The 57671-nt window shown below is 41.0% G+C and carries 51 protein-coding genes and 2 pseudogenes (1 of these 53 running past the window's edge); 32 read left to right on the forward strand and 21 right to left on the reverse strand.

Annotated elements, in window-relative coordinates:
- Positions 1 to 146: 146 nt before the first annotated feature.
- The 6 genes and pseudogenes from ABMY41_RS06170 (at position 147) to ABMY41_RS06195 (ending at position 4850) form a co-directional block, all read left to right on the forward strand.
- Positions 147 to 677, forward strand: a complete 531-nt coding sequence (locus tag ABMY41_RS06170) for an NAD(P)H-dependent oxidoreductase (protein WP_349274331.1) — start codon at positions 147 to 149, stop codon at positions 675 to 677.
- A 9-nt stretch (positions 678 to 686) separates the two neighbouring features.
- Positions 687 to 1235, forward strand: coding sequence for a redoxin domain-containing protein (locus tag ABMY41_RS06175; RefSeq protein ID WP_349274332.1), 549 nt, complete (start codon positions 687 to 689; stop codon positions 1233 to 1235).
- Positions 1236 to 1244: 9 nt separating this feature from the next.
- Complete coding sequence (locus ABMY41_RS06180; protein ID WP_058584543.1) at positions 1245 to 1610, forward strand: hypothetical protein; 366 nt, start codon at positions 1245 to 1247, stop codon at positions 1608 to 1610.
- A gap of 12 nt (positions 1611 to 1622) precedes the next feature.
- Positions 1623 to 2825, forward strand: coding sequence for a low temperature requirement protein A (locus ABMY41_RS06185; RefSeq protein ID WP_194441249.1), 1203 nt, complete (start codon positions 1623 to 1625; stop codon positions 2823 to 2825).
- Between the two features lie 273 nt (positions 2826 to 3098).
- Positions 3099 to 3905 (forward strand): annotated as a pseudogene (gene dkgB / locus ABMY41_RS06190) (2,5-didehydrogluconate reductase DkgB); the annotation flags it as partial.
- Between the two features lie 60 nt (positions 3906 to 3965).
- Positions 3966 to 4850, forward strand: coding sequence for an alcohol dehydrogenase catalytic domain-containing protein (locus ABMY41_RS06195; RefSeq protein ID WP_349274376.1), 885 nt, complete (start codon positions 3966 to 3968; stop codon positions 4848 to 4850).
- Between the two features lie 38 nt (positions 4851 to 4888).
- On the opposite strand, the gene ABMY41_RS06200 is transcribed toward ABMY41_RS06195, so the two are convergent.
- Positions 4889 to 5743 (reverse strand): DUF417 family protein, encoded by an 855-nt coding sequence (locus ABMY41_RS06200; protein WP_289097283.1) that lies wholly within the window; start codon positions 5741 to 5743, stop codon positions 4889 to 4891.
- Positions 5744 to 5977: 234 nt separating this feature from the next.
- Here ABMY41_RS06200 and ABMY41_RS06205 point away from each other — a divergent pair, with 234 nt between their 5' ends.
- The 4 genes from ABMY41_RS06205 (at position 5978) to ABMY41_RS06220 (ending at position 8664) form a co-directional block, all read left to right on the forward strand.
- A complete protein-coding gene (locus ABMY41_RS06205; protein ID WP_349274377.1) occupies positions 5978 to 6460 on the forward strand; it encodes a LysE family transporter in 483 nt (160 codons plus the stop codon).
- A gap of 59 nt (positions 6461 to 6519) precedes the next feature.
- Positions 6520 to 7230 carry an AraC family transcriptional regulator gene (locus ABMY41_RS06210; protein WP_306464835.1) on the forward strand — a complete coding sequence of 237 codons (711 nt, stop codon included), beginning with the start codon at positions 6520 to 6522 and terminating at the stop codon, positions 7228 to 7230.
- 98 nt (positions 7231 to 7328) lie between these two features.
- Positions 7329 to 8249, forward strand: coding sequence for an EamA family transporter (locus ABMY41_RS06215; protein WP_349274333.1), 921 nt, complete (start codon positions 7329 to 7331; stop codon positions 8247 to 8249).
- 1 nt (position 8250) lies between these two features.
- Complete coding sequence (locus tag ABMY41_RS06220) at positions 8251 to 8664, forward strand: Rrf2 family transcriptional regulator (RefSeq protein ID WP_062565849.1); 414 nt, start codon at positions 8251 to 8253, stop codon at positions 8662 to 8664.
- Between the two features lie 2 nt (positions 8665 to 8666).
- Here the strand turns inward: ABMY41_RS06220 and ABMY41_RS06225 are convergent, their stop codons facing one another.
- The 3 genes from ABMY41_RS06225 to ABMY41_RS06235 all read right to left on the reverse strand — a co-directional run bounded on the left by ABMY41_RS06225 (position 8667) and on the right by ABMY41_RS06235 (position 14396).
- Positions 8667 to 11975 (reverse strand): EAL domain-containing protein, encoded by a 3309-nt coding sequence (locus ABMY41_RS06225; RefSeq protein WP_349274334.1) that lies wholly within the window; start codon positions 11973 to 11975, stop codon positions 8667 to 8669.
- 126 nt (positions 11976 to 12101) lie between these two features.
- Positions 12102 to 13487, reverse strand: a complete 1386-nt coding sequence (gene yegQ / locus ABMY41_RS06230; RefSeq protein WP_349274335.1) for a tRNA 5-hydroxyuridine modification protein YegQ — start codon at positions 13485 to 13487, stop codon at positions 12102 to 12104.
- Between the two features lie 318 nt (positions 13488 to 13805).
- Positions 13806 to 14396, reverse strand: coding sequence for a hypothetical protein (locus tag ABMY41_RS06235; protein ID WP_349274336.1), 591 nt, complete (start codon positions 14394 to 14396; stop codon positions 13806 to 13808).
- Between the two features lie 241 nt (positions 14397 to 14637).
- Here ABMY41_RS06235 and ndk point away from each other — a divergent pair, with 241 nt between their 5' ends.
- The 10 genes from ndk (at position 14638) to ABMY41_RS06285 (ending at position 25631) form a co-directional block, all read left to right on the forward strand.
- Positions 14638 to 15069 (forward strand): nucleoside-diphosphate kinase, encoded by a 432-nt coding sequence (ndk, locus tag ABMY41_RS06240; protein WP_036972405.1) that lies wholly within the window; start codon positions 14638 to 14640, stop codon positions 15067 to 15069.
- A 170-nt stretch (positions 15070 to 15239) separates the two neighbouring features.
- On the forward strand, positions 15240 to 16370 hold the full coding sequence (locus tag ABMY41_RS06245) for a bifunctional tRNA (adenosine(37)-C2)-methyltransferase TrmG/ribosomal RNA large subunit methyltransferase RlmN (RefSeq protein WP_175079522.1): 1131 nt from the start codon (positions 15240 to 15242) through the stop codon (positions 16368 to 16370).
- Between the two features lie 114 nt (positions 16371 to 16484).
- Positions 16485 to 18308: a type IV pilus biogenesis/stability protein PilW gene (gene pilW, locus ABMY41_RS06250; RefSeq protein WP_349274337.1), complete on the forward strand. Its 1824-nt coding sequence runs from the start codon at positions 16485 to 16487 to the stop codon at positions 18306 to 18308.
- The gene (locus tag ABMY41_RS06255) at positions 18305 to 19192 is read left to right on the forward strand and encodes a RodZ domain-containing protein (protein ID WP_289097290.1); all 888 of its coding nucleotides are present in this window, start codon (positions 18305 to 18307) and stop codon (positions 19190 to 19192) included. Before pilW ends, ABMY41_RS06255 begins: the two co-directional genes overlap by 4 nt.
- Before the next feature lie 5 nt (positions 19193 to 19197).
- Positions 19198 to 20316, forward strand: a complete 1119-nt coding sequence (ispG, locus tag ABMY41_RS06260) for a flavodoxin-dependent (E)-4-hydroxy-3-methylbut-2-enyl-diphosphate synthase (RefSeq protein ID WP_054553525.1) — start codon at positions 19198 to 19200, stop codon at positions 20314 to 20316.
- A gap of 133 nt (positions 20317 to 20449) precedes the next feature.
- Positions 20450 to 21724 carry a histidine--tRNA ligase gene (gene hisS / locus ABMY41_RS06265; RefSeq protein ID WP_058584526.1) on the forward strand — a complete coding sequence of 425 codons (1275 nt, stop codon included), beginning with the start codon at positions 20450 to 20452 and terminating at the stop codon, positions 21722 to 21724.
- Between the two features lie 24 nt (positions 21725 to 21748).
- Positions 21749 to 22369 carry a tetratricopeptide repeat protein gene (locus ABMY41_RS06270; RefSeq protein WP_055022059.1) on the forward strand — a complete coding sequence of 207 codons (621 nt, stop codon included), beginning with the start codon at positions 21749 to 21751 and terminating at the stop codon, positions 22367 to 22369.
- A 9-nt stretch (positions 22370 to 22378) separates the two neighbouring features.
- Positions 22379 to 23557 (forward strand): outer membrane protein assembly factor BamB, encoded by a 1179-nt coding sequence (gene bamB / locus ABMY41_RS06275; RefSeq protein ID WP_349274338.1) that lies wholly within the window; start codon positions 22379 to 22381, stop codon positions 23555 to 23557.
- Positions 23558 to 23632: 75 nt separating this feature from the next.
- Positions 23633 to 25102, forward strand: coding sequence for a ribosome biogenesis GTPase Der (der, locus tag ABMY41_RS06280; protein WP_349274339.1), 1470 nt, complete (start codon positions 23633 to 23635; stop codon positions 25100 to 25102).
- A 148-nt stretch (positions 25103 to 25250) separates the two neighbouring features.
- Positions 25251 to 25631 carry a VOC family protein gene (locus ABMY41_RS06285; protein WP_062565866.1) on the forward strand — a complete coding sequence of 127 codons (381 nt, stop codon included), beginning with the start codon at positions 25251 to 25253 and terminating at the stop codon, positions 25629 to 25631.
- Here ABMY41_RS06285 and ABMY41_RS06290 read toward each other — a convergent pair.
- Positions 25628 to 26068: a MarR family transcriptional regulator gene (locus ABMY41_RS06290; protein WP_349274340.1), complete on the reverse strand. Its 441-nt coding sequence runs from the start codon at positions 26066 to 26068 to the stop codon at positions 25628 to 25630. The two genes, ABMY41_RS06285 and ABMY41_RS06290, sit on opposite strands and share 4 nt — an antisense overlap.
- Positions 26069 to 26249: 181 nt before the next feature.
- Here ABMY41_RS06290 and ABMY41_RS06295 point away from each other — a divergent pair, with 181 nt between their 5' ends.
- Positions 26250 to 27248 carry an NADP-dependent oxidoreductase gene (locus ABMY41_RS06295; protein WP_349274341.1) on the forward strand — a complete coding sequence of 333 codons (999 nt, stop codon included), beginning with the start codon at positions 26250 to 26252 and terminating at the stop codon, positions 27246 to 27248.
- A gap of 56 nt (positions 27249 to 27304) precedes the next feature.
- Here ABMY41_RS06295 and ABMY41_RS06300 read toward each other — a convergent pair whose 3' ends face one another.
- On the reverse strand, positions 27305 to 27406 hold the full coding sequence (locus ABMY41_RS06300) for a zf-TFIIB domain-containing protein (protein WP_175079514.1): 102 nt from the start codon (positions 27404 to 27406) through the stop codon (positions 27305 to 27307).
- A 20-nt stretch (positions 27407 to 27426) separates the two neighbouring features.
- Positions 27427 to 28014, reverse strand: coding sequence for a DUF4202 domain-containing protein (locus tag ABMY41_RS06305; protein ID WP_349274342.1), 588 nt, complete (start codon positions 28012 to 28014; stop codon positions 27427 to 27429).
- Between the two features lie 255 nt (positions 28015 to 28269).
- Here ABMY41_RS06305 and ABMY41_RS06310 point away from each other — a divergent pair, with 255 nt between their 5' ends.
- Entirely contained in the window at positions 28270 to 30699 is a 2430-nt protein-coding gene (locus ABMY41_RS06310; RefSeq protein ID WP_349274343.1) for an EAL domain-containing protein, read from the forward strand.
- Here the strand turns inward: ABMY41_RS06310 and ABMY41_RS06315 are convergent.
- Positions 30674 to 31138 carry a thioredoxin gene (locus ABMY41_RS06315; RefSeq protein ID WP_349274344.1) on the reverse strand — a complete coding sequence of 155 codons (465 nt, stop codon included), beginning with the start codon at positions 31136 to 31138 and terminating at the stop codon, positions 30674 to 30676. The two genes, ABMY41_RS06310 and ABMY41_RS06315, sit on opposite strands and share 26 nt — an antisense overlap.
- A gap of 156 nt (positions 31139 to 31294) precedes the next feature.
- Here ABMY41_RS06315 and ABMY41_RS06320 point away from each other — a divergent pair, with 156 nt between their 5' ends.
- From ABMY41_RS06320 to ABMY41_RS06330, 3 genes are all read left to right on the forward strand, one after another.
- Positions 31295 to 31861, forward strand: coding sequence for a DUF3365 domain-containing protein (locus ABMY41_RS06320; protein ID WP_349274345.1), 567 nt, complete (start codon positions 31295 to 31297; stop codon positions 31859 to 31861).
- Between the two features lie 44 nt (positions 31862 to 31905).
- Positions 31906 to 33927, forward strand: a complete 2022-nt coding sequence (locus ABMY41_RS06325; RefSeq protein WP_349274346.1) for a diguanylate cyclase — start codon at positions 31906 to 31908, stop codon at positions 33925 to 33927.
- A 92-nt stretch (positions 33928 to 34019) separates the two neighbouring features.
- Positions 34020 to 34355, forward strand: coding sequence for a zinc ribbon domain-containing protein YjdM (locus tag ABMY41_RS06330; RefSeq protein WP_251601332.1), 336 nt, complete (start codon positions 34020 to 34022; stop codon positions 34353 to 34355).
- Between the two features lie 67 nt (positions 34356 to 34422).
- Here ABMY41_RS06330 and ABMY41_RS06335 read toward each other — a convergent pair whose 3' ends face one another.
- From ABMY41_RS06335 to ABMY41_RS06370, 8 genes and pseudogenes are all read right to left on the reverse strand, one after another.
- Entirely contained in the window at positions 34423 to 34827 is a 405-nt protein-coding gene (locus tag ABMY41_RS06335) for a hypothetical protein (RefSeq protein ID WP_349274347.1), read from the reverse strand.
- A 271-nt stretch (positions 34828 to 35098) separates the two neighbouring features.
- Entirely contained in the window at positions 35099 to 36307 is a 1209-nt protein-coding gene (gene arsJ, locus ABMY41_RS06340) for an organoarsenical effux MFS transporter ArsJ (protein WP_349274348.1), read from the reverse strand.
- A 5-nt stretch (positions 36308 to 36312) separates the two neighbouring features.
- Positions 36313 to 37323, reverse strand: a complete 1011-nt coding sequence (locus tag ABMY41_RS06345; RefSeq protein WP_349274349.1) for an ArsJ-associated glyceraldehyde-3-phosphate dehydrogenase — start codon at positions 37321 to 37323, stop codon at positions 36313 to 36315.
- 2 nt (positions 37324 to 37325) lie between these two features.
- On the reverse strand, positions 37326 to 37826 hold the full coding sequence (locus ABMY41_RS06350; protein ID WP_349274350.1) for a dual specificity protein phosphatase family protein: 501 nt from the start codon (positions 37824 to 37826) through the stop codon (positions 37326 to 37328).
- Positions 37827 to 37839: 13 nt separating this feature from the next.
- Entirely contained in the window at positions 37840 to 38862 is a 1023-nt protein-coding gene (gene arsB / locus ABMY41_RS06355; protein ID WP_349274351.1) for an ACR3 family arsenite efflux transporter, read from the reverse strand.
- Positions 38863 to 38871: 9 nt separating this feature from the next.
- Positions 38872 to 39636 carry a metalloregulator ArsR/SmtB family transcription factor gene (locus ABMY41_RS06360; RefSeq protein ID WP_289097305.1) on the reverse strand — a complete coding sequence of 255 codons (765 nt, stop codon included), beginning with the start codon at positions 39634 to 39636 and terminating at the stop codon, positions 38872 to 38874.
- Between the two features lie 145 nt (positions 39637 to 39781).
- Positions 39782 to 40927 (reverse strand): annotated as a pseudogene (locus tag ABMY41_RS06365) (serine hydrolase domain-containing protein).
- A 130-nt stretch (positions 40928 to 41057) separates the two neighbouring features.
- On the reverse strand, positions 41058 to 41867 hold the full coding sequence (locus ABMY41_RS06370) for a sulfite exporter TauE/SafE family protein (RefSeq protein WP_349274352.1): 810 nt from the start codon (positions 41865 to 41867) through the stop codon (positions 41058 to 41060).
- Between the two features lie 373 nt (positions 41868 to 42240).
- Between ABMY41_RS06370 and ABMY41_RS06375 the strand changes: the two genes are divergently transcribed.
- Both ABMY41_RS06375 and ABMY41_RS06380 read left to right on the forward strand, forming a co-directional pair.
- A complete protein-coding gene (locus tag ABMY41_RS06375; RefSeq protein ID WP_175082914.1) occupies positions 42241 to 43218 on the forward strand; it encodes a DUF1852 domain-containing protein in 978 nt (325 codons plus the stop codon).
- An 11-nt stretch (positions 43219 to 43229) separates the two neighbouring features.
- Positions 43230 to 44270 carry a methionine synthase gene (locus ABMY41_RS06380; RefSeq protein ID WP_289097310.1) on the forward strand — a complete coding sequence of 347 codons (1041 nt, stop codon included), beginning with the start codon at positions 43230 to 43232 and terminating at the stop codon, positions 44268 to 44270.
- A gap of 199 nt (positions 44271 to 44469) precedes the next feature.
- Here the strand turns inward: ABMY41_RS06380 and ABMY41_RS06385 are convergent, their stop codons facing one another.
- Positions 44470 to 44883, reverse strand: coding sequence for a VOC family protein (locus ABMY41_RS06385; RefSeq protein WP_199527479.1), 414 nt, complete (start codon positions 44881 to 44883; stop codon positions 44470 to 44472).
- Positions 44884 to 45376: 493 nt separating this feature from the next.
- Between ABMY41_RS06385 and ABMY41_RS06390 the strand changes: the two genes are divergently transcribed.
- Positions 45377 to 49135 carry a TonB-dependent receptor gene (locus ABMY41_RS06390; RefSeq protein ID WP_349274353.1) on the forward strand — a complete coding sequence of 1253 codons (3759 nt, stop codon included), beginning with the start codon at positions 45377 to 45379 and terminating at the stop codon, positions 49133 to 49135.
- Positions 49136 to 49480: 345 nt separating this feature from the next.
- The gene (locus ABMY41_RS06395) at positions 49481 to 49816 is read left to right on the forward strand and encodes a hypothetical protein (protein ID WP_289097317.1); all 336 of its coding nucleotides are present in this window, start codon (positions 49481 to 49483) and stop codon (positions 49814 to 49816) included.
- A 440-nt stretch (positions 49817 to 50256) separates the two neighbouring features.
- On the opposite strand, the gene ABMY41_RS06400 is transcribed toward ABMY41_RS06395, so the two are convergent.
- Positions 50257 to 51078: a hypothetical protein gene (locus ABMY41_RS06400; RefSeq protein WP_349274354.1), complete on the reverse strand. Its 822-nt coding sequence runs from the start codon at positions 51076 to 51078 to the stop codon at positions 50257 to 50259.
- 266 nt (positions 51079 to 51344) lie between these two features.
- Here ABMY41_RS06400 and ABMY41_RS06405 point away from each other — a divergent pair, with 266 nt between their 5' ends.
- On the forward strand, positions 51345 to 53162 hold the full coding sequence (locus ABMY41_RS06405; RefSeq protein ID WP_349274355.1) for a GGDEF domain-containing protein: 1818 nt from the start codon (positions 51345 to 51347) through the stop codon (positions 53160 to 53162).
- Positions 53163 to 53186: 24 nt separating this feature from the next.
- Here the strand turns inward: ABMY41_RS06405 and ABMY41_RS06410 are convergent, their stop codons facing one another.
- A complete protein-coding gene (locus tag ABMY41_RS06410; RefSeq protein ID WP_217877364.1) occupies positions 53187 to 53894 on the reverse strand; it encodes a GGDEF domain-containing protein in 708 nt (235 codons plus the stop codon).
- A complete protein-coding gene (locus ABMY41_RS06415) occupies positions 53848 to 54390 on the reverse strand; it encodes a hypothetical protein (protein ID WP_349274356.1) in 543 nt (180 codons plus the stop codon). Before ABMY41_RS06415 ends, ABMY41_RS06410 begins: the two co-directional genes overlap by 47 nt.
- Positions 54391 to 54941: 551 nt before the next feature.
- Here ABMY41_RS06415 and ABMY41_RS06420 point away from each other — a divergent pair.
- Complete coding sequence (locus tag ABMY41_RS06420; RefSeq protein WP_349274357.1) at positions 54942 to 55418, forward strand: hypothetical protein; 477 nt, start codon at positions 54942 to 54944, stop codon at positions 55416 to 55418.
- On the opposite strand, the gene ABMY41_RS06425 is transcribed toward ABMY41_RS06420, so the two are convergent.
- Complete coding sequence (locus ABMY41_RS06425; RefSeq protein ID WP_175083074.1) at positions 55415 to 56620, reverse strand: anhydro-N-acetylmuramic acid kinase; 1206 nt, start codon at positions 56618 to 56620, stop codon at positions 55415 to 55417. The two genes, ABMY41_RS06420 and ABMY41_RS06425, sit on opposite strands and share 4 nt — an antisense overlap.
- A 259-nt stretch (positions 56621 to 56879) precedes the next feature.
- Between ABMY41_RS06425 and ABMY41_RS06430 the strand changes: the two genes are divergently transcribed.
- Positions 56880 to 57671, forward strand: partial view of a TonB-dependent receptor gene (locus ABMY41_RS06430; RefSeq protein WP_251602047.1) — the start only. It continues 1944 nt past the right edge of the window; 792 of the gene's 2736 nt are visible here — the first part of the coding sequence; its start codon is at positions 56880 to 56882; its stop codon lies beyond the right edge, outside the window.

Consider the following 57671-nt stretch of genomic DNA (forward strand, 5'->3'; position numbering starts at 1 on the left):
ACAGTTGATGGGGGCTAAGCTAAATGCGCGTGATTACAATCGCCAACTGGTTGAAGCGATGATCAAAGTGAAGGCGCTAAATAAGATCAACACCCTTGGTCTGCCTAAATATCAGTAAGTTAAGTGAGTTTATTAGAGAGTTGCATTTGATCAACAAGGCCGCTTTAATCGAAAAAGCCGACGCTTTTTTTCAAGCAAAAGGCTATCAAACTCGTGTGGTTAATACACAAGACGAATTTGATGTAGAAACTGAACTTGAGAACCATCAATGGGCAGATATCGTCTTTTTGCAATCACCTATTAACTGGATGGGCATGACTTGGTCATTCAAAAAATACATGGATGAAGTGTACACAGCAGGCATGGGTGGAGCGCTTTGCCATGGTGATGGTCGTCATCAAGACAATCCAAAAGCCAATTACGGTAAAGGCGGCACCTTGACTAACACTCAATACATGATGTCGCTGACTTTAAATGCACCTGCAGAATCATTTGCAGATGCCACTGACTTTTTTGAAGGTAAAAGTGTTGATGACCTTGTTTTCCCAATGCATATGAACTTTAAGTTTTTCGGTATGCAAGGGTTACCTACTTTCGCCTGTTTTGACGTGATGAAAAATGCAGACATCGACAGCGACTTTGCGCGCTTTGAAAAACACTTAAACGAGAACTTTTAAGGAACACTCATGAGTAACGAATCTGTTTATAGCAATAAACTTCATCCGGGCAGTGCTTTTCCTAGTATTAGTGCTGCACTTTTGAGTGGTGAAGAGGCTGTTCTTGGTCAACCTCAACACGGTGCAAGCTGGCAGCTTGTTGTTGTTTATCGTGGTAAGCATTGCCCTTTATGTACTCGCTATTTAAACAGCCTCGAGCAGTACAAAGCTGCGCTATTAGAAACGGGTGTTGATGTAATTGCTGTTTCAGGCGATAGCAAAGAGCAGTTAGAAGCACATTTAGAGCAGTTATCTGTGTCATTTCCACTTGCTTACGGTTTGACTACAGAGCAAATGCAAGCATTAGGTACTTACATATCTGATCCCCGTTCACCGCAAGAAACAGATCACCCTTTCGCAGAGCCTGCTCTGTTTGTGGTTAACGAGCAAGGTAATGTACATGTGGTTGATTATTCTAATAACCCATTTGTAAGACCTGATTTAGCAACCTTGGTAAGTGGGCTTAGCTGGATACGCGATCCAAAAAATAACTACCCAATTCGCGGTATGCATAAGTAGAGAGTAGCCATGAGCAAATTTACAACTTTGCTGATTGGCTTGGTGAGTATAATGATGTGCTCACCACATGCCTTTTCAGCACAACTCCCCCATGCACATATTGCTTCACCTAATCACTATGAAGTATTGCTAGATAACAGTGAAGTACTTGTTTTGCGTATGACTTTAGCACCAGGTGAGCAAGATAATTGGCACACGCATAATGCCGAAACTGTCTACTTTGAGACAGGTGGTAAGGCAACCATCAGTACAAAAGAGTCACAAACAACACTTGAGATCCCCAATGGCTATGTGATGTGGCATGACGCATGGACTCACCAAGTCAAAAATGAAGGTGAAACCACCATCACTGCAATTATTGTTGAGAGCAAATAGGTAGGAGCAATTATGGCATTAGAAAACCACCCAATGTGGCGCTTACCTAAGCATCACCTAGATTTAAAAAGTTCACATGACCATGTTCATTGGGTTGAATTATTTTATGACCTTATCCATGTGGTAATCATTTTTTTGCTAGGTAATTTTTTAAGCGACCACTTACATTTAAGTGGTTTTCTTACTTTTGCAGGTTTGTTCATCACCGTATGGTTCGCGTGGGCTGACTCCAGCGTTTTTAACTCACTCTATGTCAGTACCGATGTAAAACATCGGCTGATCATGGCCTGCCAAATTGTCACCGCCATGGTTATGGCAGCCTCTATTCCTCATGTACTTGACAAAGGCTGGACATATTTTGCATTGGCCTATGCCGCAAACCGACTTATTACAGCGTATTTATTTCATCGCACCAATCAACTGGGGGTCGAATCAACTAAATTAGCACGCAGTGTGAGCCGTAACTACTTTGCTCTTGCCATTATCTTTGCTACCACAGCTTTTATGCCTGCACCCTATCGTTATTGGGTATTTGGCACTGCGATTGCCGCTATTCAAGTTTTGTATATGGCTCCAAAAATTGGTGTACTTGAAAATAAACGTTTTTTACCACGCCTTGGGCATATGTCTGAGCGCTTTGCCCTTTTACTGCTCATTGTCGTAGGCGAAGGTTTCTTTAAATTGGTGATTACTTTATCAGAAAAAGGAATTTATAAAGTCGACCCCTCTGTACTGGCTAACTTTATGTTTGGCGGTATTGCAGTATTTGTGCAATGCTGGATTTACTTTGACTTTGTTGGCAATGGTAAACCTAAGAATCAGCATAAATGGACACTCGTAAGTTGGTGGTTAGCACACCTATTTTTAATGTTATGTGCCGTTATGGTTGGCGTTGCGCTCGCCGGCGAAGTGAAAGCTGGGTTTTGGCAACCTTACCCACTTAAATATGGTGTCATTGGCTGTGTAGGGTTAGCAGGCTACTTATTGAGTTTATTGTGGATCCAGTTAATGATCGAACACCGTGTAGCCCATCGTTTTGCAACAGCTAAAGTAAGAATGTTTGGCGTTATACTCGCTTTAGTTACCATTCCCATTTTACCCCATGTGCCTTCGCTCATTGGCAACTTACTTTGGGGCACAGCACTGATTTCACAAATTGCCTACCCAGTCACTCGCGCATACTTCACCCTTTCAAAAGAAGAAGCTAATTCATAACGATTAAAACACCTTTGCAAAAACGACAAAGGTGTTTTGTTATCCCTGCTGTTTTTCGCAAAGACTTTCCTAGCAATAATATCGCTATTCAATCGCCCCTCTTTAGGGGTTGAAACAGGCGTCAACGGACTCATCTCAGAACTAAAGGCAATGAGAAATGCCGGTGTGAATCACATTGGCCTGCACTTTAGGCGTAACGAATTACCCATAGAATGGGCATTAAAGCACATCGGCGAACATGTTTTGCCCAAGTTCCATAATTAAGGAGTTATGATGTCACAATCAATTATGCCAAAACTGGGTTTTGGTACATTTAGATTACAAGACGAAGTTGCATATCAAAGTGTGCTAACAGCTATTGAAGAGGGCTTTAGACACATCGACACCGCGCAAATTTACGGTAATGAAGAAGCTGTTGGCCGAGCGATTAAAGACAGTGGTGTTGCACGTGGTGAGTTATTTATTACCACCAAAGTATGGAATGATAAGTTAAATAAAACAGACTTTATTAACAGCGTCAAAGAAAGCCTGACTAAACTACAACTAGATTACGTCGATTTACTGCTTATTCATTGGCCAAGCCCTGCCAATGGCGAAAGCATGGATGAGTATTTAGCCGAGTTACAAACTGCTAAAGAGCTTGGTTTGACTAAAGAAATTGGTGTTTCAAACTTTACCATTGCGCAAATGGAAGAAACCTTGCGTATTTTGCCAAAAGGCGCGTTATTTACCAATCAAGTTGAAGTTCATCCCTACCTAACCAATCAAAAGGTACGTGATTTTTGTGCGCAAAACGACATTCTCGTTACTGGCTATATGCCATTTGCGGTAGGTAAAGTACTTAACGATCCAACCATCAAAGCGATTGCAGACAAACACCAAGTGAGCACCGCTGAAGTGGTCATTGCTTGGGAATTAGCGCATGACATGGTGACGATACCGTCATCGACCAAACGCGAAAATATGGCTACCAACTTAAAAGCCCTTTCGCTTAGCTTAAGCCAAGACGAGATTAATCAAATTGATGCCCTTAGCTGCAATGACAGGCAAGCAAACCCGGATTTTGCCCCTGACTGGGATCATGATGAAGTAAAAACAACTCATGCTTGGCAATTTCAAGGTGCTGATAAAGCGCTCACTTTGGGATTAAAAGCTGTACCAGCACTTAAAGCAGGGCAAATTTTAGTTCGTAACCTTGCGATTGGTATCAATCCAGTTGATTGGAAGTTTATTCAAGCTGATCCTATTAATTGGCCAGATACACACACACCTGGCGTAGACGGTGCTGGGGTTGTTGAGCAGGTAGGCGATGGCGTAGATACCAAACTAATTGGTAAAACAGTCGCTTATCATCATAGCTTAAGTGAAAACGGCAGCTTTGCTAAGCACTCGGTTCTTTATGCTGAACGTGTTATGCAGTTACCAAAAGAGTTAGCTGCTAATGTTGCTGCGGCATTGCCTTGCCCACTGCTTACTGCGTGGCAAGCCTTTAGCAAAATACCACTACGCAAAGGCGAAAAAGTATTAGTTACCGGCATGGGAGCTGTTAATAAACTGCTGACGCAAATGCTGAACCACAGTGGCTTTGAAGTTCATGCATTATCAAAAAGCTTAACGGCAGAGCAAGCAGAAAAGCTTGCCGTTAAGTTAGTATTACGTGACGCGCCTTCTGAGGGTGGCTACTTTGCACTCTTTGATGCTAATGGCCCTGAAGAAGCTAAAAAGTTAGTGCCACTCCTACAAGCAAATGGTCATGTGATCAGTATTTTAGGGCGTATTGAAACCCCAGTCGATGAGCCATTCACACGCACTATTTCTTATCATGAAATTGCCCTTGGTGCATTACACGATTATGGTGATACACAGCAATGGCAACGTCTTGTAAGTGATGGCGAAAAGCTCCTTAATGACATTGCTTCGGGTACTTTAAATGTTGAAGAACCTACAGACTTTGAATTTAACAATCTCAACGATGCGCTTGAGTTTTCTAAAGTTCAAAAGCAAAAAGCCGTTGTAGTTGTTTAGTGATCATTTAAAAGGCCTCTTCTGAGGCCTTTTTTATTTTATGCAACTGTTTCGTTGGCTGTATTATTGAATACAGCTAGATGATAAATAATCACTAAGTTTGCAATAAACCACAGATCTTTAATCACAAATTGACCAAGTCCTGCTAAAACCGTCGAACTGCTAAGCGCATTCGGTGCGGTAATTAAAAATGTTTGCGTCATGATAAAAACAGCGCAACAGGCAAGCCCTGCCAATACTATTAACTTATTGTTTTTAATCAACAAGCCAACACAAAGCAACAGCACACTGACAATATCAAATACACCAATTACATTCGATGCACCCTGCACACTAAAAACCTGATATAACCACGACATAAACGGCGATGTTTCGACAAGTGTTACAATCCCCTTCGCTTCAAAAGCAAAAAACTTCATGGCGCCAATCCAAACCAGCACTAATGCCACCGATGCATAATTTAAAGCAATATGCGCTTTATCACTCAAAGCATCTTTGTAAAACACAAATAAAAACAGTGGAATAACAGCAAAATACTTAATGATCCCCTGCCCCGACCCAATTACAGGAAAGCCCCCTTCACTTGCAAGCCAACGATTAGCGCCAAACAGCGTAATCAAACAGAGCATTGATATAGCAATTGCAGTGATGGTCGGAAGCGCTCTATTAATAAACCCCAAATGTGAATGAAGGCTGGTAACGCCAACAAAGCAAAATGCAAAGCCTGCGATCATACTCATGATGTGAGCTGGCACCTGAGCGTCTAATTTATAAAATGAAAAGATACTGCCAATGGTATTGGGGTTTGCTCCCAAGATAAAAGACAAACCCAATAACGAAAAACTGATGGTGATAAGTGCAACCACTAAATTATTTGATGTACGTAAATTCATTTAATCCCCCTCTCTACTGCTTGTTTAAAAGACCTCAGTTAGGGATAAAAACATTCACGCTGAATTAAAAAATAAGAAAAGTCTGAGTATTAGTTTATCTAGGTAACTGAAAAAAACTGAAAACATCGCAGCTATTTGCCGTTATTCGCTGTTAATTAGGAAAAAATAAATCTCTCCCATTCAATATCAGCAATTTTGTTCAAGTTTTTAGGTTGCCTGCTTCGTTATATTGGCGTGGGTAGCGCGATGTTTATCTTATTTGTGCTGCTTGGCTACCTTAGCTTACAAGTGATCAACCGGCAGTTTTTGCCTTATGTGAGCTTAATTGGTTGCGGCTATATTTTGTATATTGCTTGGAAGGTCGCAAAAGCAAAAGTACACGTAAATGATGCATCAGCTGATGCATCATTAAGCTTTTTCGATGGCCTGTTTATGCAGCTATTAAATCCAAAAGCCTTGGTGGCCACTTTGCCAATTGCTACGATTCAGTTCCCAAGCGCAGATATTACCGGCGCTGCAATCGTATTTTGGTCACTTATTTTAGCCATTCTTGCCTTTGGTGCTCCTACAAGTTACTCGTTAGCGGGCTTGGTGCTTGGCAAACAAGTATCACGGACGGGTGTTTTTAATGTGTTTAATAAATTGATGGCTGTTTTGTTGGTTTATGTCGCGCTAATGATTGCCTACGAGCATGTGCTAACCCCGTTAATGGCCTAAAATTGATCATCCCTCGCAAACAGGCATAATAGCGTTATTCAGCAAACGGTTATCACAAAATGATGCAAGGCAATCTATCTATCCGCTCATACAGTACTAAGCCTGTTAGTCATAGCCATGACTATCATCAACTAGTACTGCCCTTAAAAGGTGTGATTGCTATTAGTGTGGGTGATTTTCAAGGTAAAGTTGCCCCCGGTGAATGCGTGGTTGTCAAAGCCTCGCAATCACACCTGTTTACCGCAATGCCAGAAGCCCGATTTGTGGTGGCCGATATGCCAAAGCTACCAGATAACCTGGCCACTGCTGAGCGCTGCGTGTTTGCTATTAATCTATCACTTTGGGCATTTTTGCAGTTTGTGGCAAAGCAACTTGAGCAAGCGGTTAATCGTGAATTAGAACTTGCCATGTTTAACACCTTCAATTTGCTGTTAGCTGAGCAAATTATGCAGCCTAAGGTCGACAGCCGTATTAGCGAGGCCCTGCTTTATATTGACAGTCACTTAGGTACTCCTCTTCAAATCAAACACCTTGCCAGCATTGCCTGTTTAAGCCCAACGCAATTTAAGCTGCTGTTTAAGCAACAAACAGGATTGACTGTCATGAACTATGTAACCAAACAGCGAATGGAAAAAGCCCAAGCCTTGCTAAGTCATACCGACTACCCGTTGCAGCGCATTAGTGAGTTAGTTGGTTACAATGAGCTTTCATCTTTTAGCCGCAGTTTTTCAAAGTACTTTGGCTTATCACCGAGTAAATTCAAAAAGTAACTTTAGTTTTTAACGCCAACAAAACCGTCCTTTTTGTCAAAAACTGCACATCAATTTTGATTATGCTTTTGATATCTTAAATTTAAAGCGAATCATCAATGAACCACACCATCGCGACCATTGCCGTTTTAGTTGCCAGTGTGTTTTGGGGCACAACAGGCACAGCCGCAAGCTTTGCACCAGACATTAGCCCTTTTGCAATAGGTGCGTTTGCGATGGGGTTTGGCGGGGTATTACTTTGCCTAACCTCACTAACTCAGCTAATAAACAATGCAAGTACACTGCGTAAGCACTACCCCCTAACCCTACTTGGCTCAGCCTGTGTGGCTATTTATCCGCTGGCATTTTATACCTCGATGAATAGCGCTGGTGTGGCAATAGGCACCGTTGTTTCGATTGCCAGCGCCCCTTTATTTACCGTCTTATTGGAATACTTAATTGAGAAAAAGCCCATTGCAACTCGCTGGCTAGTCAGCTTTTGCTTTGGTGCTATTGGCATTGGCTTAATTGCGTTAGGTAAAGAACATAATCTTGCTGCTAAGGGGTTGTTTAGCCAAAACATCGGCATTTTACTTGGCTTAATTGCAGGGCTTACCTATGCGGGCTATTCATGGGTTGCCAAACGTTTAATTAGCAACGGCGTTCATTCAAGAGCGACTATGGCAAGCCTATTTGGCGGCGCTGCATGTGTACTCTTGCCTTCGTTATTGTTCACTGGAGATGCGCTTTTTGCCACAGTTACCAATACCAGCGTGGCGCTTTACATGGCCATAGTGCCGATGTTTTTAGGTTATTGGCTATTTAGTATTGGCTTAAAAACCATAGCGGCTAGCCAAGCCGTGCTCATTACTTTACTTGAGCCTATTATCGCCACCGTACTGGCTATAGTGGTTTTAAATGAGCAATTTCAGCAAATTGGCTGGTTTGGCATTGGCTTAGTAAGCATTAGCTTGGTAATTCAAACGGTTAATATTAAGCAGTTCGTGATACACTGCAAAAAACGCATATTGACGATTTGAGATGAGAAAAGACAGCCGACTATCACGGGTTTTACATGTGCTGATCCATTTAAACAGTTACAGCCACCCTGTTACATCAGACACATTAGCAAACATGTTAATGACCAACCCTGTGGTCGTGCGCCGTACAATGGCGTTACTGCGCCAAGCAGGTTATGTATCGGCAATCAAAGGTCACAATGGCGGCTGGCTACTGGCCACTCCCTTAACTGACATCACCTTATTTGATATTCACCAAGCGCTTGGCGAAAAGAACCTGTTTGTCATTGGTCTAACCGATGAGCACAGCAACTGCCCTATCGAGCATGCAGTGAACAGCGCCCTGCAAAATGCGATGGATGACGCAGAAGCACTGTTATTAAAACGTTTTGCTGAAGTGTCGCTTGCAGAGCTTGCCAGTCAATTTAAAAAGTAGGCTTACCTTGAAAAACTTGGTGACTCCACAAACTCATACAACACTGTAATTGGCAGGGGCTTACTGAAGTAATAGCCTTGTACTTGAGAACACTCAAGCTCTTTAAGTATGTTCAGCTGCTGCTCGCTTTCAACGCCTTCAGCAATTGACTCCATATTTAACGCGCTGGCTAAATCAATCATAGCTTTAACAATTGCTTTGTCAGCATCGCTGGGGTTTTCTAAATCATCAATAAATGATTTGTCGATTTTGAGCTTATCGAGAGCAAAATCTTTTAAGTAATTCATTGATGAGTAGCCTGTGCCAAAGTCATCAATCGACATTTTAAACCCTGCTTCACGCAGTTTTGTAATCGTACTTAAAGCAAACTGAGGATTACCAATGGCAATGGTTTCCGTTAATTCAAGCTCAATACATTCAGGCTCAATAGAATAAGTTTGCAACACCGAAATTAAATCACCAAGCAGCTGCTTTTTAACAAACTTCGTTGCCGATAGATTTATTGCAAAGGTCATTGCTGGCATGTTGTCATCTTGCCACTGGCGAATTGTTTTAACGGTATTTTCGAATACCCAGTCATCAATTTCGCTAATGCGGCCACTGCTTTCAGCAATGGGAATAAACTCAGCAGGTGATACATTGCCTAATGTTTCGCTGTGCCAGCGTATTAATACTTCAACAGCCACCACAGCGCCTGATGCAATATCTATTTGTGGTTGAAAAACTAAATAAAGCTCATTATTTTCAAGGGCATAATTAAGGGCATTGATGATTTGTAATTGCCTAAGCCCAGATTTATTCATTTCTTCGGCGTAGAATAACGCATTGTTTCTACCCTGCCTTTTAACCTCAAACATCGCTGACTCGGCCATCTGCAATAGCGGCTCAAATTCTTTGCCATCCATCGGAAACAGGGAAACCCCGACCGATGCTGTAACAACAATGAGTTCATCATTAATCGTCAGTGGCTCACTGATCACTTTTAATAAATCGTGGCTGCTCTTATTTATAGCGCCGGTGGAGGTATAAGACGTAATAAATGCAAAGCGGTCGCCTTGCAGCCGTGCAACCATAATATCCTCACCCATAAAGTTACAAATTCGCGCACTCAAGCTTTGTAACACTAGGTTGCAACTTGCCATACCCAATGCTTTATTGAGAATTTTAAAGTTGTCTAAACCAATTAAAATAAAGGCTGCTTTTGCATCAGCTTGAAGCTTAATGGTTTGTTCAAATTCCATCTGCAACTTGTCTTGGTTTGCAAGCCCCGTTAGCTGATCAAAATAAGAAAGTTGATGTATAAGGGTTTCACTTTCGACTTCTTTGGTCACATCATGCTGAAACGAAATGTAGTTACTCACCTTCCCTTGCTGATCCTTCAATGGGTAAATGGTTGTTTGCTCAACAATCACTTTACCGTGCTTGGTCATGTTAACCAAAGCACCCACCCAGGCTTTTCGATTTTTTAAGTGCTCCCACATTGTTTGATAAACAGCTGGTTCAGTTTGACCGGCACTGATTTTATGCGGGCTTTGACCTATTAGTTCATCATACTCGTACTGACACATATCAAGATATGCGCGATTCATATACTCAATTTTTGCATCTGTATTGGTAAACATAATGGGGTGTGGATTTTGCTCAACCGCTTGAGACAATATGTGCATGCGTTTGTTTAGAGTAATTTTATGAAACCATTGCCACACTGACTCGGCCCAAACTGTTAGCATGTTTTTATCTTGCACAGTAAACACTTTAGTTTGATGCTGCAAAATAATGGCCATATGGCACTGACTATGGCGTATCACGGGCACCACTAACAATGAGTTAGATTCGCCAGGTAACCCGTATTCTTTCGCATGTTTACGATTAACGATTACAGCTTGCCCAGCCGCTATTTTGCCTTGCAACTTTTCAGTGCAGACGTCAAAAATACTACCTCTCTCGGCTCGATAATCAAGTTGCTTTTGTTCGTTACAAATAAACAAAGCTGCGCCATCGCAATTGGTAATTTCGAGGGCTTGGTTAACAGCAAAATTCAACAACACATCTTGATCGTCTTGAAACGAAATTTCGGTTAGCTGTAATAAACCCCGATTAAATTTACTTTGCTGAGCAAGTGCCGCCATACGCCCAACTTTATCTGACACATCGCGGGCGTTAACCAAATATGTTGGGCCATCATTATCGTGCTCGAACAAGGTAATCGAAAATTCAAAATGAATAATCCAGCCATTTACGCTAATGGGTAAGGTATTGACCAAACACACACCTGATTTTTTTGCCTCCATTAACGTACGCATAAAATCTTGCGCATCTGGTTTTGCAAACATACTACTAATATTTTGCCCAACCATCTCTTCAGTAAACACATGGCTATCGGAGTTATCACTGAAGACTTCGCGAAAAGTACCGTCTTTTTCTAGCTCAAAAACAGAGTCTGGCAGTGCGGTGAGCGTTGCTTTTAACTGATTAGAGGAGTTATCTAGTGCTGCATACGGTTTAGTGACGGTTTCAACAAAAAGGATTTTATACAGTAAAAAGTAGGTGAGCCCTTTATAAACATGCCCAAAAAAATTAAAGGTGTTAGTGGTATGCGACGCATCATTAAACACCACAAAACAGGCCTCACTTAAAATAGCTAATAGGCAAACTAATGTTTTACCGGCAATATTTAAATTTGTTCTGGGCTTACGAAGTTGTGTCGCAAACATCAAAACAGCGGCACCGTATAGCGCTAAAACAAGTAGATCAATTAAAAACTTTAAACGACTCCCCCCTACTCCTTCTATGTAGATTTCTGGCAGTGAACCTGGAAAATAAAAAAGAGAGCTTGCAATAAACAAACTAAAAAGCAGTAAAGAGGTAAGTAAGGCGCGCGCATTTAACGGTTTATATTTAACCCAAATCCCCGCTGCAATAATTAAAAAGGCAACCCCATTAAACAGCCGAGCAATTAGCCAAAAACTTAATACGAGATTCATATCAGCTTCGCCTTCATGCATGCTGTCATAAGCTAAAAAGTGCAATGAATCAAAAATGGCAACGCACAACATGGCACAAGAGAGCAGTAACAGTTTGTAGTTATTGGTGAAATGCCACGTGTTCCAACCAATTGCAAAAATTAAAAACGAGATCACAACTGAGAACAATTCGACGCTCGTATGCATTGCTACATAAAAAGGAATAGCAGCAATAAGGCCTAATCGCTCGAGTAGCAAAACAAAAGCCAGCAGCAATACCCCTACCGCAATATAAGGTACAGTGTGTAAAAGCTCTTTTTGATGTGATGGATGAACAACGTATTTCACTATAGTTTTTGACTATGTTTAATTAATACCCTTAGAAAAAAGGATAGTAAAAATAACTAGTAACGACAGCGAAATACCAAAAAAAGATGAGATCAATGCGCTAAGTATGACTTAGCGCACCTTCTATTAAGCTTTTTTGAATGGATTACGGGTATCTTGGTCGGCATCTAGATTACGCATCAAAATTGCGTGATCTAAATCGATATCTTCTGGCAGAGGAATTTTAACAATATGACCTGAGCCTTTCGCATCGCTAATGGCTTCGCCTTTTTTGTTTTCCATAAAATCCAACTTAAAATTGATGTTGCCTTTTGGTGTCATAAGCTCAAGTGAATGACCAGTACAGAACTTATTTTTCACATCAATTTCAACTAAGCCATTATCGTTGCGACCTAATACTTCACCCACAAACTGCTGTTTATCTGACACCGAATGACCATACTCATAGTTTTGATAGTCTTGATGTGCGTGGCGTTTTAAAAACCCTTCTGTATAACCACGATGCGCTAAGTTTTCGAGAGTTTTAAATAAGTTTGCGTCAAATGGACGACCAGCAACGGCATCATCAATGGCTTTACGGTACACTTGTGCAGTACGAGCAACATAGTAGAAAGACTTGGTACGGCCTTCAATTTTTAAACTATGCACGCCCATTTTCGTTAGTTGATCAACATATTGAACTGCACGTAAATCTTTTGAGTTCATTATGTAAGTGCCATGCTCGTCTTCAAAAGCAGGCATGTACTCACCTGGGCGCCCTTGCTCTTCAAGCATGAATACTTCGTTACTTGGTGCACCATCACCTAGGGTTGGGATCACCGCTTTAGGGTCAATTTTATGTACCATTTCGCCGGTTTCATTTTCGGTGCCTGGTTTCACATCGTAATTCCAACGACATGCATTAGTGCACGTACCTTGGTTTGGATCGCGTTTATTAATATAACCCGATAACAAGCAACGGCCAGAGTACGCCATGCAAAGTGCACCGTGAACAAACACTTCTAGTTCTGTATCTGGGCATAGCTCACGAATTTCAGCGATTTCTTCAAGCGATAATTCGCGCGATAAAATGACTCGTTCAATACCCTGCTGAGCCCAAAAGTTCACTGTGGCATAGTTCACCGCATTGGCCTGCACAGATAAGTGAATTGGCATATCTGGCCATTTTTCACGCACTAACATAATAAGCCCAGGATCTGACATGATCAGCGCATCTGGCTGCATCTCAATGACAGGCTCAATATCGCGTAAATACGATTTTACCTTGGCATTATGAGGAGCAATGTTCGACACCACATACAACTTTTTATTTTGCGCATGGGCTTCGTTGATACCAACTTGCAGATTATCTAGGTCAAACTCATTGTTACGTACACGAAGGCTATAACGAGGTTGGCCAGCGTAAACGGCATCTGCACCATAGGCAAAGGCATAACGCATATTCTTTAAACTACCCGCAGGTGATAACAACTCAGGCGTAAAAGGACGGGGGGTCAAAATAGGTGACGACATGAAAGCTCCACACATCGAACCGAGTACAAGTCGGTTGCATGAATTAATACAAGAATGAAGCGCGGCAGTATAATAACCTGCCCAGTAATTTTATTGATCTAGATCATGATTGGTGAAAACTCAGCAAACAAGCTGTGAGCCCATAAAAAGAAAAAGGTGACCAATCCTATGGCCACCTTTTAGATCAAACTCAATTAACTATCCAGGGTAATTGGTTTGGATTTGCTAATGCTAACAGCCCAGAAAGCTACAACATATATTCTATTAATAATTAAACAGTTATATTATATGCTAAATATGATTTTTTAATTACAAAGACTACAACAGCTGCACTTCTTCAGTTTCAAGCGCAAAGGTTTTGCCGTTTGCAAAACTAATATCGATATAAAAAATATGGCTACTTTCAACTTCAGGTGCTTGGTTAGGCTTTAGCTCAATAAATATAGGTGCAGTGGTTGGTAATACAGCTCTCAAATCTTCTACACTGGCATAGTTGCCATCACTGTAGTAATCAAAATCATTAACAAACATCTCTGTGATATCAAACACGCTATTTAAACTCGTACCCGCGGTGAATTCATTGTTGTAATCAGCGCTTGAGTAAATATTAATAGCTGTAATGGTGTTCGCGCTCCCTAGTACCACAGCTGGGATAGCACACTCTGCATACTCTTTATTAGGGTCGGGCTCATTTCCTTCACTATAAACGCCTTCGCCAATACCACCTAGTTTAATGGTATAGGTATCATAGGCGAGTGCTGTATTAGCTTCGCTTTGCTCTGGGGTGACAACATAATTATTAATATCGATTGCAATGGGGTAAGGAGAGCACTCAAGCTCATCGTTTGAGTCTGAATTACAGCCAGCTAAACAGCTTGCAAGTAAACTAGCCAGTAAAAGATTTTTCATTATTGTCCTTATTAGTTTTGTAATTTCCTGAGTTAATAATTGCCTATAAAACAGCCCACAACAAGTACTTAACTGCTAAAATTCGCTCACACTTTATACCCGTGTTGCTATACATGGTTAGGGTTCATGAAAATGCCATCAAATGACTATTTAATTAAATTAGGAATTTTCACGTAAAGCGCGTATAATTCGCGCCCGTTAATATTTAACCTTTTAAATTTAAAATTATTGGAGCATAAAGATGGCTTTAGAGCGTACTTTTTCAATCGTAAAACCTGATGCAGTTGCTAAAAACCACATCGGTGCTATCTACAACCGTTTCGAAACTGCTGGTCTTAAAATCGTTGCAGCTAAAATGGTTCACCTTTCAAAAGAAAAAGCTGAAGGTTTCTACGCTGAGCACAGCGAGCGTCCTTTCTTCGGTGCTTTAGTTGAGTTCATGACATCTGGTCCAGTAATGGTTACTGTTCTTGAAGGTGAGAACGCAGTACTTAAAAACCGTGAAATCATGGGTGCTACTAACCCTGCTGAAGCACTAGCTGGTACTTTACGTGCTGACTACGCAGACAGCATCGACGAAAATGCTGTTCACGGTTCTGACGCTGTTGAATCAGCTGCACGTGAAATCGCATACTTCTTCGCTGACGAAGAAATCTGCCCACGTACTCGTTAATTTCGAGTTCACAGCTAAGTCTGTGATGCAGAAGAAAAAGGGCTTTCGGGCCCTTTTTTAGTCATTAGCTAAGCCTATTGTAAATATGTTTAGCTAATGACTAAGTCGATTAAATAATGTACAATCGCGCACCCAAACTACTTACCACCGTCACTGATTGAGGTTGTTTCATGGCCACTGAAAAAAAGATTAATTTATTAGATTTAAACCGAGATGCAATGCGTGAGCTTTTTGTATCATTCGGTGAAAAGCCATTCCGTGGCGATCAGGTGATGAAATGGATTTATCATTTTGGTGTAGACAATTTTGACGACATGACAAACGTCAACAAAAAGCTAAAAGAGAAACTAAAAGCTGAATGTGAAATTGTTGCTCCTGAAATCTCAGTTAGACAACAGGCAAGTGATGGCACCATCAAATACGCCCTAATGCTACAAGGTGGCCAAGAAGTAGAAGCTGTTTGGATCCCAGAAAAAGACCGTGCAACTTTATGTGTTTCATCACAAGTAGGTTGTGCCCTTGAATGTACTTTCTGCTCAACAGCACAACAAGGCTTTAACCGTAACTTATCAGTATCTGAGATCATCGGTCAGGTATGGCGTGTTGCAAAAGACATTGGTTTAGATGGCGATAGCACTAAGCGACCAGTTACTAACGTGGTAATGATGGGTATGGGTGAGCCATTACTAAACCTTAAAAATGTAGTACCAGCAATGGAACTTATGATGGACGACTGGGGTTTTGGTTTATCAAAGCGTCGCGTTACTTTAAGTACCTCTGGTGTGGTACCTGCTCTTGATTTATTAAAAGAGAAAATTGACGTAGCGCTGGCTATTTCACTTCACGCACCAAACAATGAGCTGCGTGATGTACTGGTACCAATTAATAAAAAGTACCCTATCGAAGAGTTTTTAGCGGCGTGTCGTCGTTATATTGATGGCTCTAAAGCAAACAAAGATGTGACTATCGAATACGTTATGCTACAAGGTGTAAACGACAGCACAGATCAAGCACACGAATTGGTTAAAACATTAAAAGGAACACCTTCAAAAGTGAACCTAATTCCGTTTAACCCATTCCCAGGTAATGAATATGGCCGTTCGAGCAACAGCCGCATCGACCGCTTCTCTAAAGTATTACAAGCAGCGGGAATTACCTGTATTGTTCGCCGTACCCGTGGTGATGATATTGACGCAGCTTGTGGTCAATTAGTAGGTGATGTCGTTGACCGTACTAAACGTTTAGCGAAAAAGAAAATGCGCGAAGATAACGCAATTGCGGTAAATGTTCACCAAGCATAAGCGTAATTTCTAAAGATAAGCCTTTGTGACAAACTCGTTATTTTTAAAATAATAGATGCAACACAAAGGCTTTTCGGTAAGATAGGCATACGGAATCAAAGAAGAGATTAGGTAATGCGTTCTATACTTGCCATTACTGTTAGTGCATTCGCATTAACAGGGTGTGTTACAGAAAACAGCTACGAAGGTAGCGACAGGCCCGTTGTTGAAAAACAGGTTAACAATACCGGTGCTGCCCGTACTCGTATCGCCCTTGCTTTACAGTACTTAAAAACAGGCAACAACTCGCAAGCAAAATATAACCTAGAACGCGCAGCTGATTTTGCTCCTGACCTCCCAGAAGTACACTATTCTTTAGCTTATTACTATCAACAAGTTGATGAACCAGAGCTAGCCGATAAAGCCTATCAACGCGCTTTAAGAATCGCCCCTAATGATCCGAACACCTTAAATAACTATGGTGTCTTTTTGTGTGGCATTGGCGAATATGACCGCGCTGCGGAAGAGCTTCTTAAAGCGATTGCAGTTCCTAGCTATATCCGTGTAGCTGAAAGTTACGAAAACTTAGCCTTATGTGCAATTGAATTTGATGACTTTGAAAACGCAGAAAAATACCTAAAATCAGCGCTAAATCACAGCTCGCAGCGCCCTTCTTCATTGATTAGCCTTGCCGGTTTGTATTATGCTAAAAGCGATCTTCATAAAGCGGAAGATATTATTGAAAAATACGAATCAACCGGTCGTGTGACTCCTCGCGCACTCATGCTCAGCTACCTAATTCAGCAACGGATGGGCCACATTGAAAAAGCCGAAACAACGGCGGGTATCATTTTACAAACCTACCCGGGTTCGAGCGAAGCAAAAGCAATTACAGCAGGGCAAACTAAACGCTCAGAATTTGAAGTTCTGCGTGAAAAATACCGTCAAGCTCAGCTTGAAGAGCTGAAAATATCAAGCGATAACAGCGCAGTTAGCAAAGATCAGCCAAAAATTCGCATCGTAAAAAGAAAAGCGCCAGCTAAACAACCTGTTGTTGCGCAGGCGTCAGTGGCTACTACCGGGCAAAGCCTTGTAAAGACCACAAACTTTCCAACAACTAATGAACAAGCTTATTCAGTTGAGCAGCCAACTGTAAACAAAACTCAACCCGAGCCACAAACTGTTGCGCAAAGTAATAAGCAGGTGCCTACTGAGGTAAACTCAGACAGCGAGGAAAAGCCCGTAACAGAGACACTCGCCTCTTCGCAGACGAGCGATAAAACGCAAGATACGCTCACAAAGAAAACTGACGAAGGTTTCCAAACAGTTTCCTCTCGTAAAGTTGAACAAACTCCAGTTATTGCAAAGCAGCAAACAGACGCGCAAACACCAGCGCAAAGTAATGATGAAGTGACCATAGTGTCATTTGGTGCACCGCAAACGCCAAGCGTTCAACAACAAACGCCAGCAAACTCGCAAAATACTAAAAATGATGCCAGCACTGTGGTGTTTTACGAAGCAGAAAAAGACGAAAATGTATTTAGTAGCAGTCAAACAACGACATCATCTGCAAATAGCACTGACTTTAGCGTGACAAACGAGCCACTCAATTTACCTATGCTGAACGCAAATGTACCGGCGCTGAATATCCCTTATCATATTGTTGAAAATGGTGAAAACCTGTTTAGCATTTCGGTGCGATACAATGTTAAACTACAAAAGATTTTGCTGTGGAATGGCTTAAAAGAATCGGATCGCGTACAAAACGGTACCCGCATTTATTTAAATGATCCGAATATTTATCACAACATCAGCGATGGCGACACGCTTTATAGCATAGCCACACAGCATAGCGTATTGATCGATCAGTTAATGCGCTGGAACAAATTGAGCCCAGATGTCGCCCTAGAACCTGGGCATAGACTCTTATTGGTAGATCCAGACTCATACGCATTATGAATGAAGAAAACAATTTAGAACAACCGCAAGAAACGCTCGGCCAAGCGCTAAAAAAGCGCCGCGAAGACGCAGGAATGAGCCTTGAGCAACTTGCTGGTGCATTAAAGTTATCAGTTTTACAGTTACAACGACTAGAAAACGACGAGCACGAACTACTAGGCCCTGCGACCTTCGTAAAAGGTTATATCAGAAGCTATTGCCGTGAGCTTAAAATCGATAGCCAAGCCATGCTTGAATTACTGCCTGAGCACGTTGAGCCTGAGAAAAAGTCAAAAATGCAGAGCTTTTCTCGCCGCACAGAAAAAGAAGCGAACGACAGCCGTTTAATGCTGTTTAGCTACTTTATCTTAGCGGTGATCATTGGCTCGTCTGTGTTTTGGTGGTGGCAAAATAGCAACCAGAATATCGAAGAGCCGGTCACGACTGCGATGCCAAATCAACTTGAAAGCAGTGATATTTCACCTGACTTAGCTGTAGAAGCACCAGCTGAAGAAACCATTCAATCACTCGCTGAAGGCGAGCAAGAAATCGCTCAGCCTGAAGCTGATGCGCCAACGACCAGCAACGAAGCACAAAATCAAGCTGCATCACAAAACCAACCTGCTGCTCAGCCACAAACTGAAAAGGCAGATCCTGAGCACAGCGAAGTGGTGATGCATTTCAATGAAGATAGCTGGGTAGAAATTCACGATGGCAACGGCGATCGCATCGCTTTTGGTGTTAAAAAAGCAGGTTACGTTATGACAGTAACCGGCCCACAGCCATTTAGTGTGGTACTCGGCAAACACCAAGTAGTCGATATTACTTTTCAAGGTCAAGCCGTCGATACCTCACATTTTGCCAAAAATCGCTTAGCTAAATTTACTTTACCGTTATCAGAGTAACCGCAATGTTTTCAGAATCTCCTATTAAACGCAGAAAATCGACCCGTATTAACGTAGGTAACGTGCCAATTGGTGATGGTGCGCCAATTGCCGTTCAGTCGATGACTAACACCAACACCCTAGATATCGATGCAACGGTTGCACAAATTCAAGCTATTCAAGATGCCGGCGCCGATATTGTGCGTGTGTCTGTACCAACCATGGAAGCAGCTGAAGCATTTAAAAGCATTAAAGAACAAGTCACTATTCCGCTGGTTACAGATATTCACTTTGATTACCGTATTGCATTAAAAGTGGCTCAGTATGGTGCGGATTGTTTACGTATTAACCCCGGTAACATTGGTAGCGAAGAGCGTATTCGTGCCGTTGTAGACTCTGCACGTGAGCATAACATTCCGATTCGTATTGGTGTTAATGGCGGTTCATTAGAGCGCGATTTACAAGAAAAATACGGCGAACCAACACCAGAAGCTTTACTTGAATCAGCTATGCGCCACGTTGAGATCTTACAACGTTTAGACTTTGACCAATTTAAAGTATCTGTTAAGGCGTCAGATGTATTTTTAGCGGTTGGTGCGTATCGTTTACTTGCCAAAGAAATCGACCAGCCACTGCATTTAGGTATTACCGAAGCAGGTGGCATGCGCTCAGGTTCTGTTAAATCGGCTGTTGGTTTAGGTATGCTACTTGCCGAAGGCATTGGTGACACGTTACGCGTATCACTTGCTGCCGATCCGGTACAAGAGATCAAAGTGGGTTTTGATATTTTAAAATCATTACGCATTCGCTCACGCGGCATTAACTTTATTGCCTGCCCTAGCTGCTCACGCCAAGAGTTTGATGTGGTAAGCACCATGAACCAACTTGAAGAGCGATTAGAAGACGTGGTTGAGCCTATGTCAGTGTCGGTAATTGGTTGTGTGGTAAATGGTCCTGGCGAAGCGCTGGTTAGTGATATTGGCCTTGCTGGTGCCAACCGTCGCTCTGGCTTATACATCAATGGTGAGCGCCAAAAAGCACGTATCGATAACGATAACATTGTCGACCAACTTGAAGGCTATGTGCGTGACTTTATCGCTAAAAAAGAGAAAGAAACGCCAATCGACATCAAAATCGTTGAATAATTCGCATATACTCGGCAAACCCTTGGGTTTGCCGTTTACCTTTAGAGCCCAAACGGTATAATAGCGGGTCAATTTTTTAGTTTTTCTTGAGGCGCGATTTTTTCAGCGCACGTACAGTATTTAGGATTTATCAGTGGCAAAACAAATTCAGGCAGTTCGTGGTATGAACGATTGTCTGCCAGGCGATACGCAAATTTGGCAGAAAGTAGAAGACATTTTACGTGAAACAGTTTCATCGTTTGGTTATCAAGAAATTCGTTTTCCAATTGTTGAATCAACCGACCTATTCAAGCGCTCTATCGGTGAAGTAACCGATATCGTAGAAAAAGAAATGTACACCTTTGCTGACCGTAATGGCGATAACTTAACTCTTCGCCCTGAAGGTACCGCAGTGTGTGTGCGTGCAGGTAATCAAAACGGTTTACTGTATAACCAAGAACAACGTTTATGGTACATGGGTCCGATGTTCCGTCACGAGCGTCCACAAAAAGGTCGTTACCGTCAATTCCACCAATTTGGTTTAGAAACATTCGGCATTGCCACTGCCGATATTGATGCAGAAGTTATTTTGCTGACAGCCCAATTATGGAAAGAGTTTGGTATCAGTGAACACGTTCGTCTTGAGCTTAACTCACTGGGTTCAAATGAAGCACGTGCAGACTACCGTGATGCACTTGTTGCTTACTTAGAGCAACACGTCGATGTACTTGATGAAGACTCTAAGCGTCGTATGCACACTAATCCTTTACGTGTGTTAGATAGCAAAAACCCTGATGTACAAGCTATTTTAACTGATGCGCCTAAACTATCTGAGCACTTAGACGCTGAATCAAAAGAACATTTTGAAAATTTATGTGAACGTTTAGACGCTGCAGGCGTCGAATACACGGTAAATGAAAAGCTTGTACGTGGACTTGACTATTATAACCGCACAGTTTTTGAGTGGGTAACCGATAGCCTAGGCGCACAAGGAACCGTTTGTGCCGGTGGTCGTTACGATGGTCTAGTTGAACAACTAGGCGGTAAAGCAACACCAGCGGTAGGTTTTGCAATGGGTCTTGAGCGTTTAGTGTTATTACTTCAAGCGCTAGAAAGTGTAGGTGACATCCGCCGTAGTGCTGATGTATATTTGGCAGCCATGGGCGATAAAGCCAGCATTCAAGCGCCTATCATTGCCGCTCAATTACGTAAAGATGTTGCAGGTCTACGTGTTATGGTGCACGCAGGCGGTGGTAACTTTAAAAAGCAATTAAAACGCGCAGATAAAAGCGATGCTCTAGTCGCAGTTATTATCGGCGAAGATGAATTAGAACAAGGCGTTGTGACTATTAAGTACTTACGTGAGCGTAAAGAACAAGTCACCTTAAAACTAGAAGAAGCGAAAACGCTACTAGCTGAACTTATTTAAGCCCAGCTAGCAACAGAGGTAAGCATGGAAATTTATTCAACAGAAGAACAACAAGAAGAAGCGATCAAACGCTTTTTCCGTGAAAATGGTTTAGCACTTGCAATTGGTATTGTTGCAGGTTTAGGTGGTTTATATGGTTGGAAAGCTTATAACCAAAACCAAATCACCACAGCTGAGAAAGCATCTGACTCTTTCACACAACTTGTTGAAAGCGGTGCCGTGCTAGAAAAAGCGGATACGTTTATTAAAGACAATGGCGAGTCAAGCTACAGCACGCTAACAGCATTTGTAGCAGCGAAAGAAGCCGTTGAAAAGAATGACCTTGATGCAGCAAGCGAAAAGCTTAACTGGATCATCACCAACGAGCAAAACCCTGAGCTTAAAGCAACGGCAACAACGCGCCTTGCTCGTGTTCACCTTGCACAAAAGCAATATGAGCAAGCGCTAACAACGTTGAACGCCCAGCTTCCAGCATCATTTGCTGCTGCAGTCGCTGAATTAAAAGGCGATGTTTATGCTGCACAAGGCGACAAAGACCAAGCTCGCAGCCAATACCAAGCTGCTGCTGATAATGGCGGCCTTGAAAACAATCCGTTATTACAAATTAAACTTGATGACTTAGCACAAACTAGCCCAGCGGCGTAAGGGGTTAAGATGAAGAAGTTAACAGCGGCAACACTTGCTCTGTGTATCGCAACCCTGACTGGGTGTTCGTCAAGTGATGACGAAGAGGAACTGGTACTGCCTGAAATTGTTAATCAATTTGAGACAGAAGTGGTTTGGCAAGAATCAATCGGTGATGGTGTTCAGCACTATTTCTCGCGCTTAACACCGGCTATTCATAACGATGTTGTGTATGTAGCAAACCGCGAAGGTGAAGTTGAAGCCCTATCGCTTGAAAATGGCGATACGCTATGGCAAACCGATGTGCGTGAAAACCCAGCCTTCTGGCCTTGGGAAACCACAGAAAGTGCCAAGCTATCAGGCGGTATTTTACAAGCTTACGGCAAAATTTACGTTGGTTCTGAGCATGGTTACTTAATTGCTCTTGACCGTGAAACAGGTGAAATCGTTTGGCGCAAAACAATGCCAGGCGAAGTACTTGCTAAACCAGCTGCAGGCGACGGCCTAATTTTTGTAAACCTAGGCTCAGGTAAATTATTAGCTGTACACCCAGATACAGGTGAAGAGCGTTGGAGCTTTGAACAAGAAGTGCCACCACTAACGTTACGTGGTCAAAGTTCACCAACTGTAGCCAACGGTGGTGTATTGCTAGGCCTTGAAACAGGTAAATTAAGCGTATTAATTTCTGAAAATGGTTACTCTGCGTGGAGTGCTGAAATTGCTTCTCCAAAAGGGGCGTCTGAGTTTGAACGTTTGGTTGATGTAGATACACAAGCATTAATTAGCGGTCCATATGCTTATGCAATCGCCTATAATGGTAACTTAACAGCCGTTGATATTCGTTCTGGTAATGTTGTTTGGAAACGTGAGTACAGCAGCTACCGTGATTTATCAATGGATAGCCAGTCTATCTATGTTGTTGATAGCGATGGTGTTGTTTACGGTCTAGATAAAACATCAGGTATTGAGCGTTGGAGCCAACCGGCACTGCGCGGCTGGTACTTAACAGGCCCTACCGTGGCTGGTAAATATTTAGCACTAGGTGACCAAGAAGGTAACCTACACTGGTTAGACAAAGAAACGGGTGAGCTTGTATCGCGCGAAGACTTTGACAGCTCAGGTTTCTTTATTGAGCCAGTTGTTGCCGGTGACAAGTTAATTTTATACACCCGAGATGGTGAAGTTAGCGCGGTTAAAATTCCAAACTAACTTACTAATAGTAAACGTTATTTTTCTAAGGCTTCGCTTGGCGAAGCCTTTTGTTGTTTTTTTAAGAGGTAGTTTATGCTTCCCGTGATCGCTCTTGTTGGGCGACCCAATGTGGGCAAATCCACATTATTTAACCGTTTAACACGTACTCGTGACGCCCTCGTAGCCGACTTTCCAGGCTTAACACGAGATAGAAAATATGGCCAAGCTGATTACGATGGCTATGAATTTATCGTGGTAGACACGGGTGGTATTGACGGTTCTGAGCATGGTATTGAAACCGAAATGGCTGAGCAATCGCTACTAGCGATTGAAGAAGCCGATATCGTATTATTTTTAGTTGATGCCCGCGCAGGTATGACCGCCGCAGACCAAGCGATTGCTAACCACCTTCGTAAACAACAAAAGAAATGTTTTGTTGTGGCAAACAAAGTGGATGGTATTGATGCAGACTCATACTGTGCTGAGTTCTATCAGTTAAGCTTAGGCGACGTACATCACATTGCAGCGGCTCACGGCCGTGGTATCACGCAATTACTTGAAACAACTCTACAGCCTGTTATTGCAGAACTTGCAGGCGAAGCTGAAGAGCTTGAAGAAAGTGATGACGAATTGGTTGATCTTTACAGCGAAGATGAAGAAGGCGAAGACAACCAGCAAGCCTTTGCAGATAAGCCTGTAAAACTTGCTATTATCGGTCGCCCTAACGTTGGTAAGTCAACACTTACCAACCGTATCTTAGGTGAAGAACGTGTAATCGTTTACGATATGCCGGGTACAACCCGTGACTCTATCTATATTCCGATGACACGTAACGACAAAGAGTACATTCTTATTGATACTGCGGGTGTTCGTAAGCGTAAGAAAGTAAGCGATGTTGTAGAAAAATTCTCTGTGATCAAAACCCTAAAAGCGATTGAAGACGCTAACGTGGTATTGCTTGTGGTTGATGCGCGCGAAGGTATTTCTGATCAAGACTTAAGCTTACTTGGTTTTGCCTTAAACGCAGGTCGTTCATTGGTTGTTGCTGTTAACAAATGGGACGGCCTTGACGATTACGTTAAAGAACGTATTAAGTCAGAGCTTGACCGTCGTTTAGGTTTCATCGATTTCGCACGTTTACACTTTATCTCTGCTTTACATGGCACAGGTGTGGGTCACCTATTTGAGTCAGTAGACGAAGCATACGAGTCAGCAACTAAGCGTATTAGCACAGCGATGCTACGTCGTATCATGGATATGGCTCAAGCTGATCACCAACCGCCACTTGTTCGTGGTCGTCGTGTAAAACTTAAATATGCTCACGCAGGTGGCTATAACCCACCACGTATCGTGATCCACGGTAACCAAGTTCATAACTTACCTGATAGCTACAAACGCTACTTAATGAACTACTACCGTAAAGCATTAGGTATTATGGGTACGCCGATTAAAATTGAATTTAGAGAAGGCGATAATCCATACGCGGGTCGCACTAATAAAGTGACTTTATCGCAAAAACGTAAAATTCGTGCATTTGCGAAAGAGAACCGCAACAAGTCGTAATTTCTACTTAAGTATTAAGTATTAAGTATTAAGTATTAAGTATTAAGTATTAAGTATTAAAAAAACCTTGTGAGTATGACTTACAAGGTTTTTTTATTGCTAAAACTATGCTTTATTTAATAAACGAACAATAAATAGAGCAGCATAAATGGACTTTTTAAGTCAGGTTATTTACGTCGATAACGTAGAAGAAGTACTCGACTTTTACTATCAAGCATTTGGTTTAAATACCAACCATATCAGTGACGATGCCGAATACGGTGAACTTGTGACAGGATCTGTAAAACTTGCTTTTGCGACCCACCCGCATGCGCAATCATACTTCAAGCAAGGGTATATTCGCGCCCATCCTAAGCAACCAGCTCTTGGTTTTGAGCTAAGATTCAGCTGCCATAATTTAGTCGAAAGTTACGATAAAGCTGTGCTTGCTGGTGCTGAGCCATTGTGCCCGCCAACTAAAAAAGACGCCCAGCATTATGCGTATGTTCGCGCTATTGAAGGCACTTTAGTGTGTTTAGTGGAAGATTAGCTTTTTGTAAGGTCCGCTTTTGTTAGGTCAGTATGCAGCTCAAGGGTTAACTCGCGTAATAACTCGATTCGCTCCAAACTCATATTTGAGCGTGCCATTAACTTAGCCGTTAATTCTTCAGCATCAACTTTAAGTTGCATGCCCTGCTCTGTTAACGAAATTACTTTTTTACGCTCATCTTCATTTGATACCTGACGAGTCAATAAACCTTTGCTTTCTAGGCGCTTAACTATTGGTGTTAAGGTGCCAGAGTCGAGGTGCGTGTCATGAGAAAGCGCTTTTAAGCTCACTTGGTTATTATACCAAAGAGAATGCATCACAATATATTGCGGATAGGTTAAGTCATAAGCTTCAAGGATTGGTCGAAATGCTCTGATCAACGCATTGGTTGCACTGTATAAAGTGAAACATACATTGTCTGATAACTTGTTGCTCATGCTGCTACCCTAAACTGAAATACAGCCATATTATTGCCTTAATTTAGTTTGCGCGCAAATTATTTTCCGACGATCTATTGCCTTTTATAGTAAAGATCATTAAATTGATCGCAAATAGTTTGCGCGCAAATGTTTTGTGCAACTCATTAATTGATTCTAATCTAGCAGATTCGAGGTTTATATGGCGACAAGTCAACAAATTCATTTAGTTTCACGCCCAACGGGTGTACCAACACAGGCTAATTTTGCGCAGGTAGAAGTATCACTTCCTGATTTGAACGACGGCGAAGTGTTAATTAAAAATACCTGGATGTCAGTTGACCCTTATATGCGCCCACGCATGATCGATCGTAAATCATATATCGCGCCATTTAACTTAAACGAAGTGATGGAAGCTGGTGCTATCGGCGAAGTGATTGAATCACGCAATGATGACTTCCCTGTTGGGAGCAAAGTAAGCCATATTAGCGGCTGGCGTACCATGCACATTAGCGATGGCAGCGACTTAACGTTACTACCTAACGTGCCACTACCAGACCAACTGTTTTTAAGTACTATGGGTATGACTGGGTTAACTGCATGGGCAGGATTAACAAAGGTAATTAGCCTAAAAGAAACCGATACCGTGTTTGTTTCAGCTGCATCAGGCGCTGTAGGTAGCGTTGTTTGCCAAATTGCTAAGCTAAAAGGCTGTAAAGTGATTGCGTCGGTTGGCTCTGACGAAAAAGCACAAATGGTTAAAGCGCTGGGTGTTGATGCAGTAATTAATTACAAAACGGTAGCAAACCTAACAGAAGCCCTTGAACAAGCGGCACCACAAGGCATTGATGTGTACTTTGAAAACGTAGGTGGCGATCACCTTGAAGCAGCACTCAATGTAATGAACGATTACGGCCGTATTCCTGTTTGTGGCATGATCTCAGGTTACAATAACGACACTGCGCAGCCAGGGCCAAGCAACCTCTTTTATATCAACTCGAAAAAGCTCACCATGCAAGGCTTTATCGTGATTGATTACTTTGATCAGTTCCCTGAGTTTATTGAACAAATGGGCGCGTGGATCGGCGAAGGTAAAATTAAATCTGAAGAAACGGTTTACCATGGCATCGAAAATGCCGTTGATGCATTTATTGGCCTGTTCGAAGGTAAAAATAAAGGAAAAATGCTGGTTAAGCTTTAACGCTTAGCATGCAAATAAAGCCTGTATCTTAGATGGTACAGGCTTCTTATTTTCAGTCATTCAAAATCAAAAAATACGCCACCGCTTTTTGATAAATACACGTTAACGTCGCCAATGCTCACTGCTTCAAGGGCTGTTTTAGTACGCGGGCAAAACATAGTACATCCTTGTTTTATAATTAATTTAGCGCTTTTGTAATTAACGGTTTAAGCGGCTCAGGTAAGCTGATGTTACCAGCTAATACAAAGTAATGTGCTTCATTTGACATTTTTTGCCATGTTTTACGAATAATACCCAGCCATTTTTGCTCATCATAATCAGGCTTACTACTTGCAAAATCAAGCATGTAATGTTCAATAAAAACAAGGCTTGCAATGTCTTCAATCAATTGGCTATCGGGGTTTCGTTTTATGTTCTTTTTAGCAACGGCTGCGTATACGCGCTCACATTCTTCCGGTGCGTAACCCGCCGCTTTCATAAGGGCTGTTACACGCTCGGCATGAAAATCATATAAAGCCGTACGCCATTGATAATAACCTTGTTTACCCATAGGAAAATCACTGCGAGGAGAGCGCCAACGCTCAATATGTTGGCCTCGCGCAGCAATATGCATCAACTCATCGGCTTGTGGGTTGAAACGGTTTAGCATGTCGGTCATACGCATTGCATATAAAGACTCTTTTGCTAGCTCTTGATCATCTTGTTTTACACGATTTGGATCGACAGCATTCGCTGCATCTATCGCTTTTATAACAGCTTGGTACATAGTGTTTAATCTTACTTGTGCTTGCAATTCATTGTATTTAGGTACGATTATTTTTTTAACTTGCTAAAAATTCAACTAAAACTCTAGCTCTTCGCTAGACAATCAGTTAACCCTAAACTAGTATTTTTAAAAACGAGCTTAGTACTTAAATACCCACTCAATTCAGGGACGTCATTGCGTAATATTACATATTTTTCGTTGTTATTTACTTCTTTTTTTCTCAGTTTCTGCTTGTTTTCGGCGATCGCACTAAAAGTGTTTTACGATAGACAAGAAATGCATGAGATTGAGCTAAGTGCAGCACTTAACAGTTACAGCAATAAACTTGAAAAAGCCCTCGATAACGCACTCCTTGGTCCTTACCTTGTTCGCGCCGCGATGCGTGACTTTACATACACACAAACTGAATTCGAAACCCTTGCCACTGAGATATTAACTCATAGTGATGGTAGCCAAACTATTCAACTCGCACCAAAAGGGGTTATTCAATACAGCTACCCGCTAACCAGTCACGAGAGTGTGATTGGTGTCGATTTATTCAAGATGCAAAGCATTCAAGCGTCATTACAAACAGCGATTGATACGCAAAAAATGCGAATCGATGGACCTAAAGAGTTGGCTCAAGGTGGTCAAGGCTTAGTCGCTCGATTACCAATTTTTGATCAAAATGAGTTTTGGGGGTTTGCAATCGCGGTGCTGCGCTTTCCAGAATTTATTGCAAATTTGAGCCCTGAGAGCACCTCCCCCTCTCACCTCTATGAGGTTTGGCAAAAAACAGCGAATAACTACGCGCCGCTTTTAAATAACCACCGTTTTGAGCAAAGCCACTGGTCGACCTACAATCTCGATGTTGAAAATCAGCAATGGGTTGTGGGTATTAAAGACGAGTTTGCTTATCGAGCGCATGTTGAATTTTTAGTATTACTACTCATAGCTCTGTTACTTTCATCGGTTAGCTGCTATTTGATTACGATTACTTGTCGGTTACGTGAGCATGAGCAAAACCTCGAAAAACTTGTGCAAAAGCAAACCTTAGAGCTGTCTGAACAGGCACTTGAATTAAAACAAGCTCAGTCACTCAGTGGCGTAGGCAGTTGGCATCTGTCGCCTGATAAAAGCATTAGGCAACTATCATCACAAGCTAAATCGCTATTCAAAGAACAAAGCAAAGCGCAATCAATTACTGATGTCTGTGAAAAAATCGATAGCTTTTATAAAAATTCGTTTTTAAATTTTATTCATACTAAGCCTAGTAGCCCAACTGAAATTGAGTACACGATTAAACTCAATGGAGAAAAACGCTGGTTTCATGAACACGCTGAATGGAACCCTAAAACAAACACCTTGGTTGGTACGATTAAAGACATAAGTACTGAAAAACAACGCCAACATGATCTTTACCAGCAAGCACATTTTGACTCGATCACCGGCCTTGCCAATCGCCATTACAGCGAAAAATATATCGCTAGCTTATGCCCTGAAGACCAGTACAGTAGCGGCCTTACTTTATTGTGTGCCGAGATCAAAGGCTATCGTCAATTAGAAGATATTTACGGTCAAGATTACTTAAATGAACTACAGACAACGATAGCTAACCGGCTAATTGAATTTTCTGACTTACATCAAGCGTTTTGCGCTCATATAAAACCTGGCTGTTTTTTAATATTACTAAAAGAAGCCATTTTTGATGAAAAACTCGCCGCCCTATTAGATAAATTACAGCATCAGGTCGGCGGTATTATTGAAACCGCTGGTAGCGCTCATTTTTACCACTTATACATTGGCGTGGGTTATCCACACTTACAAAACATCGATGCGGCTGAGCAAATCAATACAGCTCTCATTGCGATGAATGAATGCCCCCGTACACAAAAACCATTTACTGTTTATAGTCAATCTCTGAAAGAGAAGCTTATTGCACAAAGTAACCTCGAAAGTGATCTACGTCATGCGCTTGCGGCCAACGAACAGCTAAGTATGGTGTATCAGCCAATTGTAAACACTATAGATGGCACACTGATTGGCTGTGAAGCGCTTGTACGTTGGCAGCACCCTGTTCGAGGGTTTGTGTCACCAGTGGAGTTTATTACTATCGCTGAGCAATCAGAGCTCATTAATTTATTATCTCGTTGGATTGTTGCTAAGGTTGCTGAAGATTGCCACCGCATGGTTGAAAATAACATTCGTATTAAAGTGTCGATCAATCTCTCACGTAAACAGTTCTCTGATGTGCATTTAGTTAAACGACTGAGTAAAGAAAAAGCTAAGCTATTTCCGGCTAATCAAAAAATTAATCTTGAGATCACCGAATCCGCCCTATTTCAAAATACCCAATACGCCATAAACCTAATGCATGAACTTAAATTAGCAGGTTTTAATTTATCACTTGATGACTTTGGAACGGGTTATTCATCACTATCGTCAATTCAGCAGTTTCCGCTAGATAACGTTAAGATTGACCGTGCCTTTATCTGTAATTGCGTGGATAACCCACGAGATGGTTTATTTTTACAAACGATGAGTGATTTAGCCCATCAACTTGATTTAACGATTACCGCAGAAGGGGTCGAAAGCTCAGAGCAATGGCAATTGGTGAGTGATAAAGGCATTGATTATATTCAAGGTTACTTAATTTCAATGCCTTTATCTATTGATGATTTTATAGCGTTTGACCCGGTTGCGTAAGATCCACAGCCAAGCTTTGTTTTGGCTTTTCGATCATACGGGAAAGCTCTTTTTCGCCATCAAGGACAATAATGGTTGGTGTATACATTAAGTCATACTGTTTTGCTAACCCTGCAGGATCTAGCTTGTCGTAGCCAACGGCCACTAATTTAAGTGAGCCTAACTGTACTTTCGCAGTATCGAGAAGTTTTAAAAATCGAGGCACTTCACGTTTTGAGTCATGACACCAAGTGCCCAAGAACACCAAAACTTGCTTACCTTGCAGTGCTTTTATCGTGGTTAACTCTTCTTCACTCGGTGTGTATTCATCGTACTCTTCACTAAATGCAGCGTAGTCTTTAAGTAAGTCATCACGACTTATCTCTCCACTGTATGGAGCGGTGTCTGCAAATGTTAGGGCAGAAAATAACAAAGCGGCGATATAAATTAGTTTTTTCATTTTTTTTGTTCTCAAGATATTTTCTTCACCTTAACCAATTTAGCAACAACACTCCAGCAGGCTTTGTGCAAAGAATCGTTATTTTTTGCAGGTTAAATTGGCATGTATAGTAAAAACAAACTACTATATTAGATATATCTAATATAAGGTTTTACTATGTTTTCCCTCAGAACAATTGTGATTTGTACTGTGTTACTTTCACCTAGTCTTTATGCCGAAACAAACTCAGCGACTCTAGAAACTCAAGCAGCTGAGCGAGCAACTGAATTTGCCACGACGCTTAAATCAGCATTGGCTGCTGCAATCAAACAAGGTGGTTTAGTTGAAGGAATTAACGTGTGCAAAATGCAAGCCCCAGCTATTAGCGATAGCTTATCAACTGATGGTTGGACTGTAGCACGTAAAAGCACTAAAAACCGTAATCCAAATAATCAACCCGATGAATGGGAAGCTGAAAAAATCGCCCAGCTACTTGATATGATCAGAAATACAGAAAGCATCGACAATGTGACTTTTTCAACCAATAAAGATGGTCAATTTCGCTTTGCTAAAGCGATAAAAGTCGCGCCAGTTTGCCTCAATTGTCATGGCCAAACAATTGCGCCAGAAGTAAAACAAGCACTCAACGAACATTACCCAAATGATTTAGCTACAGGCTATCGGCTTGGTGATCTAAGAGGAATATTCTCTATTACCAAAACGCTCGAAACCACTGAAAAATAAAATAGTACTTCAAAACAATAAAAGACTAACAAAGCAGTAAGCCAATGAAGTTAACCTTTAAAAGCAAAGTATTTTTAGCATTAAGTATTGCGATTTTAATCATCGACATTTGCTACATTTTGCTTAATTACACACTAGAAAAAGAAACACTCAACAAAAACCTAATAAACCAAGGCGAAAACCTCGAATCAAGTTATCAATTACTAATGTCGCAAGAGCAGGAAACCATGCTTGCCATTGCGACCTTTGTAGCAAACGATCCTGAAGTTGCAGAACTCTTTTATCAAGGTAAGCAAGCTATTGAACAAGAGGGTGGAGGCAAAGGAAAAGAACGCGCCGCCGCAATTCGCAAACAGCTATTCAATAAAGTCGCACCTGCTTGGCAAGAAGTACAAAATAGCTTTTCAGCCCGCCAGCTACATTTTCATTTAGGGCCCGGCTCTACCAGCTTTTTACGAGTGCACAATGATAAAAAATATGGCGACACCATGCATGATATTCGACATATTATTGTTGATGCTAACCGCGATAAACACGCTCTTTCAGGGTTAGAAACGGGTCGAATTTACTCCGGTATCCGCGGTGTAGTGCCCGTCTACTTCACCGATAAAATTAATCAACAGCGTATTCATGTAGGCTCATTAGAAGTCGGCACATCATTTGATTCACTGCTCGATACGCTCGACAATGAGTTTGATTTAGGTATTGCGGTATTATTTACAGCTAAACATATCGATAACTTACTTTGGGAAGATGCCAAAGCAAAACGTTTTGGCAGCAAACTGAATCAATGCAACTGCTATTTAGAAGCTATTTCCAGAGATAATGCAACCGACTTTATTACCTCAATAACCAGCGAAACTGTATATAACCAAACAACTGTAAAGCAAAGTGAAATAGCCGGTAAGCATTATGCGATTACCTATATTCCTGTACGCGATTATCTCGGGCACAAAGATCCAAGTCAGCCTGATATTGGTAACATCGTACTTTGGCGCAATATTGATGAGCAAATAAATGCCTTCAACGAATCCATGACTTACAACATTGCTTACGGAATTATTGGTTTTCTCTTGCTAGAAATACTTATTTATTTTGCTGTAAAACTCGCCGTGCGCTCACTAGAAAATGAAGTAAAGCATCAAGCAAACAAACTTTTAAAAAACAGCTGGGAGTTAAACCTTGCTGACAAGATAATCGAAAACCTGCGCGAAGGTATTATTATTACTGATGAAGATGCTGCCATCGTTCGAATAAACCAAGCCGTTGCTGATATCACAGGCTATAAAAAAGATGAGTTACTAGGTCAAAACCCAAATATATTAAGTTCTAACACCCAGCCGAATGAGTTTTATGAGTCTATGTGGCAACAACTAGATGATAAAGGCTATTGGCAAGGAGAAATTTGGAACCGCAGAAAAGACGGTGAGTTCTTCGCTGAGTCACTCACAATCACAGCCGTAAAAGACGAAAGTGCACAAGTTCGCAACTATGTTTCGGTATTTTCTGATGTAACACAGCAAGCCAAACAGCGCCAACATTTAGAAAAAGCAGCATTTTTCGATACCTTGACTGGGTTACCCAATCGTATGTTACTTGCCGATAGATTAGCCCAGGCAATTGAATTGGCAAAACGCAACAACAACTTAGTTGCTTGCGTATTTATAGACCTAGATAAATTTAAACCGGTTAATGACAGTTATGGTCATCAAGCTGGCGATCACCTTTTAGTGACCTTAGCCGCTCGTATGAGCACAATACTTCGTAAACAAGACACCCTAGCACGAATTGGCGGTGATGAGTTTGTTGCTGTGATTGGCAATCTCACAGAGCAAGAAGCTTGTTTAACCTTAATTGAACGATTAAACGCTGAAATTTTAAATTCGGTAAAATACCAAGACGACATGCTATGCGTATCAGCGAGCATTGGTATTTCATTTTATGACCCGATGCATGACATATCAGCTGAAACTTTGCAAAAACAAGCCGACAAAGCGATGTATAAAGCAAAAGAGCTGGGTCGTAATGGCTATCAAATTTTTACTGATAGCATGATGGATAACTAAATAAACGATGCGATCTCTTGTTCAACTTGGGGCTCGCATAGTTTACTCTTAGCCATTAAAATACCCTTTTAAAATCAACCATGGTGCCATTTATGTCTTTTCCTCCTTGCCCACAATGTAACTCTGAATACGTGTATGAAGATCAACACAATTTAGTATGCCCAGAATGCGCTCATGAGTGGGATCCTAATGCGGTTGATACCGATGATGTGATCAATGTGAAAGATGCTAACGGCACTTTATTAGCTGATGGCGACAAAGTGACTGTTGCGAAAGATTTAAAAATTAAAGGCAGCTCACAAGTGATTAAAATAGGCACCAAAGCTGTGGTCCGCCGCGTGTTAGATAAGAAAGACCACGAATTAGACTGTAAAGTTGATGGCGTTGGTGAAATGATGGTAACCGCTAAATTTGTTAAAAAAGCCTGATAGCATTATCAAAATTGTTATATATTGCTGTGAATAATTACACAGCAATTTCAATAAGCTAACTTTTTTAATAGCCAAACTTTTCAACAACAATCCCTGTTACTTCACAATGTTCGCAGCTCAACTGCCAGCCAGCAGCCCATGTGGTTGCGCTAATATCTCCTTTGCAAAGCGGGCAAACTTCGCCAGCAAAGGTACTGGGAGTAATATCTTTAGCTTGCTTAGAAAACGGTCTTAAAAACCAAAGAATATTATCATCGATACTGATGGTTAGATCGTGGCGTAACGTCTCACAATATGCATTAAACACTGCTTGTTTGTACTGTTTTTCGTGCTCAGCAGATTGACTGGCATAAACACTCAAAGCGTTTTCGATGTCTTTAAGACGCTCGGGCCATGCTTGTGCGTCTATATTCGCTTTGCAATCTAGCAGCTCATCAAGAGTGTAACTTGCATAGTTTGGTTCAATCATAATTGCCATCCTTGCTTTGGGTTATTAATTCTTTGGGTATTCAGTTTTTTGAATACAATGTACCATTTTCCTTTATTTGCAACAGCCATTGCTCAAATAAATTATGAGGATACTGAACATTACCAAATTACAAAGGCATTTTTAAACAACCCACAGCCAATGCTCGAAGAGCTTTTCAAGCCTGAAGGTGACTGATTTTATTATTTCTGATGCTATGCATGAACAAAGGTAAGCAAGAAGGCTTACCTTTGTAGGGCGTGTTTAGATTTAACTAAATTTGTTTTGGTAATTTAGTCGAAATAAGAGCGGTAATAACAATAAATAACAGTGATATAGCCAAACAGGCTGCTAAGCCATACACCTGAAACACTAAGCCCGACAACACAGTACCAATTAAGCGTCCCATGGCATTGGCCATATAATAAAACCCGACATCGAGTGATACGCCATCAGCATCAGCCATGCTAACAATTAAGTAACTGTGCAAAGATGAGTTAATCGCGAAGACCACGCCGAACAACATCAGTCCGCCTATCAGCATTGGTTTTACTGCCCAGTCAAAACCAATAGCAAAAGCAATTGCTAAGGTGACTAAAGCAAGCAAGGATGCCCACTTAACTGTTTCTGCGCTTGGTGATGTTTGCTTATTAAGCTTAATGATTTTAGGTGCAAAAGATTGCACTATCCCATAACCAATGATCCAGCTAGCTAAGAAGGCCCCCACGGTCCAATGATCCCAACCAAAAGCTTGTGATAAAAACACCGGAAGTGCAACTACAAACCAAACATCACGCGCACCAAACAAAAACAACCTCGCGGCTGACAAGATATTGATTGAACTACTTTTTGAAAATATTTCGTTAAACTTAGGCTTGTTTTTAGCTTTGCCTAAATCATTTTTAAGTGCATAAATACTAAAACACCACACCACCAGCAAAGCGGTAGCCATGGTTAGCATTGCGCCTTTAAACGACATTAATGTCAGTAGTAAGCCACCTAAAAAGAAGCCCACACCTTTTAAGGCGTTTTTAGAGCCTGTTAGTATCGCTACCCATTTAAACAAGGTGCCTTCTTGGCCACTGGCAACCAGCATTTTGATTGAGCTTTTAGCGCTCATTTTATTGAGATCTTTGGCAATCCCAGACAGCGCCTGCGCTAACATCACATAGGCAACACTCAGCCATTCAGGAGGGACTGCCAGCATAAACAAGACTGCAACCTGTATAGCAAGGCCAATGTTCATAGTTTTATTTAAACCAAGCCTTGCGCCTAAATAGCCGCCCACTAAGTTAGTGACAACACCAAAAATCTCATAAAACAAAAACAGCATGGCAATACTCAAAGGCGAGTAGCCAAGCGCATGAAAATGCAGTACCACCAACATTCTCAATGCGCCATCTGTAAGCGTAAATGCCCAGTAATTCCCGGTGACAATTAAGTACTGCTTTATATCAGCGGGAAGATTAGCCAAACGCGTCATTGCTTTTAACCTTGTAGTGATCGCGCAACTTTACGGGCAAGTTCGGCGGTGCGGTTTGCATAACCCCATTCGTTATCGTACCAAACATACAGCTTAACTTGAGTCTCGTTCACAACCATGGTTGATAACGCATCAACAATGCTTGAGCGTGGGTCGGTTTTGTAATCGATAGAAACAAGTGGCTTTTCTTCATAGCCCAAAATGCCTTTTAGCTCGCCCTCTGCGGCTTCTTGCATCCATTGGTTAATTTGCTCAGCGGTGGTTGGCTTTTCAACTTCAAACACACAGTCTGTGATTGATGCATTTGCTAAAGGCACACGAACCGCGTGGCCATTTAATTTGCCTTTAAGTTCAGGGAAAATATGTGTAATTGCTGTTGCAGAGCCCGTTGTAGTTGGAATTAAGCTCATGCCACATGCGCGAGCACGGCGTAAGTCTTTATGGGGCGCATCTAAAATAGTTTGCGTATTAGTGATATCGTGAATAGTGGTCATTGAACCATGTTTGATACCAATTTTTTCTTGCAGAACTTTAACCACAGGCGCTAAACAGTTGGTAGTGCACGATGCTGCTGTAACAATATCATGCTGATTTACATCGTATAAATTATCGTTTACACCCATAACAACGTTCAGCACACCGTCTTCTTTTACAGGGGCAGTGACAACAACTTTCTTCACACCTTGATCAAGATAGGCTTGCAGTAACTCGGTTTTTTTCATCACACCAGAGGCTTCAATAACGATATCGCAACCAGACCAATCAGTGTCTGCAATCGTTTTATTTTGCGTAACGTTAATTTCGTGGCCATCGATGATCACAGCATTGTCGTTACTTTCAACCTCATGAGGCCAAATACCGTGCACCGAATCATACTTTAGTAAGTGAGCCAATGTAGCTGCATCACCCGCAGGATCATTAATATGCACAAACTCAATGTCGTCCCATGCAAACGCTGCTCTTAGTGATAAACGACCCATGCGGCCAAAACCATTAATGCCTACTTTAATTGCCATTGTTAAGCTCCTACTTTTTGAAAATTGTCGAAAAATGAACGTTGTACTGGGTTATGCAACGATTTAGGGCGAATAGCCTGCACTTGATTAACTATGTCATTTTTAGCATAGCCAAGCTCATGCATTAATAAACCAATAACTAAGCCTGTACGGCCTGAGCCGCCTTTACAGTGCACAGCCACGCTACCACCGCTTTTTATGATGGCAAGAATCTCGTTAAGGTGTTTGTTGAAAGCTAAACTAAACGCTTCGCTTGGCGCGTCATCATCAACAATAGGTAATTGAAACCAGCTAAGACCGGCTTGCTCACATTCGATTGCAAGCTGCTGCGCCCCATTTTTAACAAGCTCTTCATCGTACATCAGAGTAATAATTGCTTTTGCACCTGCCGCTTTTAGATCAGCAACAGACTGTGATAAGCCAACGCCTTTTGTGCCAGGGCAAGGAGTAAAAATAAATGCCCCAGTTTCTAGCTGTAAAATATCAAATGGATGTGATTGCATTATGATTCCCCAATTACTCTTTAAACCAATGTGTTGTTTTATTAACGATTGCAACCAACGACAGCATTACAGGTACTTCGACCAACACCCCAACAACGGTTGCTAATGCTGCGCCCGAGTGCAAACCAAATAATGAAATAGCCACTGCGACCGCTAACTCAAAAAAGTTAGAGGTACCAATTAAACATGCTGGCCCTGCAATGTTGTGCTTAAGCCTAAGCTTTAACGCAATGAAATAAGTGATTGCAAAAATACCGTAGGTTTGCAAAACAAGCGGGATGGCAATCAGTACAATGTTAAGCGGTTGGGCTAAAATCGTGTTCGCCTGAAACCCAAACAGCAAGACTACTGTGGCCAGTAAACCAATAACTGAGTAAGGTTTAATTTTCTCTAAAAATGACTGCACAGCAGCCTCATTTTGTGCTGAATTATTAAGAGCTTTTCGTGTTAAGACCCCGGCAACGAGTGGCAGCAATACATACAGCACAACCGAAATCATCAGTGTAAGCCAAGGCACATGAATATCAGATACACCCAGCAGTAAACCCGCAATTGGTGCAAAAGCAAAAATCATAATGATGTCGTTCACAGACACTTGCACTAAGGTATAATTTGCATCGCCTTTAGTCAGTTGTGACCACACAAACACCATTGCAGTACAAGGTGCAACACCAAGCAAAATCATCCCAGCAATATATTCTTGCGCCGTTTCAGGGCTAACGAAATCAGCAAATAACCCTTCAAAAAATAGCCAACCTAATACGGCCATTGAAAACGGTTTGATAAGCCAGTTAATGATTAAAGTGAGCATCAGCCCTTTAGGGTTTTTACCGACTTCTTTGATTGTTGAAAAATCAACTTGCACCATCATCGGGTAGATCATTACCCAAATAAACAGTGCAACAACAATGTTTACATGCGCCACTTCGGCTTTGGCTATTAACTCAAATAAAGGCGGAAACATCACCCCAAGCGTCACACCGATGGCGATAGCAGCAGCAACCCATACAGATAAATATCGTTCAAAAACACCCATTTTTAGTCCTTAATTGCAGCAACGAGCAACACGGGTTGGGCGATCATCTCCCATCGCATTTAGCCTTGCTAACTCGTTTTCTATGAAATTTGGTTCGTTTACCACGGTCGAGGTAATTGTTTGTTTCATCCACATAGGTAGAGTCGGGTTTAAAGAATAAAACACCCACTGCTGGTGTTTTCTATCCGACAAAATGCCCTGTTTTTTAAGTTGCGCTAAATGCCTTGAAACCTTTGGCTGGCTCTGCTCATTAAGTGCTGTCATTAGTTCGCATACGCAAACCTCTTGCTCAACGGCGATAAGCAATAAGCTTTTTAAGCGAATATCATCTGCAAGCGCTTTATAAAATGTGGTTGGCGAAATCGATGCTGGTTTTTCTTTGTTATGGGATTGCACAAACTGTTTGATTCGCTCATTGAGCTCTTGCAAGGTTTTTTCAAAGGCGTGGGGTTCAGGACGCGTTTTAGGATCGATAAAATCCCATGCAAGGCAATGGCTGCCATCGACGCGATTGGCGCATTCTTTGACAGCGTCATCACATAAGGTTATGACGTAATCAAAATTCAGGTTAGTTACATCGTTTAAGTGCTTTGAGTGTAAGTCATCGGTTTTTAAACCAAAATGCTCAATCGCCGCAAGCGTACGAGGGTCTACCGCATAAGGTTCAGTACCTGCACTAAACACCTCAAACTCACCTTTACCATGATGTTTAAGCAACGCCTCAGCCATAATTGAACGGGCTGAATTTTCTGTACATAAAAAGAGAACTTTCACGACTCACTCCATAACAATTTGGTTATATAATATTTTTGTTATATGAAGTACGCAAGTCATTTATCTTCTATAATGACTTAGCTAAAGTTGAACTAAGAAAGGATCTGGCGCATCTGTGCGCCAGTTTAGATTTTGGCGTGTTTATTTAGAGCGCTGATTTTGCTTGTAAAATTAAATAGTCACTCATCACTTTTTCAAGCTGGGCGTAGTCTTTTTGCTGAGTAACAGCCCCTGCTACCACTACCTGCGTTGTTGGTTCATACATCACCAAAGTGCCCCAAAAGCCACCATGTTGATAAACCAAGGTGCCGTTATAGTCTTTTGCAAATACACCTAAACGATAAGGGCTATCTGCAGGTAAGCCTTTATCCGAGAGCATGAGTTTGAGCGTTTCCGGATATTTGAAGACCTTACCTGAAAATAAAGCCTGATAAAATTTAGCCATACCGATTGGGCTGGCAACAAGCCCACCGCCACCATATAAATCGACAGTTGGGCTCCAATTAAAAGTATCGGTGCCATGCAAGTATTGATGTACGCGTCGAGACTCATCCACAGCAACCGTATCACCCCGTTCCCAGACCACATTTTCGATATGATTTTTATCGAAACTTAAGTATTAGCGAACCGCTTCAGGTAGCGGTAAATCTGTCACTCTTTCAATAATATGGCCGAGTAACACATAACCGGTATCTGAATATGAAAAACGCTCACCAGGTTTACCAACTGGGTCGCCCCACTCTACACACCCTTTAATTTGCTCGCGCATCGTAATATCTTGCTGCGGATTTGCCATTATGCCAGCTAAATACTGATCGCTTTGGCCGTGATCGTATAACCCTGCCGTGTGACTCAGCACTTGCTTAAGCGTCATTTTATCAAGGGCATAACCATCGCTTTCAAGAAGCGCATAAAAGTCATCAGAAATTAACTTATCGAGCGTTGTATCAAGGCTTAGATTTCCTTCCTCGTGCAAACGTAGCACCGTTGCCGCAGTAAAGGTTTTGGTGACACTGGCAATTCTAAATAAACTATTTGGGTTAATAACTTGCGGCGCATTTTCTTTACTTTGCTTTGCCGTTGAAAAAGCATGTCCATCATCAACAATCACATGAAGTGCAAAACCTGTAAGGGGAGCTTGTTGGTTTGCATTGAGAACTTGGCTCATTAAAGCATGGTGAGTTTCGAGTGGCTTTGTAGGCTCAGCAGTCACTGGCAAAGCCATTAGCGATAGAGCAACAAATAAAGAGCTTAGTGTTTTTTTACTCGCTTGAAAGCACCAGCGTTCCATAACATTTTCCTTAAAAAAATAGTCCTTAATTAGCGCCTACAGCTTTCGAAAAAAGGCAGTTGAGCAGCCTAAAAACTGCATAACTGACATTAACAAACGACTTTCGTGTTGTCGAATTAATAAGTTAACACTATTTAGCTAGCATATTTACAGCCATAATAACCAACAGCCCCGCAAAGATCTTTTTGATGGTGGAGACAGGTAAATGATGCGTTGCTTTTGCACCTAATGGTGCGCTAAACCACGAAGTACACACAATGCCAAACAAGGCAGGCAAATAAACAAAACCAGCAAAGCCTTCTTTTAATGTAAAGTACTGGCTGCCCGAACTGATGTAACCCACTGAGCCAAATAGCGCAATGACAATACCGCAGGCCGAAGCACAGCCAATGGCTTTTTTCATATCAACCGAGAAAAACGTCAGTAACGGCACAAGTACCGCACCACCGCCAATGCCTATCATGGCAGAAAGCCCCCCTGTGATGCTTGTATAAAATGTTAAAAGGCCTTTATTAGGTAGCGAGCGTGTTGATTGGCTATCGTTTTTACTGCTGAAAATCATTTTTAATGCAATAAGCACCACACTCACAGCAAACACTATTCGCACCACATTTGCAGGCAATAGCGAAGCCAAAAAGCCACTGATAAGAGCGCCTAGTGCAACCCCTGTCATAACCCACGGAGCCAATTGCCAAGGCACATTATCATTTTTATGGTGAGCGATAGCTGATGACGTAGATGTAAAAAGAATTGAGGCAAGCGATGTAGCAATCGCCACCAGCACCACTTGCTCAGCAGGTAACACCTGAAAGTGCAGCAAGATCATGCTTAAAATGGGCACAATTACTAGGCCTCCACCAATTCCTAATAGCCCCGCTAAAAAGCCAACCCCGCTACCAAGTATGGCGCAAGCAATAATAAGCACGATTAATTCATTCATTATATTTGTCTGTGTTGTTGGTTTAGGGAGACGAGTATAACAACAATAAAGTACGGGGTTGCTCTCAAAAGCCCTGTTAAGTAGTGAATATTACTCACGTTTTATATGAAATTACTGCAACTCCAATAAACCAATTTAGAAATCCAGACGTCTAAATCAACTTTGAAGCATTTTTTACTATCCCTTCCTAAATGTTTTACTAAAACAGCAAATATTCATGAATCTGCCTCATGTTTTACCTGAAATAAAAACGTTTTTCTTCATGATACTGAGCACGTATAAATAGATACCAAGCCACCTCAAGGTTAATGACCTAGCGATTTAAGGAAGGTGAGCCGCAATCATTTATCTCAGGACTTTTGGATACATTGCCATGAACAACGATTTCAGATTTACAATTAAAAGCATTTGCCTCGACGAAAATTATCATCCGTCAAAAAGCACACGACTTACCACAAACTTTGCAAACCTAGCTCGCGGTGAAAGTCGCCAGCAGAATTTGCGTAATGCATTAAAAATGATTGATAGCCGCTTTAATGCGCTAGCAAACTGGGATAACCCGCAAGGCGACCGCTACTCAGTAGAGCTTGAGATCATCTCAGTTGATCTAGAAATTGCACATAGCACAGAGGCATTCCCGTCAATTGAAGTGCTAAAAACGAATATCATTGATCACCAAACTAATGAACGTATCGAAGGTATTGTTGGTAATAACTTTTCATCTTACGTGCGTGATTATGATTTTAGTGTTCTGTTGCTTGATCATAATAAAGCAAAAAGCGAATTCAGCATTCCCGAAAACTTTGGTGACTTACACGGCAAACTCTTTAAATACTTTATTGATTCAGAAACTTACAAACAGCACTTTAAAAAACCACCGGTTATTTGTTTAAGCGTGTCTGATAACAAAACGTACCACCGTACAGAAAATCAACATCCAATTTTAGGTGCTGAGTACCAACCAAATGAGTCGTCATTAACCGAGCAATACTTTAAAAAAATGGGCTTGCAGGTACGCTATTTTATGCCACCAAACACAGTTGCTCCGCTGGCGTTTTATTTCTTTGGTGACTTGCTGAACGATTACACCAACTTAGAGTTGATCAGCACGATTAGCACCATGGAAACATTCCAGAAAATCTATCGTCCAGAAATTTATAATGCCAATGCCGTGGCGGGTAGTTGCTATCAACCAAATTTAAGAAACGCCGATCACTCGATCACGCAAATTGTCTACGACCGTGAAGAGCGCAGCCAACTTGCGATTGCACAAGGCAAATTTACTGAGCAGCACTTTATTAAGCCTTATCAATCAGTACTTGAAAAATGGTCTGCCAACTACGCAATTTAATGAGAGTAAAAATGAGAAAGTTATTACCCACATCGACAGCTGGCAGCTTACCAAAACCTGCTTGGCTTGCTGAGCCTGAAACCTTATGGTCGCCTTGGAAATTGCAAGGCGCAGAGCTTATCGACGGCAAACAAGACGCGCTGCGTGTTGCCTTACAAGAGCAACAACAAGCTGGCGTTGATATCGTGAGCGACGGCGAGCAAACCCGCCAGCACTTTGTAACGACCTTTATCGAACACTTAAATGGCGTTGATTTTGAGAACCGTAAAACAGTGACCATTCGTAATCGCTACGAAGCCAGTGTACCAAGTGTGATTGGCCCGGTGTCACGCAGCAAACCCGTGTTTGTTGAAGACGCCAAGTTTTTACGTTCGCAAACCAAGCAACCTATAAAATGGGCGTTGCCAGGGCCTATGACCATGATCGACACCTTGTATGACGCCCACTATCAAAGCCGTGAACAACTGGCGTGGGAATTTGCCAAAATCCTCAATCAAGAAGCGAAAGAGCTCGAAGCTGCAGGTGTTGATATTATTCAATTTGATGAGCCTGCGTTTAATGTGTTCTTCGATGATGTTAATGACTGGGGCATTAAGTGCCTAGAAAGAGCAATCGAAGGCTTAAAGTGCGAAACCGCCGTGCACATTTGCTACGGCTATGGAATAAAAGCAAACACTGATTGGAAACAAACACTAGGCAATGAATGGCGTCAATACGAAGAAGTATTCCCAAAACTTCAAAAGTCGAATATCGATATTATTTCACTTGAGTGCCACAACTCTCGCGTACCTATTGAACTATTAGCACTCATAAGCGGCAAAAAAGTGATGGTTGGTGCCATTGATGTAGCAAGCAATGAAATCGAAACCCCTGATGAGGTAGCACAGACATTACGCGAAGCCCTGAAATATGTTGATGCCGATAAGCTTTATCCATGCACAAATTGCGGTATGGCGCCCCTCCCTCGCCAGATAGCAAGCGCCAAGCTCAATGCGCTAAGTAAAGGCGCAGAGATTGTGAGGGGGGAGGTTTTAGGGGCTAGGAGTAGTTAGCAAGTTTCTAGGGGAAAGGGGAAAGTTGCGAGGTCCGAGGTACGAGGTTCGCGTCTACATCCCCCTGTCGCCATAAATGACGAGCTACATTGTAGGTCGGGCTTTAGCCCGTCAGATTTTAAATTTGGAATAGAGCCGGATTATACGTAAGCGTGAAACGTGTTTGGCGCGCCCGAGAATTTAACCCCTAGCGCCATTGTTAACCTTTAGGGTGTTTAAGCTCAAGTAAGTCCCATTTATTGCCGTATAAATCTTGAAACACCACTACGGTGCCGTAAGGCTCTTCTCTTGGTGATTCATTAAATACAACACCTTTACTTTTCATGCTGTTGTAATCACGCCAAAAATCATTGCTGTGTAAGAACAAAAATACTCGGCCACCGGTTTGATTACCAACAGCGTGCATTTGCTGTTGATTACTGGCTTTTGCAAGTAGCAGGTGTGTACCGTTAGAACCCGGTGGCGAGACTAAAACCCACCGTTTTCCCTCGCCTAAATCGGTATCTTCAATCAATGTAAATTGTAATTTTTCGGTGTAGAAGGCTATGGCTTCATCGTAATCATTTACCACCAGTGCAACACTGCCGATGTGTTGCTTTATCTCATTTTTCATTACAAAACCTTACTGCATAAAACCCATTTGGATTATCAGTGTGCCTATTAACGAAAAACAAAACAACTGATTAAGTGAATGACAGTTTAAAGCCGCAGCACAGCAATATCAGAGGATAAAAAAAAGAAAATAAAGAATAAAATATTCAAAGTAAGGACAGCAAAAAATCTCAACCAATTGTTTTAATTGATTATGCATATATACATACCAGAAAAACCACCTCTTTCCCAAAAAGAAAAAACTCAATTAAATACAAAAAGTTAAAGGTTTTTAGGTACAAAACAAAAGGAAATCCAAAAACACCAAATAAATAATAAAATATTCTTGATTTGTTCTATGTTTGTACTATTTTAATTTAAGCAGCGACTGTATAGGTGTTGTATTTCGGTCACTGGTAATTAAAAAGTAAGATCCTTTAAGGGTCTTAGTTTCGCTATTAATGCTCAGTAACAACGAGTCAGATTAAAATAATAACAAATTTGAAAGGTGCAAAATGAAAGCTCTTCGCTTATCTAAAATGACCATTGCGGTTCAGTCAGCAATGCTATTGACTGCAAGTATGTCAATGCCAACCTTTTCACAAGAGGTGAAAAAGGACTTACCCACAAATAAAAATTCAGAAAAAAATCTCAAAGATGAAGAAATCGAAGTTATTCAAGTAACTGGTATTCGCTCATCTTTGCGTGAGAACTTGAATAACAAACGATATTCAGATGTTATTGTTGATTCTATTAATACAGAAGATATTGCCAAAAACCCTGATAAAAATATGGCTGAAGCTTTGCAACGTGTGGCTGGGGTACAAATTGAGCGACAATTTGGTGAAGGCTCTAAAGTGTCTATTCGTGGCACGTCACCCGAACTAACCAATACCCTAGTTAATGGTCAATCAGCCAAATCAGCATCCTATTTACCAGGCCAATCAGAAAGTAATGCCTTTGATTTTTCAAATATTCCAGCAGAGCGTGTTTCTAAAATTGAAGTCCATAAATCAGCCCGTGCCGACCTTGATGCCGGTGGTATTGGCGGCACCGTCATATTACATACTAAAAAACCTTTGGAACAAGAAGATGGCTATGGGTATTTTAATGTTGAATCAGAGTATAACGACTCTTCAAAGAAGTATTCACCACAAGTATCAACAGCCTATAACTTTGTCTCTGAAAATAAAAAATTTGGCGCTTCAATTAGCGTAAGTCATCAACAACGCAAGGCATTTCGTACCGGTTTTGAATCAGATGGTATTGCTGGTAATGAAGGCGCGATCAGCACAGGCTTTGCACAAACAGATGCAATAGAGTGTCCAACAGAAGCATGTGCCAGCAGCGATATCAATCTGCGCCATATGAATAATCATGCCCTAATCATTACACGTCACATGGCGTTAAATGGTTATACCTACGGTGACTTAGAAGCAGTCGCAAATAATGGTGCTTATTGGCCAACAGAAGATCCCAGTAACTCTGGTGTATGGAACAACTATACACAAAATTGGGGGCAACTAGATGAAGTGATAGACCCAACTTATATTGACCCAGTATGGGGGCTTTTTTGGGGTAGCAGAAGAGAAGCAGGGTTAGGTCAAACTCCTGCTAGAACATTAGGTAACATGGTCTACGCGCCAGCTTTCTCAACCGATGAAAGCCGCCTAGATACAACTTTAAACTTTCAATGGGCACCTATTGATAACTTAAGTTTAAACCTAGAGATAAATCAGAATAAATCTGATCGAGATAATAAAAATGACAATTTATACGCTCAACCACACCGTATTGTGCAACTGCTGTATAGCAACGAAGTGCCTGGGATAGATCCTCGACTCGTGATGGATCCTGAACGCGATATTGTTTTATCAGCAACCTACCCTATTGATGGCACAAATTTAGTTCGCGGTGCAGGCATGGTCTGGGATGGTAACAACTATTACGATGGCGATATCCGATGGGGTGAAATGATCCGTCGTGACTCAAACGATAGAAGTGGCACCGAAACTGAACAAAATCGCTACCATCTTACTGTTGATCTTGAACACAATGACTTTGTAATGAAGTTTCAAGCTGGTCACACAGAAGCAGAGAGTACCGTACTCGATCGTGGAACCACACTTGCCAGTCGTTATGGGGATTACGAAACGCTTTACTCAGGTGACGATGCATCTTTAAAAATCCCAACTTATGAAGGGGTCAATTTAGGGTATGGATATAACCCCGATACCGGCAAAGTATATTGGGGGCTTGAGGCTGACCCATCACTAACAGGGCAAGCGCTTATCGATGCACAACAGCGCGCTAAAAACTTCTTGCTTGCGCCTACTAACGAGTTTTATTTACTAACAGGTGGCTTAAATAACTCTGCTCGCTACCGTGAAAACACCGAAGATTTTCTGCAAGGAGATATTACGTGGTCTTTCGAGAGTGACTTTTATATTGATAGCATCAAATTTGGCGCTAAGTATCGCGATATAGAACGTACACAGCGCTACTATACAGAAGGAGCGCGTTTTCATGGCTATGCAAATGAATCAAGTGATTTCCCTCTCATTCTGGCAGAGCAAATTGTAGGTGGTACGGTATCTGGCTTAGACTCTGCGGGTCATGATATACCAAATGAATATTTTGATATCGACCAAGCAAAACGTGACTCGTTGCTGAATGATCACTTTTTATTACTCAATTCAGAAGGCACACCGAATGAAGGTGCTTGTATAGATGCAATCGCAAACTCAGCAAACCCTGAAAACTATTATGGCTGTCGTTCTGGTTTAACTGAATCGGCAGGATCAGCCTATAAAGTAACTGAAGAATTACTAGCCTATTATGCAATGGCAAACTTCAGTGGTGAAAAATTCAGAGGTAATGTAGGTATTCGCGTAGTCGACACACAACGAGAATCTGTCGGTAATGAAGTGGCAAAAGATGAAAATGGTCAGCTTCTTTCATACCCTATTGATGAAACCGATCCAAATTATGTCGCGGGTCTTGCTGGTTTTAATCAGTATTCGCCGCTTGTGCAAAAAAGTAGTACTAAAGACTATTTACCAAGTTTTAATATTGTTTATGACCTTGCTGACGATCTTGTTCTAAGAGCCGCCGCGTCAAAGAATATTTCTCATCCGAGCCTTACTCAGCTCAGAAGTAACTTTAGCTTAGTAACCGAACGCTACCGATTCTACACTGACGGTAGACAGCAAGATTTAACCCCAAATGGAGATGCTGAGCGCCTACCAATGGATTCGCAGCGCCGAGGATCGGTTGGTAATCCAAACTTAGGTTCATATTCATCAGTCAACTCTGAAGTAGGCGTAGAGTGGTACTTTGCTGAGTCATCTATTTTTGCCATTACAGCCTTTCAAAAAGATATTAAAGATATGGTGCGATCATCATCTCAAGTTCAAGACTTAAGTTACCTAGGGGATGAAGGGAAAACAGATGATAACGGTTACTCAATATACGGAGACTACGTTGTTAGTTCTTACTTCAATACAGGTGAGCAAAAAGTAAAAGGGCTTGAATTTCAGTTACAACATGATTTCGGTAATGGTTTTGGTAGCTTAATTAATTACACTTATACAGATGTGCCGGATCAAAAGTTCAACACCTCAACCTTTTCATATGAAATCGCTGATATGACTGATACAGAAACTCATTTGAGTGATCCGTCTCAACGTGAATACTTTGAAGTCACTGGGTTTAATACTCAAACAGTTAGCCAAACAGAACCTATGTTTGGACAGTCACAAGACACCCTCAATGCATCTATTTATTTTGAAAATGACACTTTTTCGGCACGGTTGTCATATAACTATCGAAGTGAATTCGCCAATGCCAGCTTTACAGACGGTATTCGTTACACTGATGCGCGCGAACAACTCGACTTCAAAGCGACCTATCAAATCCTAGACAATTTAGTAGCAAGCTTTGCAGTAACAAACTTAACCAATGAAAATGTTGTGCAATACATAAAAACATCACAAATTGTTAATGACCCAGTTATTAATAAAATGAAATGGATCGACGAAATTGGTGAAGACGGTGTCGCAACAGGCAATCGCGTTGTCGCTAAAGATGAAAATGGCAACAATATTGTTGAGTCTTCTGTCTCAGGAGAAGAGGCCTTTGCCATTTTATCGCAAGCAAGTGGTATTCCTGTTGAAGAGTTAAAACCTTATTACCAAAATCATTTAGATAAGATATTTGTTAATGAGTGGACTAATGGTCGTCGCTACTACTTAGGCATAAACTGGACCTTTTAGCGATTATTTTTCTATTAAGTGGTTATTAAAATAGCCACTTAATAGTTTACATCTAGCCTTCGCACCTCATTTACAGCAACTCGATTAAAGTAACTACTCAATACTTGTTAATCATCTGCAAAATAAACAAACCTGCTCTAACGCCCGACTATCAATCTAACTTTTAAAAAAGAAATTCTTTAAGCAAATAACCCACTACTAAAAACTTAAGCCATTATTTAGCAATACTTATTTTCTAAATCCTCAACAAAACAATAATAAAGAAGTAAGCCCAACTGGATAGCCTAGCATCTTTTTGCTAAATTCATTTGAACCATGGAGTGGGATTTAGTTAAAGGAACAACAATGAACGAATTTGATATTTTCATTAAAAATATTGTTTTAAATTGCATACGTGAGCAAGGTAGCTGCAGTGATCTTCATGAAGAAGATGAACAACTAACTTTCTATGTGAACATAAACAGCAGCGATAATTTATGCTCCCAGAAACAGTTTAAAATAACTTACCCAATTAGTTACTCAATTGAGTCTGCACTTAGATACGAAATCGATTTACTTAGATACCTAGATTCAGGTGAAATAAGAACCCCTTTTACATCAGATATTATTGAAGTACTAAAATCAGAGCTTGAGTATTTTGTATCAAGCAGTAAACCGCAGGGTGAGTACCATATTTGTTGATACCTGAGTGATAGCCTGATGAAAAAAGTTTTATCTGGCTGTTACTAATCAAGTTACGGCCATAAATTTGGAAACACAAAATGCTTTCTTGCTGTAGCAGTGACGTGGAACACTTTTATTGTATACACGCAATTAAATGGCAAGCTCTTCATTAATCTAGCCAAACATTGCCGGTTTGATGTGTCCAAAATATAGATGCTTTGCCATCACTACGCTGATAAAAATGCTTTACCTTTATCAGATGACTAACTTTTGAAATGACCTTTATATTGCCTTGAACAAACGCAATTACTCGTTGCTGTATTTTAAGTTTGCTGGTTCTTCCTACTAAAGACTGCTAAGTGAAACTTTTCAACACAAAACTATGGGGCTTTGGTTTGTTATTTTCAGACAACCCCATTGTTTACTCCATTGATAACTGTTTGTTGATAAAACTTGGTTTAATTAGTTTGATAATAAAAACTTGTCTTGGAGAGTGGTTTGACTATTTCATACTCAAGGCCTAAAGCATTCCAATCGCCTTCCCTAGGTATACTATATTTATCTAAAAGGACCACTCCCCAATGATTATCACTAAGGCCACCGAAAATCACATTGACGCTGTCATACTCATCTTTTGTAATAGCTGCAACCTTATACTCAACCATTAAATTTCTGAGTTCTTGTGTATCAACTGATAGCTCCATCAAGTTTGGCTCTGCATCAGGGCTTAGAATTTTATAATCGGCAGAGGGTACAAACCCAGCATATCTTGATGGTGTATAGCTTATTAATTGGGTGGGAGAATAAAAAGTATTGTTAACACGGTACACGTGCGGCGCAGATTGCTGTACAAGTTTTAAAGTTTGGCTATTTTTAAATGCCAAAATCTCAGCCTCCGATACATCTAAAAATGACCGAATTAACTTAAGTCTTTGTTCAGTACACTTTTCTTTTTTACAAATAACTAAATTTGGAAGTTTTGTTCCAACTTGCTCTTTAACATTTAAAAACTGGCTACCAAGCACACCTAAGTTAAAGTTAGTGAACGCTTGCTTATCTTTGTCATTTTTAAATTTAGTGGCATGAATATCAAAGATGCTAAACGGATAAAAAGAGGGTAAATAGGCTAGCTCTACATCGGTTTGCGGCATCATTTCGTCCATATGCTTTAAAACCGCGCGATACTCTTGCTCTATCTCATCATTAAAATAGTCTGGCCTTTCAGCCAGTGCTGAAACAGAAAATAACAAAGCACTACAAAGTAATATTTTGTTTAACATGAAAAAATACATCCTTTTAATTAAAACTATTTAAAGTAACCATACCATTTTAGGTACACAATTCCATTACTTTGTGTTGAGCTACTTTCAAATCCCAAAAGCAACCAAGCATAACTTAAAGCATTAAATTATTTATATTTTTTCAACGCAAAATCTTATAAACAATAATTTCATTATGCTAAGCTAGCTGCAATTATAAGAAAATATCATTGATTAGTATCAGAGTAGATGTATGGAGTAGTGCTCAAATGATAAGGATATTGTGCTTGTTGCTATTTTTTGCAACCAATGTGGCTGCAAAGGATGTTCAGAGTGAAATCAGCCGTGCTCTTCACGGTTATACAACATATTCTGAATCTGTCGAAATTTTAGCTAGATTAGAAAAGCAAATGCCTTATGAAAATGCGCTAGATGATGCGCAAGTAATGGCGTTTAAATGTTGGTTTTCTAATGTATCAACCCCAAACGGGATTAGCGAATATAAACAGTTTCTAGAAACAGCCAAACCAGTCATTCATCAAGCAAGCAATTTATACTTAATACAGGAACTTGCTGTCTGTGAAGCAAATCAAGAGTATACGCAAGGTAACTACCAGAAAGCTCTCGAAGACTTAAAACCAATAATTAACACGCCGTTATTAGACGAAATAACCTCTTCAAAAAAATTGTCAATCATTGCTCTTGCCCACAAAGTACTTAACCGTATTCAGTTAGCTAAAGGCAACTATCAAGAAGCATTCTACTCTGCTAAAACTGCTTATCAGTTATTTGAAAAAGCAGGTAATGACTACGAAAAAGCCCTCGCATTAAAAGAAATTGCCGATATTCACATAGCGTTGTACAACTATGAACTTGCAATTGAACAACTGCAGCGAGCCAAATTAGCGTTAACGAAATTCAATGAGCAAGAGCAGTACAAAGTAACGGATCAACTCGCGTATGCCTATGAAGAAAAAGGCGACTTAATAAAGGCAATTGAGCTATACGAGTCGATAAAAAAGGATGTTCGTCGTTTCGAAAGCGACAACGGCTATGCTTACATATTAATTAAACTTACAGAACTCCATATAAAACTTAATAGTTTATCTCAGGCTGAGTCATATCTAACGGAGTTGAACACGCTCTCTGTTACTGACAGCTGGATTTTGACTCTTTACAACTTCACTAAATCAGAATGGTACTTGGCTACAGCTCAGTTGCAAGCCGCCCTTTCATCTCATGAGAAGATAGCCGGGCAACAACAATTTTGGCCCGAGAGCTTAAGGGAGCGTTATTTAAATTTAACCTCGCAGCTTGCAGCTGCAACAGGAGATACTTCCTTACAAATAGCATCTCAACAACAATTAATCACTTTAATTAAAACTAAACAACAAGCTATCGCAAATAATACGCTTATTTCTGCCAGATTAAACTTTAATTATGAACAGCAGATCCTTGAGATTTCCCGTTTAGAACATGAGTCAAAGCTACAACAAAAGCTATTATCAGTAGCCGAAGATAAGTCTTTTTGGCAAGGCTTAACTATGATGATAACTTGCTTGTGTTTACTCTTATTCGCCGTTTATACATTCAAACAAGTTCGCCAGAAAAAGTACTTTGAAATACTCGCTTTAAAAGATGAACTAACAGGCATAGCGAATCGCAGAGCTATATTAAATTTAAAACGAAGCGTCATGCTGCAAAACAAACTCAATCAGCAAGTCAGCTCATTAATTTCTATCGATATTGATCATTTTAAAGCGGTCAATGATCAATACGGTCACGATATTGGTGATGAATTAATCATTTCCATAACCAATACGATTGTGCACACAGTCCGTTGCTCTGACCGGGTAGGTCGTGTCGGCGGCGAAGAGTTTTTAATTGTGCTTGAGAATCAATCTTTAGAGCATGCAAAAGATATTGCCGAGCGCATCAGACTTTCTGTTGCCGAAAAGGAACATACATCATTGTCTATAAGCGCAACGATAAGCTTAGGTGTTATAGAAATTGCACCAAATGAAACATCTGAACAGGCAGCCAAAAGGGTAGATTTAAACTTGTATACAGCAAAGAGATCTGGCCGTAATAGTGTGGTGGTTTAAATATAAGCTAACGTAAATAATGACCTAAACTGAGGCACTTTCTAAGTGCCCCATGATAAATTGATTTTTACCTGAACTTTTAGCTTTGTATAGGAGTGTGTCTGCTTTTTCGTATAACAACTCAAAATGATTAGCCTCAACACTACCTTTATCGAGGCCTACACTTATAGTGACTTGCTTTAGATTTTCGTTTAAATCTGAAAAATCGAGTGCGCTTACAGAACAAATTAATCTTTGGGAGATCATCTTTAGTTGGTTACTATCTTGTGAAGGAAAAAATATCACAAACTCCTCCCCCCCATAACGAGCTACAATATCACTATCACGAACTTGCTGTTTTAATGTTTTCGCTACGCGATGTAAAACCTTATCACCAATATTATGCCCAAAGCGGTCATTGATAGATTTAAAGTTATCTATATCTGCGATTAATAAAAAACCTGATTTATTATCAAGTCTATCAACGCTTTGGTGGAAACCATGACGATTAAATAATTGTGTTAAGGGGTCTAACACACTTTGTTCATAATGATGTTGATTGACTCGTTTAGTTTTTACTAATTGCCACAATGTTAGTACTAGTACAACAGCAAAAATAGCAATATTAATAAACAAAATAATATTGAGCCTTGTTTGCTCTATTGCTTGTTTTTGCCAACTTACATCACTTGCAATGCAAAAATGACTAAGCAAGCTTAATATTATTAATAGAGTATATTTTGTAGTACGCATTTTTTATTATCATATAAAGCAAAGTTCCAAAACAAAGTATCGAATGAACCAACAAGCCTTGTACACCGATACTTAAAAATGAGCCAACCTGTTGCGGCTCTGTTACATCAACCAAAATACCCCAGCTAACTAACATATAGCCGATCCCAAGTAAAAGCATGATAGCTGAAATTGTGTAACCTGTTAACGGTTGAACAATACGTGAAAATAGCAATAACAAAACAAATGTGAGGATACCTGCAATACTTGTTGCAGGCTCAAACCAAAATGCAGGTGCTTCCAAAAATGAATGATTGGAATTCGCATACCAGTATTCTGGTAAAGCTAGAATCGTAAACAAATTAAGCTCTTTCATTGCATAGAGTAGCTGTGAAAAAGTCATACTTGCGACCTCATCGGTAAATGCAATGAACGTAATGAAACCATCTGCAAGCCAAATACTTAAGCTAGAAGTAGCTAATAGGAACAACATTGCGAGGGTTTGGAATGAAAACACGAGGACAAACTCCTTCCTTGAAAAGCGTAGCTAGAGTAGCACTAGTTTTTACATTTACACAATATCCCTATCAATTTCTTGATCTTATTGCATAAAAATAATCCTAATAGCAACCACACAATAATTCATATATTTTTATACTACTAAGAAAGAAACTCGCGTATATGCCGTGTTTTTATTCGTAACTCCTGATACTTTGAGTTAATCTTGTTCAAGGAGCTAAATATTTAGATCATACAAACGTTCCATAAACTACGAAATCTATATGTATCTACATTACGCATTTCCCCCACGCAATCTCATAGTAGAAAAGTTTATGTCTGAATAACACTATTCAGCCCCAAACAGTTATAACAAGTACACCTCTGAAACTAACCAAATAAGGTATCACATTACAGCTTTGTCAGAAGTCATTTCAGTTTTGGAATGAAACATTCAACTTTCCTCTGTTTTTGATATAAATAATCCGCAATATGACAATAGTCATAATTCTGTCATCTAACTGATCAATAATTGACGCTAATTTAATCACCTAACGTAATGAAGAAGTAATGGACAGTGCCTTGGTGCAACTTTCGTTTGCACTCCCATCTAGTGAAGACCCTTTATGTGCTGCGCTTGCGCATACTATGGAATATGAACAATTGCATTTTGCGGCTAATGAGCAAAAGCATGTTGTATTTTGTTGTGTGCTGCCAGATGATGCCCATGAAGGTGATGTGATCTCTATCAGTGCAACGCGCCCTGATGCTCGTGAATCGGCCTATTTTACTGCGCACACATTAACGCAGCACGATCTAGATCAGCACGTTATTATGCTTACGTTAGAGGATGTTACTCACAGTGGTGAATTTGTTTTGCAATTAATGCTACACGGCATGCATGCAACACTTAAAGACAGCGCCCAGTTTGATGTCAGCATTGCAGCGAGCACATCACCAGAGCTGCTAACTGGTGATCAATCTAAAAGCAATGGCTTACGCCATTACATCAGTAATCTTGGCGCAAGCTTTTTAGCTTTTTTTTAGTCAGCAAAGCTAATTTTACCCATGGTAATATCGGGGATCCCTTGCTCGGTATTACCAAAGCGTTGTTGCCCGCCCGACAAACATTCGTTCGCTAAAATAGCAAATAACACGGCTTCTTTTGCATCTGGATTTATCCCCAAAGAATCGGTGTTATTTATCACAGAAAGTTCTGGGCAATTAGCCAAAATAGTTTTCATTAATAATGGGTTATGAACCCCACCACCACTGGCGTATACAGCCACATCGGTCAAACCTTCACTGCATTGGTTAATTGCTTTAGCTATCATTACCCCTGAAAACTGCACTAAGGTTGTCATCACATCAAAGTGCGATAAGCTCTGCGTATTCGAGCGTGCTTGCGCCGCTGCTAAATAGTCTAGATTAAATACTTCTGGCCCTGTGGTTTTTGGAAACCCTAAAGCAAAAAATGCATCATCACACAGCGCAGCTAGTAAAGCTTCATTTACCGTGCCTTTTGCTGCAATAGCGGCATCTTTATCATATTGAAGTGGAGCAAAATAACGCTGTATATAGGCATCCATAATGGTATTACCTGGGCCAATATCAGAACTAAAAACCGCTCGTGCATCTGCTGATTTTGGTAAGTAGGTTAAGTTTGCAATGCCGCCCATATTTAGCAATATGCGGTTTTCGCTGGTACTTGTGAAATACAAATAGTCACCATATACCGCAAGCGGTGCGCCTTCGCCACCCGCAGCAATGTGCTTTTGTCTAAAATCACCTATGGTAGTAATGCCTGCAGTTACGGCTAGATGATCGCTATCACCAATTTGTAGTGTTGCATTACCATATTCTGCACGCTTGTGTTGGTTTTTAGGGCAGTGATAAATAGTTTGCCCGTGGCTGGCAATCACATCAACAAGTTCTTTTGCTACTCCCCAGCTGGCTAACGTTTTGGCAACCATTTCACCATGTAATTGGCCAATCCAAGGGTTGAGTAAAGTGACTTCTTCAAGATCACATTCGCGTTTGGCGAACACTCGCTTTACACGCGTTTTATAATCATCGTCGTAGTCGACCGTGGTAAACTTTAATACTTCTACATGAGTGTTCATGCCCTGCCCTGATACTTCGCATAGCGCGATATCAAGGCCATCTAACGAGGTACCACTCATTAGACCAATTATTAATTTTCTTTCTTTTTTTGCGCTTAAATACAGTTTTTCAATATGTTGATGCATAAATAAATCACTTAAAATCAGCTTATTAGATGTAAATAAGCGGGTTGACGACTTGGAATAGTTTATATTTTAAAATAATAGATTTAAAGAATAATTATTGCAAAGACTTTTAAATTGCTTTAAAACTGTACCGGTGAGCTCCCCAAAAGGAGAACACACAAGCATCATAACAAAAAGTATGACTCATTAAATTAACTAAATGGTCTAGGTCATTCACCAACCTGCGTTGATTTAAATGATAAAACGCAAGGGAATCATCATGAAAGCAAATACATCAACAGGGCATCGCTCACTATTGCTGCTATCACCTTTAGCTCTCGCTGTAAGTTCAGTAATTAGTTATGCCCACGCAGAAGAAACTACTGAAGTAAAAAAACCTGAAGTGATCACCGTAACGGGTTCACGTATTCAACGTACTGAGCTGGTTTCAAGTAGCCCAGTGGTGAGCGTTGATGAAGCACAAATTCACCTAGACCGTGCAGTGAACGTTGAAGATATTACTGCAAAACTGCCACAAGCTGCGGCGGGTGCAAACAGCACCGGTGCCACAGTCGGTGACTCATTTGGCTCATCAACCATAGATTTACGCGGCCTTGGCCAAAACCGTACATTAGTACTTATTGACGGTACTCGCGCAGTACCATTTAGTTTTCGTAACTCGGTTGACGTAAACACCATTCCAGCGGGATTAATTAAACGCGTTGATGTATTAACCGGTGGTGCCGCAGCGGTTTATGGTGCCGATGCAGTAGCCGGTGTTGTTAACTTTGTTTTAGACGATGATTTTACTGGCGCTGAGTTCTCAACCAGTTACGAAAGTGCCGACGGCGGTAACGAAAAGCTTAACTTTGAGGCTATTTTTGGCGGTGACATCGCCGATGGTCGCGGCCATGTAACAGGCTATATTGGTTATACAGAGCGAAAAGAGTTATTAGCCGGCGAGCGTGACTATGCGCTTGAAAACTCCACGGCAATGATCAACAGCGGTGGTTATTATACTGACGTTGCATCTGGCAACAGCATAGGTATTGCTGACTCAGGAGCTGTAACA

It is taken from the genome of Pseudoalteromonas sp. BZA4 (assembly GCF_040104395.1).
Taxonomy (GTDB): Bacteria; Pseudomonadota; Gammaproteobacteria; order Enterobacterales; family Alteromonadaceae; genus Pseudoalteromonas.

Bases quoted from the DNA above. Each gene is read 5' to 3' on its own strand.
- der (WP_349274339.1), top strand. From the start codon at position 23,633: ATGCTTCCCGTGATCGCTCTTGTTGGGCGACCCAATGTGGGCAAATCC.
- ABMY41_RS06255 (WP_289097290.1), top strand. From the start codon at position 18,305: ATGAATGAAGAAAACAATTTAGAACAACCGCAAGAAACGCTCGGCCAA.
- ABMY41_RS06300 (WP_175079514.1), bottom strand. From the start codon at position 27,406: ATGTTTTGCCCGCGTACTAAAACAGCCCTTGAAGCAGTGAGCATTGGC.
- ABMY41_RS06185 (WP_194441249.1), top strand. From the start codon at position 1,623: ATGGCATTAGAAAACCACCCAATGTGGCGCTTACCTAAGCATCACCTA.
- pilW (WP_349274337.1), top strand. From the start codon at position 16,485: ATGCGTTCTATACTTGCCATTACTGTTAGTGCATTCGCATTAACAGGG.
- ABMY41_RS06370 (WP_349274352.1), bottom strand. From the start codon at position 41,867: ATGAATGAATTAATCGTGCTTATTATTGCTTGCGCCATACTTGGTAGC.
- yegQ (WP_349274335.1), bottom strand. From the start codon at position 13,487: ATGTCGTCACCTATTTTGACCCCCCGTCCTTTTACGCCTGAGTTGTTA.
- ABMY41_RS06315 (WP_349274344.1), bottom strand. From the start codon at position 31,138: ATGAAAAAACTAATTTATATCGCCGCTTTGTTATTTTCTGCCCTAACA.
- ABMY41_RS06350 (WP_349274350.1), bottom strand. From the start codon at position 37,826: ATGCAATCACATCCATTTGATATTTTACAGCTAGAAACTGGGGCATTT.
- ABMY41_RS06270 (WP_055022059.1), top strand. From the start codon at position 21,749: ATGGAAATTTATTCAACAGAAGAACAACAAGAAGAAGCGATCAAACGC.
- arsB (WP_349274351.1), bottom strand. From the start codon at position 38,862: ATGGGTGTTTTTGAACGATATTTATCTGTATGGGTTGCTGCTGCTATC.
- arsJ (WP_349274348.1), bottom strand. From the start codon at position 36,307: ATGACGCGTTTGGCTAATCTTCCCGCTGATATAAAGCAGTACTTAATT.
- ABMY41_RS06425 (WP_175083074.1), bottom strand. From the start codon at position 56,620: ATGCATCAACATATTGAAAAACTGTATTTAAGCGCAAAAAAAGAAAGA.
- ABMY41_RS06285 (WP_062565866.1), top strand. From the start codon at position 25,251: ATGGACTTTTTAAGTCAGGTTATTTACGTCGATAACGTAGAAGAAGTA.
- ABMY41_RS06295 (WP_349274341.1), top strand. From the start codon at position 26,250: ATGGCGACAAGTCAACAAATTCATTTAGTTTCACGCCCAACGGGTGTA.
- bamB (WP_349274338.1), top strand. From the start codon at position 22,379: ATGAAGAAGTTAACAGCGGCAACACTTGCTCTGTGTATCGCAACCCTG.
- ABMY41_RS06245 (WP_175079522.1), top strand. From the start codon at position 15,240: ATGGCCACTGAAAAAAAGATTAATTTATTAGATTTAAACCGAGATGCA.
- ispG (WP_054553525.1), top strand. From the start codon at position 19,198: ATGTTTTCAGAATCTCCTATTAAACGCAGAAAATCGACCCGTATTAAC.
- ndk (WP_036972405.1), top strand. From the start codon at position 14,638: ATGGCTTTAGAGCGTACTTTTTCAATCGTAAAACCTGATGCAGTTGCT.
- ABMY41_RS06180 (WP_058584543.1), top strand. From the start codon at position 1,245: ATGAGCAAATTTACAACTTTGCTGATTGGCTTGGTGAGTATAATGATG.
- ABMY41_RS06210 (WP_306464835.1), top strand. From the start codon at position 6,520: ATGATGCAAGGCAATCTATCTATCCGCTCATACAGTACTAAGCCTGTT.
- ABMY41_RS06290 (WP_349274340.1), bottom strand. From the start codon at position 26,068: ATGAGCAACAAGTTATCAGACAATGTATGTTTCACTTTATACAGTGCA.
- ABMY41_RS06390 (WP_349274353.1), top strand. From the start codon at position 45,377: ATGAAAGCTCTTCGCTTATCTAAAATGACCATTGCGGTTCAGTCAGCA.
- ABMY41_RS06385 (WP_199527479.1), bottom strand. From the start codon at position 44,883: ATGAAAAATGAGATAAAGCAACACATCGGCAGTGTTGCACTGGTGGTA.
- ABMY41_RS06395 (WP_289097317.1), top strand. From the start codon at position 49,481: ATGAACGAATTTGATATTTTCATTAAAAATATTGTTTTAAATTGCATA.
- ABMY41_RS06215 (WP_349274333.1), top strand. From the start codon at position 7,329: ATGAACCACACCATCGCGACCATTGCCGTTTTAGTTGCCAGTGTGTTT.
- ABMY41_RS06380 (WP_289097310.1), top strand. From the start codon at position 43,230: ATGAGAAAGTTATTACCCACATCGACAGCTGGCAGCTTACCAAAACCT.
- ABMY41_RS06400 (WP_349274354.1), bottom strand. From the start codon at position 51,078: ATGTTAAACAAAATATTACTTTGTAGTGCTTTGTTATTTTCTGTTTCA.
- ABMY41_RS06175 (WP_349274332.1), top strand. From the start codon at position 687: ATGAGTAACGAATCTGTTTATAGCAATAAACTTCATCCGGGCAGTGCT.
- ABMY41_RS06345 (WP_349274349.1), bottom strand. From the start codon at position 37,323: ATGGCAATTAAAGTAGGCATTAATGGTTTTGGCCGCATGGGTCGTTTA.
- ABMY41_RS06410 (WP_217877364.1), bottom strand. From the start codon at position 53,894: ATGCGTACTACAAAATATACTCTATTAATAATATTAAGCTTGCTTAGT.
- ABMY41_RS06320 (WP_349274345.1), top strand. From the start codon at position 31,295: ATGTTTTCCCTCAGAACAATTGTGATTTGTACTGTGTTACTTTCACCT.
- ABMY41_RS06335 (WP_349274347.1), bottom strand. From the start codon at position 34,827: ATGATTGAACCAAACTATGCAAGTTACACTCTTGATGAGCTGCTAGAT.
- ABMY41_RS06325 (WP_349274346.1), top strand. From the start codon at position 31,906: ATGAAGTTAACCTTTAAAAGCAAAGTATTTTTAGCATTAAGTATTGCG.
- ABMY41_RS06420 (WP_349274357.1), top strand. From the start codon at position 54,942: ATGGACAGTGCCTTGGTGCAACTTTCGTTTGCACTCCCATCTAGTGAA.
- ABMY41_RS06375 (WP_175082914.1), top strand. From the start codon at position 42,241: ATGAACAACGATTTCAGATTTACAATTAAAAGCATTTGCCTCGACGAA.
- ABMY41_RS06235 (WP_349274336.1), bottom strand. From the start codon at position 14,396: ATGAAAAATCTTTTACTGGCTAGTTTACTTGCAAGCTGTTTAGCTGGC.
- ABMY41_RS06220 (WP_062565849.1), top strand. From the start codon at position 8,251: ATGAGAAAAGACAGCCGACTATCACGGGTTTTACATGTGCTGATCCAT.
- ABMY41_RS06330 (WP_251601332.1), top strand. From the start codon at position 34,020: ATGTCTTTTCCTCCTTGCCCACAATGTAACTCTGAATACGTGTATGAA.
- ABMY41_RS06305 (WP_349274342.1), bottom strand. From the start codon at position 28,014: ATGTACCAAGCTGTTATAAAAGCGATAGATGCAGCGAATGCTGTCGAT.
- ABMY41_RS06200 (WP_289097283.1), bottom strand. From the start codon at position 5,743: ATGAATTTACGTACATCAAATAATTTAGTGGTTGCACTTATCACCATC.